Raw genomic sequence first — 43,672 nt, forward strand, 5'->3', positions numbered from 1 at the left:
CAATCATAATCTCCCAGCCTGCACAACAAGTGTCTTCACACTCCATGGCAATGCAATTAAATTGATGATAATAATCCGGTATAGAATATTTCATGTCTATTCCTCCATAACAAACGTATTCGCAAGTATCATACACTCATTTTGTGGAATGTTCAAGTGCCGAAGTTTTAACAATATGTAACGATTTTATTACATACCTTTTTTCTTTAGTCGTTTCCCATATATTTCATTTACATTAAGTTTCAGAACTGAAACTACTTTAAATAATCTCTCGTCATATTTATGCTCAATTCCTGGTTGATAATGATTCATCAATTTTGTAAGAGCTGGCATTTTTTCCTCTTCACCTAGAATTTCTATCGTTCCATTGCCACACACACTTTCAAACTCCATCGTACAATCACATGCCAAATCCCCTGTAATTAAATTGTGTGAACAGCTCATTGAGAATGCTACTTTATTGTTATCTTGTAATAAATCGAGTTTTTTTCCAGCAATAGAACTATGAAAATACATTGTAAACTCTTCGTTTTCATATTCCACTCCAAAATTAAGTGGTATTACATAAGGAAATTCCTTATCAAAAAAAGCCACATTACATACATCACATTTTCTCATAATTGCTAGAATCTCTTCTGGATTTTTTACTTCTCTGTCTCTTCTTCTCATAGTTCATAATTCCTTTCGCCTTCCATATTTATCTTTCATTGTATTAGAACACCATATTATTGTCAATTTATAAACCAAAAAGTTATAGAATTTTTCCTTATATAATGCTAAAATAAATCCAAATTGTTAACGCAAACCACGAAACTACTTGTTTCTAACTCAAAGGAGAATGCCATATGATTTCAAACCTATTACAAGAAATGATTCAATACTACTCTGGGGACCCAAAACGAATTCAGCATTTTATCAAAGTACATAGCTTTGCCAAATTAATTGGTGAAATAGAACAACTTGATTCTACTACGCTTCAAATTCTTGAAATAGCCGCTATTGTACACGATATCGGCATTAAAGTTGCAGAAGAAAAATACGGAAGATGCGATGGCAAATTACAGGAGCAAGAAGGACCCGCACTAGCCAAGGACCTTCTTACCAAACTTTCTATTGATGAATCTATTATCGAAAGAGTTTGTTACTTAGTTGGACATCATCATACCTACTCAAACGTTAGTGGAATGGATTATCAGATCTTATTAGAAGCAGATTTTCTAGTTAATCTATATGAAGATGCATTAGATGCTCACGCTATAGCAAGTGCTTATCATAAGATTTTTAAGACTACCACTGGAAAAGAGCTTTGTAAAACTATGTTTCGAATTTAGTAACTACTATAATATATCTATCAAATATTGGTTATTCTTGTTTACAAGATTTCTCTCCAATAGAAACTAAATAAACCCCACCAGCCATAATTAGCAATGCTATTACGAAGACGATACTTGGAAGCTGATGATATAACAAAAGTGACAAGATTCCTCCAATAAAAGGAGAAACCGCATAATACGCACTCGTTCTTGCGGCTCCAAGATGTCTTTGTGCATGCACATAAAAGAAGATACTAAGTCCATATGCTACAAAGCCTAATACCATTACACATAATATATCAGCAATTCTAGGAATCGTATTTCCAATGGCAAATGCTATCAAAAGTGAACCAAATCCCGAACCAAATCCTTTAATAATTACAATCTGTAATGGATCTTTTTCCGATAGTACTCTCGTACAATTATTCTCAAGTCCCCAACAGATACAAGCGAATAGAACAAATATCGAACCAAAGGTAAAATATAAACTTCCTTCTCCTTGTATTGACAATAACATACATGCTAAGGTAATAAAACCAATGCCACACCACAGATGCTTTGACAACTTTTCTTTAAATATTACAAACGCAATAACCGATGTTGCTACAATTTCAAAGTTATTCATTAAGGAGGCATTCGCAGCTGTTGTTCTCGCTAAGCCAATCATTAAAAAAATGGGTGCCATAATATCTAATACCACCATTCCAACTGTATAAGGAAGTTCTTTTTTCGTTATATGTAACTGCTTAGCCTTATGATTGTTCTTTTCACGAAACAACCATAATATTGACATACCAACTCCCGCCCCCAGATATAACCAAGCTGCCATCATTGTCTCTGTGACCTTTGACAATAACATCTTAGAAAACGGAGCATTCAAAGCATACAATACTGCAGCTACTATGGCGGCTGCTATTGCTTTTTTTTGATAATTATTGCTTATCTTATTACTCCTGGTTTTAATCTTTTTCTTAGTATTCATCTGATAAGAATCTTTCTTCTTAATACCTTTCTTCTTACTTCTTTGCTTATTCATATTACATCTGTCTTCTTTCTTATCAATTTCATATCCCCCATAGGGGGTTATTTGTTATAAGTAGTATATCGAATTCTATAAAAAAAAGCAATGAGATTAGTAAATCCCATCGCTTTTTCTTACTTACTATGCAAACTACTTCATAATTTTCTTTAACCATTTTAAATGATTTTGATAAGGAGGATAACGTAGCGGTATATCAATTAAATTACTCTTCCTTAAAACACTCTTTCTATGCGAGAAAGCTTCAATACTGGCGGCACCATGATACTCTCCCATACCACTTTCGCCAACACCACCAAATCCCATATAGGAAGTGGCAAGATGAATAATGGTATCGTTAATACAACCTCCTCCATAGGATATTTCCTTTATAATTCTTTGCTCCATCTTCTTAGATTTTGTAAACAAATAAAGTGCTAATGGTTTTGGTCTATTATTTATTAACGATATGAATTCTTCTGGATTTTCATATTCAATAATCGGTAAAATTGGGCCAAAGATTTCTTCCTTCATAACCTCATCTTCCCAAGTTACATGATCCATTATGGTAAGAGAAATCTGGTTCGTCTGTTCATTAAAGTCACCACCATAGATAATCTCTCCTGTCTGTATAAGGTTTTTAAGACGCACAAAATGTTTACGCGTTATAATTTTAGGAAAATCATGATTTTCTTCTTGCTTATTACTGTAAAACTTCTCAGTGTTCTTGATAATTTCCTTAATTAATTTTTCTTTAACGCTTTTATGCACCACTAGGTAATCAGGGGCCACACAAGTTTGACCTGCATTTAAACATTTACCCCAAGCTATTCGCATACCTGCAAGCTTTATATCTGCAGTTTCATCAACGATACAAGGGCTCTTACCTCCAAGCTCTAAAATTACCGGAGTCAAATGCTTTGCTGCTTTTTCCATAACAATTTTCCCTACACCTACGCTTCCTGTAAAGAAAATCAAATCAAATTTTTGATCAAGTAGTGATTGATTTACTTCCCTACCACCTTCTACTACTGCTACGAAAGCTTTACTGAACGTCTTACTTATAAGCTTTTTGATCACTGCTGACGTTGCTGGTGAATAATTAGAGGGCTTAATAATTGAACAATTTCCACATGCGATTGCACCAATCAAAGGGGCAATCGCTAATTGGAATGGATAATTCCATGGAGCTATAATTAATACAAGGCCATAAGGCTCCTTATATATCTTGCTAACCGAAGGGAATTGCGTTATTGGTGTTCTCACCGTTTTCACTTTTAATAGGCGTTCCATGTGTTTCATCATAAAATTGATTTCTTCTAGCACAATTCCAATTTCTGTAGCATACGCCTCAAACGAAGATTTATTCAAATCCTTTTTCAAAGCTTCTAAAATTTCCCCTTCTATTTCCTTAATTGCCATTTTCAGCTCACCTAGACGTGCTTTTCTAAAGGCAAGGCTTTTTGTAGCCCCAGTTTTAAAGTACTTCCTCTGTTTTTCTAGCAACGTCACCGCATCCATCATACTTATCTTCCTCCATATTCATATAATATAAATATAAATCTATTTAGCCATTTTTTTAATCTATGTCACTATTCATTCTCTTATTATGTTGAATAAAATATTCAGATCTATTTCCTATTATACAACATTTCGTATAAAAAATGGTAGTGCATAAAAAAACAAGCCTTTGCTCTATATAAAGTGATAACTCCCTTCTAGGTAGACAAGTGAAATAATAAAAACACTTGCTACTTAGAAAGGAGTAATTAAATCTTATAGTTCAAACTCTTTTTGTGTTTCGCTTAAAGCCTCATCCATTCTACTAATTACCTGATCCATATCTTCATACGAGATTACTGCTGCTGGTTCAAAACGAACACATTTTGCATTAACAAGTGTACCAGCCGTCATTACGCCTCTTGCAAACATACCTTTCGCAACACTATATCCAACTTCACAAGCAACAAACTCTACTGCTAACATTAAGCCAATGCCTCTGACATCTTCAATAACAGTTGGGTATTTTTCATGTAATTTAACCAAACCAGCTTTTAAGTACTCTCCTTTTTCCTTACATTGACCTGGAACATCATTCTCAAGCATGTATTTGATCGTTGCTAATGCTGCAGAACAAGCGAGAGGATTACCTCCGAAGGTAGGTGACCCTAATAACCATGGATTCTCGATAAGTTCTTTCGTCCACATATTTGGTCTACAGATGATACCTGTAATCGGCATAATACCACCACCAAATGCTTTGCCAAATGTCAGAATATCTGGAACAACACCTTCAGTTTCACATCTAAACATCGCTCCTGTTCTTCCCATACCTGTTTGGATTTCATCGAAGATTAATGCTACACCGTATTCATTACATATTGCTCTTACTTCCTTAAGATACCCTTCTGGTGGAATGATGATGCCACCTTCCCCTTGGATCGGCTCTAAGATTACACCTGCAACTTCTTCTCCAACCGCTTTTAAGTTCTTAATAGCTTTGCGCATATCTTCACTATTTCCATATTCAACATGTTGTACTTGTTGTACCATTGGTAGATATGGTGTACGATATGTACTCTTTCCACCCATTGAGATAGCACCCATTGATTTACCATGGAAGGCACCAACTGTCGAGATGAACCAACTACCACCTGTGGCAATTCTTGCTAATTTAAGTGCCATCTCGACTGCCTCTGCACCACCATTGGTAAAGAAACATTTCTCTAAATCACCTGGTGTAATTCCTGCAACAGCCTTTGCAAGGTAGCCACGGAGTGGATCTAATAATTCCTGAGAATGCAATGCTTGGTGGTCTAGTTGTGCTTTTATTGTATCTATAATTTCTTCATTTCTGTGTCCACAAGTATAGATACCAAATCCTCCTAAGCAATCAATAAATTCTTCTCCATAGATACCACTACAATAAGCACCATAATCTTTCCATTCAATTACCGCTGCATTCGTCGAAACGGATTTACGGTATTTTAGCCAACCTGGACTGACATATTTGTCAAAGTAAGCTACCGTATTCTTTGTCACTTTCTCTTTTTGCACATCCGTTAAATCATCACTATGAATAAACTCAAGTACCTCTTTCAATTCTTCCAATACTACATCTTTATTAATCATATTAAATCCTCCAATCTTTTGGTCCTAAAGTTACTAGTTAATTATTCTAACCTGTTGTAAGTTAACATTCCATTCACTTGAATAACCATTTCACTACTTCTTTTTAAGTACTATACTTCTTTTTAAGTAGTTTATGAATTATTTCTCCCTAGGATTTTATTACATACCATGCTCTTAGCGTTCCTCTTTCACTTTCTTAAACAACTGCATTCTACTACTAACCTCCATCTTCTGATATAGATTTAGGATATGTTTCTTAAGCGTATTATTGGTAATAAATAATTGTTTGCAGATTACATCATTATCTTCACTTTGTAATAGATGCTCTAATATTGTTTCTTCTCTACGTGTCAAACCATATCGTCTTGTACATTCTGCAACTCCAATCTTCTCTTCCCCATGAGATTCCTCAATCCAATTCTTATGTAGTCGATACTCTAAATGATCTTTCAACATCTCTAAGATAAAAGTATCTTCATATTGAAAATTAGGTTTTCCCTTGTCACGGTAGAAGGCTAATACTCCAAGAAACTTCTGACGATATCCTAGTATAAGGTTTAATCCGTGATGCCACCCAGCAGGCTCAAAATACTTCTTATAAAATTCCGTATTAACACGTTGATCATCAGGAATCATATCCGATTCACGATAAATCATATTCTTTCCACTTAAAAGTAATCCTTTTGCATAGTCGAGCGCATATAAATTGTCCATATAGATATCTTCTATATTCGGACTTTCATTGTGAAACACTGGCTCCACAAGTTTATTCAAGCCATCTGGGCTTGATAACCAAAAGTCGGCACTATCATAATCCATTAGAATGTGTAATTGCTCCATGAGTAACTCACGCATTCTCGTTAAATCCTCCAAACTATGTATCTGATATATTATATGATTTAATACAATCCAATCATTATTGCCCATGATCTAGTCACATCCCTTATTTAATCTTATGGAGTAGCATGTCTTTGCTCATCTTTATGACTAAAGTGCTTTATTTCCTCTTTCACCAGTACGTATACGTACAACATCTTCAATATTACGGACAAAGATTTTACCATCACCGACATGATCCGTACCCACTTTCTCTCTTATATCAATGATAATATCTTCTACTTTTTCATCTTGTACAACCACTTCTACTCGAATCTTAGGTAACAGATTTATGTTTGTTTTGAATCCTTTTATTTGGTTTACTGCATCTTCTGAAATTATACCTTTTTGTGTACCACAACCCATAACACTTGAGATTGTCATACCACCGCAACCTTTGGATTCCATAATCGATTTTACCATTTCTAATTTTTCTGGTTTAATAATGATTGCTAATTCTTTCATTCCTTTCTCCTCCTTGATTCCTGTGAATTTATCCTTAAAACTCATTTATAAGATTCACACATTAATTCTTTATTAGTTGTTGTTACTTCTTAAGTTCCGTCCAGATTTGATCATAAATTGCTAAGGAATCTGTATCAATATTATCAACGAACTCACCCTTAGCGATGGCATCACTTGGTGGATTCTTAGCAGGATTATTAATAAAGTCATCACCAAGTAAAGCAACACCCGCTTTATTAGGATTTAAGTACGGGAATTCTTCACCTACCATCTTTGCAGATTCTGCATCCATCATAAAATTAATAAATTCCATTGCTGCATCGTAATTCTTACAACCTTTTGGTATTACCCAGTTATCTAGGAATAGATAAGGTCCCTCTTTTGGATAGACTACTTGAATTGCCTCATTCTCTTCCATGGCAAGTGCTACTTCCGCACTCCAACAATACGCCAAGGTACAATCTCCAGCAATTAACGCACTCTTTGGTGAATCACTATCGTATAACTTAATGTTATTCTTAAGAGATAAGGTCTTCTCTTTGACTTTTTCAAGAATTGCAGGATCGGTTTCGTTCATTCCATACCCAATACTCTTTGCTGCCATACCAATAACTGCACGAAAATCATCTAATACAACTAATTGATTCGCATATTCTGGTTTGAATAAGTCTGCATACGAAGTAATCGTATCTTTGATTATATCTGTATTAACTGCAATAGCACCTGCACCACCAAGATACGGTATGGAATATTCATTACCTGGATCATATGATGGATTCATGTACGCGTCGTCCATATTCCCTATATTCGTTAGCTTATCTTTATCAAGTTTTTCACACATATCTTGTGCTATCATTAGTGCAACCATATAATCACTTGGTTGAACGATATCATATGCACCTTCAGATTCCGATTTTACCTTCGCTAACATATCTTCATTCGATGAATAGGTTGATAGATTAACCTTAATTCCCGTTTTCTTCTCGAAGTCCTCAACTACGCTCTCTGGAACATATTCTGTCCATACATACACATTTAAAGTAGTGCCGCTTTCAGTTTTTGAACTACCTCCACATCCTGCTAATATCGTACTAAGTGCTAATACAAGAATGAATAAACAACTCGTTATTTTTTTCATAAAACTACCCTCTTTCCTTATTATTCTTTCTAAAGATTCCACTCTGTGTTAAAACAACTAAAAGTGTTGTGCCTATTAAAATCAAGGTTGAGAATGCATTCACATCAGGAGCAACACCGCTCTTAATACTATCCATTACTTTCAATGGAAAAGTCTTTACCTGACCATTGGTAAAGTAACTTATAATTACATCATCTATAGATAGTGTGAAGGCCATCAGAGCTCCTCCTCCGATTCCGGGCGCAAGTACAGGTAACGTAATATGCAAAAATGTATGGATTCGATTGGCACCTAGATCCATAGAAGCTTCTTCAATGGAATTATCATAACCTGACAACCTTGCTCGAACATTGAATACAACAAACGGAATACTAAATGTTGCATGCGCTAAAACCAATGTTAATAAACCTCTTGGTATTCCTGCTTTAGAAAAGATTGTTAGCAAACTAATACCTAGAACAATTTCCGGTATTACCACTGGAATGTATAGTAAACCATCAATGAGTGCTTTCCCTTTGAATTTGTATTTGTACATACCAACTGCTGCGATAGAGCCAATAATAACTGCTAGAATTGTACTTAGAACAGCAATTGATAAGGTCATTCCAAAAGACGATAACAATTCTTCATTCTGAAATAGTTTCATATACCATGATAAGGTAAATCCCTTCCAACTTAGGTATGGCTTCTTCGTTGTTGCATTAAATGAATTCACTACGATTACAATAATCGGTAGGAATAAGAACAAGTAGATGCAACAACAGAATACCATCTTGAGTATTCTTTGTACTTTGTGTTTTCTTCTCATCTCTTACACCCCCAGACTTTCCATATCGCCACCTAGTTTTTGATAGATTCGAACAAGGAGTAAGGTCATGAGAATTAAAATAATTGATAGCGCTGCACCAAGTGGCCAGTTGTTTCCACTTTGGAATTGACGTTCAATTAGATTGCCAATCACGTCACTGTTTCCACCACCTAATATATCAGAAACGAAGAAGAATCCTAAACAAGGTATGAACACCATGATGGATCCAGCAAAAACACCTGAGATAGTAAGTGGCAAGATAACATGAGAGAACGTATAGATTCCTCTTGCACCTAAATCATTAGACGCTTCTATTAGATTCTGGTCTAACTTCTCGATAGCGGTATAAAGCGGTATTACCATGAATGGGAATAAGCAATAAACCATACCCAGTAAAATCGTTCCTCTATTGTACAGAAACTCAACCGGAGTATTAATCAGATTCAACTTCATCAGTATCGTATTCAGCCAGCCATTCGTTCCAAGGAATGATCTCCAACCATAGATACGAATTAATGAATTCGTCCAAAATGGTACGATCACCAACATATAAAGAATTGCTTTTCGTTTACTTACGGCTCTAGCAATAAAGTAAGCAAATGGATAACCCAGTAGGATACAGATTACTGTTGTAAAGAATGCTATAAATAAGGATTGTGCATAAATCTGAAGATAATTCGTATCGAATAACCTTTTATAATTATCAAGAGTAAAATGGTACGATACATTATAGAATTCATCGATAGAGCAAAAACTCATTACTAGTACATATACTAATGGAATTGCTACTAGGAAGAGTAACCATAATGTAATTGGTCCTACCGTAGTTATGGCTGGGATTGTATTCGCCCGAAGCGAATGTTTACTTTTTGTCATGGTCATCTCCTCCTATCCATATTGTATGTCTTCAACAGCTCTATAAAATGTTTGATCAAAGCTATGAATCAATACAGAATCTGCTACTTCCCAATATGGGAACACCCTGCTTCCTATCTCTGGCAACAGTTCACTTGCTAGTCGTTCCAGCTTAATCTCATATCCATTCGGAAGTACAATGATTGCTTTTATTACAGATCCAACATAGATATAACTCTTTACATAACCATTTAATTCAAATCCTTCAACTGGTTCCATAGAGTACTTTAATTTCTCTGGTCGTATCGATACGCTAATCAGTTCATCCTTAACAAAACCTTCGCCTTTACCAATTACAGAACCATTCTCTAAAAGAACTTTAGCAAAATCACCTTCCACCGTTTCAATCCTCCCGTCAAATATATTGGTTTCTCCAATGAAGGTTGCTATAAATCTAGTAGCGGGTTTTTCATAAATTTCTCTTGGTGTCGCTAATTGTTCTAAAATCCCATCATGCATAATTCCTATACGATCGCTCATGGTTAATGCTTCTTCTTGATCGTGGGTAACATAGAGGAAAGTGATTCCAAGGCGACTTTGTAATTCTTTCAATTCCAATTGCATCTGTTTACGTAGTTTTAAATCAAGTGCACCTAATGGCTCATCTAAGAGAAGAACTTTAGGATTATTAATTAACGCTCTTGCTATAGCGACTCTTTGTTTTTGTCCACCAGATAATTGCCTTGGATAACGCTTTTCAAAACCTTCTAATTGTACTAAACTTAACATCTGTGATACTTTCTCTTTTATCTCACTTTTCTTGAATTTCTTCACCTTCAACCCATAAGCTATATTATCGAAGATTGTCATATGTGGGAATAATGCATAACTTTGAAAAACTGTGTTAACGTTTCTCTCAAAGGGTTCCTTATTCTCAACAGGTTCTCCTTCTACAAGAATACTTCCGCTCGTTGCCTCTTCGAAGCCAGCTATCATACGAAGTGTGGTTGTCTTTCCACAACCAGAAGAACCTAGCAATGTAAGAAATTCACCTTGTTTTACTGAAAGATTCAAGTCTTTCACGACATGATTCATACCATATATCTTATTTACTTGATTCACCTTTACAATAATTTCGTCTTTCATAGTAAAATCTCACTTTCATTAATTAATGTTCGTACCACCCAATTGTACCTGGTGCGAGGTTAATATTGATCTGTTTTACCTCTTGATATTCTTCTAGACCATGAACACTTAGTTCACGTCCCCAACCACTCATCTTATATCCACCCCATGGTGCTTCGTTGAAGGTTGGATTATAGCAATTAATCCAAGTAATTCCAGCCCGAATCTCTTTCACAACTCGTAATGCTCTTGCTCCATCTGTTGAAAATACCGCTCCTGCCAAACCATATGGAGTATCGTTAGCAAGTGCAATTGCTTCCTCTTCTGTCTTGAATGTCTGTATCGTTACGACAGGACCAAAAACTTCTTCTCTTACAATCTTCATATCTGATGTACACTGATCAAAAACTGTTGGACGAATATAGAAACCCTTAGCACATTCTCCTTGTGTATAACGCGCTCCACCACATACTAAAGTAGCTCCCTCTTCTTTTGCAGTTTCTATGTAACTAAGAATCTTATTCATCTGCTCCTTTGTAATAATAGCTCCCATATCTGGATTCTCCATACCAGGTCCAATAGTTATGGCATTCGCTCTCTCTATCAATCTCTTAACAAAGACATCTTTGAAGCTCTCTTCTATAATAATTCTTGAACCTGCAGAACAAACTTGACCCGCGTTAAAGAAGATTCCAATCATTGCCCACTCGACCGCACCTTCAAGATCAGCATCTGCAAAGATAATGTTTGGTGATTTCCCACCTAACTCCAATCCAACCTTCTTTAAGTTCCCTACCGCATTCTTAGCAATTGCTTGCCCTGTCTTCGTACTTCCTGTGAAAGTAATCATATCTACATCTAGACTTTCGGAGAATTCGTTTCCTACCTCTGGCCCGTTTCCTAAGACTAAGTTTACGGTGCCTTTTGGTAAGCCAACTTCATCAAAGATTTCAAACAATGCAATGGTAGATAACGGTGCATTCTCACTTGGTTTGAATACGATGCAATTACCAGCTGCTAGTGCAGGCGCTAATTTCCAAACTGACATTAGCATTGGATAATTCCAAGGAGTGATTTGAGCACAAACACCGACCGGTTCGTGCATACAGTAGGAATGCATCGGGCCAAAACCATCATTGACTTCATACACCCCACCTTGTGGTTTCGTAATTAATCCAGCATAATACTTAAAGCAAGCTACCGCATCCTCAATATCACATTGGGCTTCTCTTAATGGTTTTCCATTGTCGAGAGTATCCATCTTAGCTAGTTCATCACGTTTTTGCTCAATCTTACTAGCAATCTTATATAAGTAATCGGCCCTTACTTGACCACATGTTCTGCGCCATTCTCCCGTTTCATAGAAAGCGGACTTAGCTGCTAATATTGCTTGTTTTGCATCCGCCGCACTACTTTCTGTAGTAATTCCAATTCGCTCTTCATTAGAAGGGCATATAATATCTCTCGTTCTACCAGTTACTGACTCTACCCATTCGCCATTGATATAATTTTTCTTAATTTCCATGCTTTCACTCCTCCTTTATAATCTACCAGATTGATATAAATACCACATTTAACCCAACTTATCTTTTCCTACTACTCATATGTAAAAAGAGGCATATTGCATATGCAATACACCTCTTTGTTTGTTATACTATACAACATTTTTCAATTTGCAACAATTCTACCTTAAAACCATTTATCTACTTAAATAGGAGTAGTTATACTTATATTGGGTGATAATTTGATACTTGACATTTATCCTAGACAATTGTAGAATATCATTATAGACAGATGTAGATAATTATAAAACTCTTTATCCTGCTTCATGCATACCTGCATTACAAGGAATTTCGTAATTATCTATTTATCTTGATACGATGGAAGGAGCATGATTACTATATGAACAACAATGAAAAAGATATTAGCAGAGAAATTGAGCTTTCGCGCTTACCTGATACGGAGTTTGAAGTAATGTCCGTTATATGGCGTAACGATCCCCCCGTTACAACTTCTATATTAATGGATCAATTAGGCAATATAAAGGGATGGAAACTCCAGACTCTTACAACCTTATTAAACAGACTGATTGATCGACGGTTTCTTAGAAGCGAGAAATTAGGTAAAGAAAGAAATTACTATCCCACTGTACATGAAGAGGATTATATTCACTTTGAGACAACTCATTTTGTAAAGCGATATCATAATAATTCTATCTGTAACTTAGTAAGTACATTTTGTGACAACACAAAACTTGAAAAACAAGATATCGCAGAATTAAGTGCTTGGCTTAAATCTATGGAAGATAAGATATAGAAAGGAGCAACGTTGTCGTTATGAATAGTCTGTTATTAACTTACATGAATAATGGTATTCTAGTATCAATTCTCGTGCTCCTACTATTTCTTTTTCAGAAGATACTTAAGAGATACCTTTCCAATATCTGTCTATATCTATGCTGTATAGTACTGCTACTAGCATATCTAATTCCATATCGCCCATTTGCGAAAAATTCACTTTTTACAATAATGACACCGCGGGTCAATAAAGTGTCCTTGGAATTAGTTAAACTAACTGATTTATCTGATAGCAACTTATATACAGCTTACTCAAGCGAAATACCTTCTAGTATAGACGTAACAAAAGACGGTTCTAAAACTTTAGTTACTGCAACCTATGAAGCGTTTAAATTGCATATTCTTATATATAAACAAAAACTAAGTCAGCTTTTCTCTTTCCTTAGTACTTCTCTGTATAACAATCATTTTCTATTGTATGTAATTTGGACTTTTGGTGTATTTATTACATTTAGTTATCATGTAATCAAACATTATCGCTTTTGTAAAACAATAAAGCGCTTCACAAAACCATTGGTCGATCAATCAAAACTCGAACTATTACATAAGAATCAACAGCAACTAAATGTATACGCTTCCATTACTTGTAGCGTATGTTCCTCTATTGGAAGTCCTATCACTCTTGGATTATTACACCCAGTCATTATACTTCCTTCCTATTCTTATACAGCGGAAGAACTAGATTATATGCTACGACATGAACTTATACATATCAAAAGAAAAGATATCCTAATGCAATGGCTTTTACTAATATGTCTGTCCTTCCATTGGTGGAACCCTATCATATATCTATTCATTCGTTTATGGAAGGATTTTTGTGAAAGCTCTTGTGATAGTATTGTGTTAAACCAAGCTTCTCCTACTGAGCGTATGGCGTATAGCAAGGTCTTACTAAAAACGGCATTACATCAAAATCAGATACAACAATTATTATTCATTAACTTTTATGGAGGTAAAAAAAGAATGAAAAATCGTTTACAATCTATCCTTGATACAAAGCATAAGAAAACGAGTATCTTAACTATTATGGCATTGGCACTTATATTATGTACTACTTCTATCTTTTCTTTTGCTAAAGAAAATACCCTTAACAAAGAAGATCCTAATAATATTGCAGACCAAGTAGTCACATCTACTGATTTAAGCACGGTAGTATCAAAGAAAGATATTACAATTGAAACTTCCACAGAGGATAAACCTACAGCCTTCTCCATGCAAGACTTTATTGAAGATGTTAAGACCTACGAAGGTGCTTCCTATGAATGGGGAGGTAACACTCCAGAAACTGGATTTGATACAAGTGGCTTCACGCAATACATCTATAGTCTCTATGGATATACGCTCCCTAGGACAAGTAGAGAACAACATAACTCCATACCTTCAATTGATAGGGCGGATCTAAAAACTGGAGATCTTGTCTTCTATGCAAATGAGGAACAGGAAGTTGGCCATGTAGCAATCTATCTTGGTGACAATCAGGTAATTCATGCAGCCAATCCCAAAGTGGGAGTAAAAATATCTTCTATCGATTATAGACCTGTTTATAGTATTGGAAGAGTTATTCCGTAATTTTTTGAATAACTTATCAATTAATATTAATTAACGCAATACAGAATATGTTATTTATGTTCTTCTGTATTGCGTTATATTTATTGATATTTCATTCCTTTAACAGTACTTTTCTTCATCTACCTTGACAAAATCTATATTAAGAATTATACTTGATAAAAATAACAAAAGCGTTGAAGAGAGAAAGTAATTCTATCTTATTTCCCCAGAGAGTTCCGGTAGCTGAGAAGGAATGAATGCAGATTGAATGAAACAAGTCTTGGAGCTTCATACGGATTCGAAATCGATGATGCTATGACGGTAGTTCCCGTTACAGAACTAAAGTATAAGACGAGTGAAAGAATCACTACTATAACGCTCTGTACTTGACGAGATTTCTATGGCGACATAGGAATGAAATAGGGTGGTACCGCGAATCATTCGCCCCTACGCATAACTGTAGGAGGTGATTTTTTTTACCCTTTTTTAATTATAATTTAATTTGGTTTTTCACTTGGTCTTTGACCTTTTGAAACCTAACCAAATTTAGTATTCTAAAAGTAGAAAGGATGATTCGTATATGAGACCCTTATTCCCAAAAAGAGCGGTCGTTACCGCAGGTATGCCTTATGGCAATAAAGAATTACATTTTGGCCATATAGGAGGTGTGTTTGTTCATGCAGACACTTACGCTAGATTTCTTCGAGATCGTATTGGAGAAGACAATGTAATCTTCGTATCAGGTACCGATTGCTATGGTTCACCAATCTTAGAAAGTTATAGAAAACTAGAAAAGAACGATTCTATTATCATACAAGATTACGTTCGAAGTAATCACATAAAACAAAAAGAAGCTTTAGACGACTACGAAATCAGTCTTGATCTTTTTGCAGCATCTGCACTTGATAAAGCAGCTGATGTTCATAACGAAGTATCTGCTACCATCTTCAAGAAACTCTATAAAAAAGGTGCTTTGAAGAAACTAAAGAATTCACAATTCTATGATCCAGAATTCAAGGTGCTATTAAATGGCCGCCAAGTCGTTGGTAAATGTCCGATTCAAGGTTGTTCTTCTGATAAAGCCTATGCTGACGAGTGTTCACTGGGGCACCAATATATGCCTTCTGATTTAATTGATCCAGTTAGCACCTTATCAGGTTTGAAACCAGAGGTAACCGATGTTACAAATTGGTATTTTGATTTGGAAGCTTACCTCGAACTCCTGAAAGAACGGAATGATTACTTACGTTTGAATACCAATCATCGCAAATACCTTATCAATACCATAGAAGAGTTTTTGAAGAAACCTTGTATCTATGTGAAGAAAGACTATGCTGAAATTGTAACTACTTTGCAAGACCAACTTCCAAGTTTTGAGATTGATGAGCAATCAAACAAATCCTCTCTCACTCTTGTGTTTCATACATTAACTCAACGTGAAGCAGCCCAAGAACTTCTATCTTCTCATGGTGTACAATACCGAACAGGTAAAACACTTGTACCATTCCGTCTTACTGGTAATATTGAATGGGGAGTTCCTGTTCCACAAGTAGATTCTGATGATACACCACTTACCTTCTGGGTTTGGCCAGAATCCTTATGGGCACCAATCTCATTCACTAAGACTTATCTTATGGAACACGGAGAGGCTGAAGACGCTTGGAAAGACTGGTGGAATTCCAAAGACTCAATGGTATATCAGTTTATTGGAGAAGATAATATCTACTTCTATGGTATTGCGGAAATGGGAGTATTCATGGCTCTACAAGATTATGATAGTAAGATTACGCCAGATGATGGCCAATTACAACTACCTCATCTAATTGCTAACAATCACATCCTATTCCTAGATAAGAAGGCAAGTAGTAGTTCTGATATTAAGCCACCTATGGCTAAGGAATTGCTATCTTATTATACGCCAGAACAATTAAGAATTCATTTTCTTAGTCTTGGCTTATCTACTAAGAGTGTTAGTTTTATGCCGAAACCTTATATTCCAGGTGCCGACCCGAAAGCAGCTGATACTGTTTTAAAAGAAGGCAACTTATTAACCAATGTATTCAATAGACTTGTGCGTTCTTGTTTCTACACGGTTCAGAAATACTACGATAGCAAGATTCCTGAGGGTGCAATTACCCCTTCCATACTAGAAGAGGGCAAGAATGCAATCCTTGATTTTGAACGTGGTATGTATAATCATGAATTTCATTCTTTAACCTACTTACTAGACACCTATATTAGAAATGCGAATAAATACTGGGTTAATTCTATGAAGCAGGCCGAATCTACAGGTAATGATGAACTTCGTAAACAAGTACTGATAGATTCCTTCCATTCGGTACGTGTTACTATGACCTTATTACACTCCATTGCTCCTACTGGTTGTGAAATGATTCAAGCTTATCTCCACGCCGATAAAGAGATTTGGAACTGGGACTATATCTTCGAACCACTTACTTTTTTCCTAGATTCTAATGTACCAATGGAATACCTCGAACCAAAGGTTGACTTTTTCAAAAAACATGAAAGCCAATTTTTTATTTAACTCTATTAAAAAAGGACAAAAGTGCTGACAATTGCACTTTTGTCCTTAAATCTAATTACTTATTTGTCAATACAAACTGTTCAACTAATGCTTTCATTACTTGTGATTGACTAGCCATCTCTTCTGAACTTGCAGAGCTTTCTTCTGCCATAGCTGTATTTTCTTCTACTACAGCTGATATTTGTTCAACTTCCATCGTTACTGCTTTCAACTTATCAGCTTGAACTGTAGATGTTTGTGTTATTTGCTTAATATTTGTTTCTAAGCGTTTTGTTCTCTCCAAGGACTCGAGTAATGCTTTTGCTGTCTCTGTGGCTATTACCATACCACCATCAACTGCATGAATGGAATCTTGAATTAATGATGTAGATTCTTTTACCGCATGGGCACATTGGTTCGCTAATTCATTCACTTGATTAGCAACAACTGCAAAACCTCTTCCCGCTTCTCCTGCTCTTGCTGCTTCAATTGATGCATTCAGTGCTAATAGATTTGTCTGTGAAGCAATATCATTAATTGTTTTGATAATATTACTAATTTTACTCGAAGATGCATTGATATTACTCATTGCTCCTAACATATCCTGCATCTTATCATTACTACCTTCAACATCTCTCTCTACTTCGTTTGCTACATCAAATGCTATGTTAGAACAATCAGCATTACAGTTAATTGCTCCTTCTAATTCCACAATCATCTGCTGTAATCGTGATATTGCTCCTGTTTGTTCTACCGCACCTTGTGTTAATGCTTCTCCACTATACGCAAGTTGAACAGAACCGTCTGCAACTTGTTCCGCAGACATATTAATTTGTCTTAATACGTCCGATATCTTATTATTAAAATTCAAGATACTGATCTTAATATTCTTAAAGTCCCCAATGAATTCTTGATTGATGTTGATATCAAAATTCCCCTTTGCCATCTGCTGCATTGATTGATCTATAGATTTCACATACGAAGATAGGAGACTCATACTCTTTTGTAGACTCTTAGCTACATGGGATACCTCATCATGTCCTTCTGTGTTAATTGTAGCATTCAGATTTCCCTTTGATAACTCAAGAGAAGCATACTCAATTTCTTCTAGTGGCATAGCAATACTCTTTGTAATACTTATCGTGAGTATAAGAGCAAATACAATAGACACGATCAAAAGAATAGTTAATATTATTATTGCAATAATGATTCCATTTTCATTCTTATTAATCGCTTTTGATTCTGCATTCGCTATCTCCAGATCAAGAGTCGTAGCGTTATCAATCAAATTTTGTAACAATTCACTACCTTGAGATAAAATTAATGCTTTTGCTTCTTCATAGTTTTCATTCTCGAACTTCACAATAATATCATCAACTATAGACAGCCATTCTGATACTGATTTTTCATACTCATTCACTAATTCTTTATCCGCTGGAAATGTTTCTTTGATTATAGATATGCACTTCAATAAAGTATTTTTATTCTCTTTAAATGTCTCTAAATAGGAATCTATTTCATTTTTATTCTCAACAATTGCCATCTCACGAATTAATCTAGCTGCATTATTGGTTTCAATTCTACTATCTTTAATGGAAATCTCCGCCTTATAAGAATACTCAAGAAAGTCATTCAAATTATTCTTACTATTTATCAAGGAAACAATTGCAGTGGTAATTATTAGTATCATACATACCAATATAGTACTAAAACCAAGTATCAACCTCGACTTAATTTTTAACTTTCTTAAACTAACTATGTATTTGTTAATCTTACTTACTTCATTCTCCAACTTCTAATCCTCCCTCTACTAGCACTAACTTTTAATCCCAAAGATAAAAGTCGTGGGATAATGGATTTATTATCCATCATCAAACGACTTTAAAAATATTATCATAGACGATTCATCAAGTCAACTAATCTAATTAATTATAGCTAATTATCTTATCAAATAAGATTAATTTAACTTTTATATACAGTTATTACTCGAAAGTACCAAGAATTACAATACCAATTACACAAATAATAATCATCGCATAGTGTTTCATTGACAACTTTTCCTTAAGAAATATCCTACTCCATAATACTGAAGCCACGCAGTATGAAGAAATAACTGGTGCTGCAGCAATCGCATTCGCACCAACTGCAAAGATATAAGCAAACTGACCTGCCGTTTCAAAGATAGCTGCCACGAATTTAGGACTTTCCCTTTTAACCGTTAATTTCTCTTTCTTAATAACAACGACATAGATAAACGCCATAATTCCTAAGAAAAGAAATGTCAATTCATAAGCCACATTGGCCGTATTCTCATTTAACTTCTCTAATACAAGACTATCTGCTAATGTACCTGCTGCATCAATGATACAGTATAGTATAGGAAGTAAGATCGCAAGAAAGCTCTTCGTATATTTCACGTTTGCTGTACTTTGTCTCTTAACACGAAGTTCTTTATCTTCTTTCATTTCAACAAATCCAAGTCCAACAACTCCTATACAAACAAGAAGTACCGCAAATGTTTGAAGACCACTCATTCTTTGGCCTAAGAATATAAAGCAACCAAGTGCCGCGATTGCACCAGAAGAATTACAAATTGGTGAGGAAATCGATAACTCAATATAGCGAAGACCAATATATCCAATCGTCATCGAAATAATATACAACATTGAAACTGGTAGATACGTTATAAAATCTCCCATAGTAATTGGAGTACCTACTATAACTATTTCATACAATGCATGAAGTCCCATAACAAGACCTACTGCCATAACCATTTTTAAGTGACTGTGCTTATCATCTGGCTTAGAACCAATCTTACTGAATAAATCGGACCCACTCCAACATAATAAAGCCACTATAGCTAACCAAAACCACATAAATACATTTCCTCTTTTCTAACATTTGATTTGTTACAAGCCAATTGTACATGATATGATTTTAAAATAGAAGTCCAAAGTGATAGTATTCTTAATTTCTTTCCTTCAACTTTACAGGTAATCTATCAAAGTAATTACATTTGTCACATCCATGTTACTTCTATAATATATTCTAATCATTTTTTAATTCTTTTCATGACAAATTACACTAGTTCTTTTTACTTAATTTGGTATAATCTCTTATAGCTGAGACAATATTATACTAACAAGTGAAGGAGAGTATGCATGAAAGTCTTTATTAAATACGTACTAAAGAGCATGACAGAAAAAAAAGGACGGTTCTTATTATTACTCATTGCAATCGCAATGAGTACGGGACTTGTAGTAACAAGTACTGGTTTAATTGACATCATTCTTGATAGTTTACTAAAACCCGTGGTTGCTTCTTATGAAAAACAAGACCTAGTAATTGAACCAAACGATAAGGGGTTATCGTTTTTTACTTGTAATGAAGTGAGTACTGCTGGCATTGAACCAGAGAGTATCCTCAAAGAAATCATCTTGAATGGAACCATTACAGACAATATTGACACAGACGATGAAACCTCGCGCACTGTAACCATACGGGCAAGAGACACTTCTAAGATTCCACTGGAGCAATTAACTGATGGAAATCTAGATACCTTCAATGGTAGCTCGTGTATTATATCGGAACGTATTGCAAAAGAACGTAATTTAAGTTTAGGCGGTACCATTACCATAGTTATAGCAGGTGTCTCAAAAGAACTAACCATAACTGCAATCTCAGCACCAGATGGAGCCTTCTATAATGATACGCCGAACTCATTTTCTATGTTTCTTCCATACGAATATCTTGCAAATGAATTAGGAGTGAAAGGACAATATAACTTCATTACTGCTAAAGCTTTAGATGGTGGCATAGATCAAGCAATTGAATCTTTTAATTCAGCTAACAAGGATTTTAATGCTACAGAACTTTTTGATATGGATCAAGTGAAAGAACAATTCTCAAGCTTTAGTAGCATACTTTACGTAATGCTTCTTATCGTAGTCGCTATGAGTTCCATTATTATCTATAGCACCTTCAAGCTTATTATAACAGAGCGACTAACTACCATAGGTACATTCCTAAGCCAAGGTGCAACTACTGGCAAAGTAAAATTCATCTTACGATTAGAAAGTTTCTTCTACGGTGTTATTGGTGCTTTGCTTGGTAATGGTCTAGGAATACTTGCTTTGTATGTTATTACTAGATCCATTTCTCCACTAAAAAAATACGGTATTTATGAGGCAGTTACTATTAAGCCAAATTATATGATTGCGGGAACTATCTTCGCTATATTATTATCCTTACTATCTTCTTATTTACCAGTTCGTAAGATTAGTAAATTACAAGTTAAGGATGTCATTTTGAATGATGTTCGTGTTTCCATGCATATAGGATATAAGAAATTCATTGTTGGTTGTTGCTTACTTGGTGCTTCTTTACTCCTTTATTTCTTTGGTGGAGACTTAACGATCAACTTATCGCCTATATTAATGATTGTTTCACTAATTGGAACAATACTTGCTTATCCGAAGGTGATTGACTTGTTATCGATACTCTTAAGTAAATTATGCCGTGGTAAGAATAAATCCTTATTCTTCGCAACTAATAATCTTCGTACATCGAAGATCTTGTTAAGTAATATCACTCTAATCGTAATCTCAATATTATCTATTCTAGCAATTACTTCTGCTGCTAAGAGCGCTACTGATGTAGTTGTTGATGCATATGAAGAACTAAACAGTGATATTGAAATCTATAATATATCAACAATTCGTGAAAATGACGAACAATCGGTAACCGACAAGCTGACAGAACAACTCATTGATTTGGGTGTTAAAGCAGAAGACATTAATTATGTTGATTACGAATACGCAACTGTCTATCTAAGTGATGATGAAGAAAATCAAATGTCAATTCCTTTACAAGGTATTGATTTAGATACGTATCGTGCATATAACGGTTATTTAGAACTGGATAGCAAAGCGTATAAAGAAGGCTTGGAACAATTCCGTACAGATTCTAAGGGCATCATTATGACAACTGCCTTATTAAAAGGAACGAATAAGAAAATCGGTGATACCGTATTAGTAGAATGCAATGGTGTAAAAGAAAAATTGACAATTGACGCAATAATTAACGCTAAGCTGTTTAATGGTGGAATAGTTAGTTTTGTTAGTCATGAAACAATGAGGAACTTATTCAATGTACCGTCTTCTAATCAGATAACCTTCGTTACAGATTCAGATATAGACACTTTCGTTCCAAAACTAAAACCAATTATTCGTTCCATTGGAGCAACGTTCATAACAAAAGAAGAGATGCGTAAACAAAATATAGAACAGAATCAAATGATGATGAATGCATTAAGTATCTTTTCCTATCTAGCAATTGTAATTGCAGCACTTGGAATTATCAATAATGTATCCATTAGCTTCCTACAACGAAAAACAGAGTTCGCAGTATTATCCTCTGTTGGTATGGAGAATTCCTTACGACGACGTGTATTGCTAATTGAATCTGTTGCTTGTGTAACTTGGGGTATGGTCATTGCTATCCTATATAGTTTGTTTGGTATGTCATTAGTGGGCAAGATTATGTCTCTGGTAGGATTTCCATTAGAAATCTCATTATCGTTTGGTTCCCTACCAACAATCTATCTCGTATCTTTATGTATCGTTTTACTTGCTACTCTACCAGTTATATTCAAGAGTAAGAAATTATCAATAATTCAAGAATTAAAATATGAATAAATATGACTAAAATGTATACAAGAATGAAAGGAGCATCACTATGAAAGTAATTGAAGCTATAAATTTGAATAAAACATTCGTTAACGGTAAAGAAGAATCCCACGTACTCAAGGATATTAATCTAACGATACAAAAAGGGGAATTCGTCTCCATTATGGGACCTTCCGGAAGTGGTAAATCTACTCTTCTGTACCTTCTTGGAGGCCTAGACAAACCAACAGGTGGGTCTGTTATGTTAGAAGATACAAACCTTGGTACCATCAAACACAAAGAAATGAGCAAGCTTAGAAGAAGTAAAATTGGATTCGTATTCCAGTTTTATAATCTAGTACCTAATTTAACAGTAGAAGATAATATCTTACTCCCTGTTATACTAGATGGGGAAAATCCTAAAAAATACGAAAAGAAGCTCGCTGACATCTTAGATACGATTGGCTTGTCTGATAAACGAAAATTAACTCCAAGAGAATTATCAGGTGGTCAACAACAACGTGTTGCTATTGCTAGAGCACTTGTATTCGATCCAGATATCATCTTCCTTGATGAACCTATCGGAAATCTTGATTCCAAAACTGGTAAAGAGATTATGCAGCTTTTTCAAAAGATTAATATCAAATACAACAAAACACTCATACAAGTTACTCACTCTTCAAAATCTGCAAAATACGGAACCAGCATTATTCGCTTGGTAGATGGCCAGATTGTTGAACATGTTGATGTATGCGATGAGGATGTTGTTACCGTAACCGCATAAAGAAAACAGGCAATTTTCAGATGTAGATCCCTACAAAGAGGGCTCCATTGAAAATTGCCTTTTATATTTACCTATGAGTATTTAACTTGAATCGTGCAACCATCTCTCGTAATCCTTCTGCCTGTGCAGTAAGTTCTTCTGAGGCGCCTGCACTTTGTTCTGAAACTTTAGACTGTCCTTCAATTACTTTAGAAATCTGCTCGATTCCTTTAGAAACTTCATCCAAAGCATTTGCCTGACTACTGGAGGCTTGCGATATTAAATCAATATTCTCTCCTAGTTCCTTCGCCTTAGTTACCGTCTTACTTAACAACTTTGCTGTCTTATCAACTTTTGTATTACCTAATTCTACGGCTCTTAATGAAGCTTCAATGAATATATTAGAATTGTTCGCTGCTGTTGCACTCTCAGCTGCGAGCTTACTAACTTGGTCTGCTACTACCGCAAATCCACGGCCTGCTTCCCCTGCTCTCGCTGCTTCGATCGAAGCGTTCAATGCCAATAGATTCGTTTGTTCTGCAATGCCTTCAATCGTTTGGATAATCTGAGAGATTTGCTTTGAAGATTCTGAGATATCATTCATGGCAGAAACAACTGCTTCCATCTGTGCGTTTGAATTATTAAGTTCATCTCTCATAACTCTTGCTAGACGATCCGCATTGCTTGCGTTATTAGCTGTTCTATCTACTTCATCGAATATATTCTCAATGGTTGCCTGTAATTCTTCAATGGAACTAGCTTGATCAGCAGTGCCCTCCGCTATCGCTTGCGCCGTAGATGCAATTTGCTGTGAACCACCTGCTACCAAATCAGCAGAGAGATTGGTTTGTTTCATGAAGGAATTCATATTCGTTAATATATTTAAAATAGATTCTTTTATTGACTTTAGTTGACCAGCATAATCAGCCGTTAGGGATACTGTTAGGTCTTGATTTGCAATTCCATTCAGTGCGAAACTAACTTCACTAATCATTTCATTCAGATTCTGCTTCATCTGTACGATTGATCCAACCATCTCTCCAACCTCCGTCTGATCAACCTCCATATCAAACTCTTGTGCAAAATCCCCCTTCGAGATATGTTCCATCTGTCTCTTCACTCGAATAATAGGATTAAGTAACTCTTCACTAGAGAAACGAAGGAATTTGCCAACAAGAATAAATAACGCGATTAAAACAATGATAACATCTATGTTGGACCAGTAAGCTAAGAATGTAGATCCACTAATTCGAGAATTAAAACGTTTTGCTACTTCATTTGATAATTGATCTATACTCGCTTCTAATGCTTTATTAGCGTTCTCATAATCAGAGCTGAAAATCTTATTCATTGCCCCCTCTAAATCACCACTAGCCATTAAAGCAAATATATCTTTATTCATAGCAAGTAACTGTTGATATGTACTATCTGCTTCTTCTAAAAACTTCTTTTCGTTTCCCTTTAATCCAATAGCTTTCATCTTCTGAACAGCTAAGTCAACCGTACCATCTGCTTTTACTAACGCATTATATTCTTCCATGTATGTTTCATTTTTGTTTGTAATATAACATCTAGCTTTATACATCATCTGTTGTGTAGCCAACTGATATTCTTGAATCGCTGTTAATGAATTGTGTTGATTCCTAAAATTCCTTTGTAGTGCATTACTCTGTAGAACTTGAAGTACCATAATTATAAGCCCTATTGTAATACAAATCCTAAGTGCTTGTCTCCACTTTCTCATCCTAACAGATTGTTTTACTATTTTTCTACTTTTTTGTGTTTTCAATTGTAAACCTCCCCTGTAATTTTTATCTTACTATTAGGTAATTCCTTGCTTCATTTAAAAACCGAGTTTTTTTTACTTAATTTACTATTTTTCATCATATAATGTTACATTATATTACATATTCCACAAATTAACAAGCATAACTTTGGTGTATTTTTGTATTTTTTGTAATATTAAGTATTTTTCGATGCTTTTGTAACCATTTTCATGATAAAACCAATTATAGTATCAATTACATTTATTTGTATATTTAATATATTATTTCCATTATTTTTATTGAATTAATTGACAATTTCTTTTGTTTTTGTTAATATTTATTATTATTTAGTATTTTTTGTAACTTCAGTTACTTTCACGTATTACACTTGCAGTGCACTTGTTTTATCAAGTTATAAGTCTATGAACACAAAATACAATTACACAGAAAGGTATGATTGACATGACAAACTACTTACACAGCCTGTATTTACAAATCATCTCTGAAGGAACTCTCTATAAAAAAGAATTTGATGAGATCGCCAAAAATCCTGGTGATTATAACACGAATTTACTCTTGAATCTTTTACACTCAAATGCTTCCACCGAATTTGGTCAATTACATAACTTTGCATCTATTACTTCTGTAGAACAATACAAAAACTCCATGCCTATCACTGGCTATGATAATTATGAGCCCTATATCAAGAGAATGATTCAAGAACAACAAGATAACTTACTGACTAGTTATCCAATTCGTCATTACATGGAATCCTCCGGTACTCAAGGAACGGCTAAATATCTTCCTCTTTCCAATCCATCGAAAGAAATTATACATACATTGTCTAAACAACTCTTCTCTAGAATCTATGAGTTAATAGGCGATAACTGGACATATCATAAACTATTATTGTTAATTGTTCCTGCCGATAAAACACTTAATGAATATGCGGATCGCAACTCACTATCAACAGAACTTTTCATAGGAATCTTCGAAGAAAATATGTCTGATTTCGTTGTATCACCTATGCTCGCATACGAGAAAGGTAGAATAGTCGATACCCAGTACCTCCATGCTATGTTTGCACTGTTAGATGAAAATATGTGCTCCATCTTCTCCCCTTTTATGTCATTCATTCTTGAATTCATTCACTATGTCAATAATAACAAAGAAATGCTTATACAAAATATTGAGATGGGTATAATTGATGATTCTATAAATATCTCAAAAGAGGATTGCGCTACACTATTATCAACTATAAAACCAAACAAAGAAAGAGCAGCTCAGTTAAGGGAAATCTTTGAGGTTTATCCTACTAGTTGGCCCAAAAAAGTATGGCCAAATCTAGAGCTTATCTTAAGTACTTGCAGCGGTAGCTTTCTTGAATGTACGGATGTTGTCCGTACCTATGTTGGAAATGAAGTTAATATCTTGGGCTTAGGATTTGGCTCTAGTGAATGTGTTTTTTCCATGCCAGTGGAATTAAATCAAAACGATGCTGTCCTTCTACCTCATACAGGTTTCTTTGAGTTCTTACCACTTGGCGAGAATGATTATACTAAGACTTTAACTCTAGACGAAATTGAAATCGGTAAAGATTATGAAATCCTTGTAACGACTATATCTGGATTATATCGTTATCAGATGCGTGATGCAGTAACTGTGACTGGTACATATCTTAATACACCTAAGATTCAATTCTCTCATCGAATTGATCAGACCGTAAATATATTTGGCGAAAAAACTTCTGAACTTTTACTCCGGAAAATTGTTTATGATATGGCATCTGAGAATGGTTTAAGTATTCACAATTTTAGTGTTTACCCAGATACTACCTCAGCTCCTATGCGATACGTTTTCTTTATTGAGTTCTCCGATGATGCACTTCACATATCAACTAAACAGATGCAAGAGTCAATGGAAAAGAAATTAAGAGGTGCAAACTTCCTCTACGACTTATTCGCTAGTTCTGGTAAATTAGCTCCGTTAGAAATACATATATTACAAAAAAATTCTTATATCAATTACAAACAGAATTTACTGAATGAAGGTAAAAATATATCACAAATAAAACCTGTACGTATCATATCAAGTGCTAAAATTAAAGATTTCTTTCTTAAACATGTTGAGCACAAAAATGAAAAGTTGACAGAATTAATTATGAATTAACTAAGCTATTAGAAGACTGTTCGCGACTTAAAGCATGCACGTGTTAAAACAACTAATTCTATGCTATACATATCACGTAAAAAAGACAAACTTACTGGTTTTAAGCAGATTAACGGATATGATAACCCGTTCTACAAACATAAACCATTGAAAGATTGTCTTTTTTATGTTGCTTTTTATTATATTATATACTTTACTAAGCTTTTTCCCTTATATCATAATTCTTTCATATCCTGATTGTATCATCATACTTTCATACCTTGATTGTATCATCATACTTTCGTGTCTAGCTTCTATTACAATGCTTTAATATCTTGAATTAATTTCTCAACGTTTTCTTTCTTCGTAGCCCAACTCGTACAAAAACGTACGACACTTTTGTTCTCGCCAACCTTACACCAGAAAGTAAATGAATAACTCTTTGCTAATACTTCTAATTGCTCATCCGGAATGATTGGAAATTGTTGATTTGTAGTTGAATCATACATAAATTCGTATCCTTTATCCTCGAATGCCTTACGAATCTTAAGTGCTAAATCCACTGCATGCTTGGATATATCAAAGTATAAGTTTTCTTCAAATAAGGTTCCGAACTGAATACCAAGAAGCCTTCCTTTTGCCAATAATCCACCTTTTTGTTTTATGCTATATCGGAAGTCATTTTTTAAGTACTTATTCTTAATAACTACAGCTTCTCCGAATAATGCTCCTACTTTCGTACCTCCTATATAGAACACATCACAATAATCGGTGATATCCTTTAGCGTAACATCGTTTTGTGGTGAAGTTAATCCATAACCAAGCCTTGCACCATCTAAGAATAGAGACAAACCATGTTCTTCACATGCCTCTCTAATTGCGTTAAGTTCTTCCTTCGAGTAGATTGTACCCGTCTCTGTTGGGAAAGAGATGTAAACCATTGCCGGCTGAACGAAATGTTCTCTCGAAACGTCTTCTCTATGATCAATACACACCTTAGTTATCTGTTTCGCACTGATCTTACCATCTGTACTTGGTATCGTTAATACTTTATGTCCTGTTGCTTCTATTGCACCCGTCTCATGGCCACTTATATGCCCACTATCTGCTGCGATTACTCCCTGATATGGACGTAGCATACTAGATATAACTGTTAGGTTTGTTTGGGTTCCCCCTACTAAAAAATGTACATCAATGTCATCATGTTCGCATCTTTCTTTGATATATTCTCTTGCCTTCTCACAATAAGAATCCACTCCATATCCTGGAGTTTGATCCTCATTGGTATCTATTAGTCGTTGCATAATCAAAGGATGTGCACCCTCTGCATAATCGCATTCAAATCGTATCATTCGTCTGTCTCCTTCTATATGTTCTACAAATATCATACTCCTTTTTGCTACATCAAACAATAGAAAATCTTATCCTCTTATCGTATTCTTTCTACATAAATAATTCATGTTTTTGTTTACCTTCCTAGTATAAATCATATTTATAAACATTACACTAATCTTAGAAAGCATAAAAATCAGTACCACCTTACGTTAATAAGGAGTACTGATTTTTAATGCACTATGATTCCAGCGTCAAACGTTTGATTATTCTATTTCATATAAATGACAATGAATTATTATTCATATACTTATTGACTATTTTACAACTGCAATTGTTTTCATAATCATATCGAATGTAGCTTGCATGTCTAATGAAGTAACCGTATCATCGTACATGTATGTAACTTCAATGGAATGCTCATTAACGTACATATCATAAGCAATATAGGTGAGTCCTTCACTCTTGAAGGTAATATATATTCCATCACCAAGAGTAGTCTTTACATCTTCCTTTTTGTAATCTGTTATTCCAGGAGTATTTGCAACAACCTCTAATTGACTATTCACCATTTCAGCCCATAGTTCATCTGTTATTTGCTGACCTTCCAGATTATTGTTTGTCACAAGAACAGCTTCATGCTCGTTGTCCTTTAAACTAAGTCCCATCATACTTACTGTGTCTTGTGTTTGGCTTTCATATACTACGTTGCTTGGAACTGTGAAAGTTATATTATCTAATGTACAAGTTTGATTATCAGCTTTCTTAGCAGTTACTGTTACTTTGCAAGTATATTTTTTACCATTTGACTTTGCTGTTATGGTAACTGTACCTGCAGCTTTGGCAGTAACTTTACCACTCTTACTTACTGTTGCAACGGACTTCTTACTTGATGACCAAGTAACGGACTTCTTAGTTCCAGTTAATTTTAATTGCTTCGTCTGTCCAACCTTTAATGATACTTTGGTTTGAGATAATTTCACAGTAGCTGCACTTGCAACTGTTGTTGTATTCATTGAAGGTAATGCAGCTGGTGCAGATACTCCCATTGCAAAAGCTAACGCTAATGCCATAACCTTTGTTCTTAATTTTTTCATGTAATCTCCTCACCTTTCTTTACTAAATAACTTAAACTGATTGAATACGTTATTTTGTTATTTTATTCACGTACTCTTTCATTATAATACTAGTTGTTACATTTTACCATGCGAATTTTATTAATATTGGATTAAAATTAGATTGCCTTTATTTTTCATGTTGTTCAAAAATCTCTTTCACCTTATGATACGCTAACTTTTCTCTACGATAACAATCTACAACGCCCTTATTATTCTGTGTTTTAGGCCTCACGTTTGCCCATTCCGTATCTACTCTACAATCGCAAAACTGCCAGATAATTACACCACTGAACCTCGAACTATGAAAAATACCTTCTAGTTGCTGCGTTAACAATTCCTCCTGCCTTTCTTCAGACCACTTTGCATGTGTTCTATCTCGGAAACCATAAATAGCACCTGCACCGACCTCACTGACTAACATAGGCTTACCAGCTCCCCCTTGCGATTCAGCCCATCTAACCGCATCTACCAAGAATTCTTCCGTTGTTTTATCTGTATACCAGCCTGGATACATATTTAATGAAACAATGTCCACCAGATTAAAACATACTTCCTGATCATAATTACACGCTGCGTAAGTCACTGGTCTGACATTATCTAGAGATTTCATGTATTCAATTAATTCTTTATAGCATTGTCGTCCAAATTCAGTATAATCACAAGATTCATTCAAAAGTCCCCATACAAATATAGAAGGATGATTATAGTGGTTCTCTATCATCTCATATATAGATAGTTTTTCTTGTTCCATAAAAAGCGGGTGCCGCATCGCTTCCTCCGGAAGACTTCTCGCGTGAGCTTCCTCCCATACTAGTATCCCATTCTCATCACATAAATCCAGAAAACGTTCATCGTTAGGATAATGACTAGTTCGTATACAATTCGCTCCCATATTCTTAATTAATTCTATATCAAGATACATAGCTTGTAATGGAACCGCACACCCATAGTCCGCATAATCTTCATGACGGTTAAATCCCTTTATGATAATTTTCTCCCCATTTAATAATATATCTTGTCCTTCTATGCTAACTTCTTTAAATCCAATCCGATCTATGTAATCATCTATTACCTTTCCAGCCATAATAATGGTTGCATTCAGCATATATAGTTTGGGATTTTTCGGTCCGTATGCTTCAGCGGTTGGAAACTCTTGTTCAAAAACAATCTCCTTCTCTTCTTCTGATTGTAATAAGACCTCTTTCTGCAGTATTTGTCCCGCCAATTCCACCTCAACTGTAGTAACTTGGGATTGTTTCGTTAGATTAACTACGGCTGCCTTAATATTGCCACACCATTTTTGCTCCTTCTTATATGGCAAAAAATGAATTTGTCTAATATACACTGCATCCAACTTTTCCACAACCACTGGTCTGGTAATACCACCATATGAATAGTAGTCATTCGGTCTGTTTAAGGAAGCTTCCTCATGAAAGGAATTATCGATTTGTACCTGTAATTCATGACTTCCACTTTCTTGTTCCTTTAATATATAATCAAATGAACCATACGCTCCATAATGTTTCCCTATTAGTTTACCATCCAGACTAACTAGGGCAGTATGGCTCACTCCAGAGAATTCAATCCGAATATTCCCTTTTGCCTCAAATTCTGTTTTCAACATGGCTTTTCCCTTATAGGATATTAACTTAGGATTCGTTTCGATACAACAGGGAACTGGGATTCTATCCACATCTACTCCCTCTATATTAAGATCCCACATTTCTGCTAACGGTATACTTTTTCTCACTCTGTGTTGTGTAAATATTCTTGCCATTGTGTTACCTCCCGATTACTATTCTTTCATGTTTTTACTGTAGTATTATTTTACTTATTAAGCATGATTAATGAAATGCTCAAAAGTATAATATGATGTCATAAAGTACTGTATTTCTTACATAGAACTGATATAATTGAAATAATAGGCAACCTTAAAACACAGTATGTTGTCAACATGGAAAAAAGTAGTTCGCAATTACCTAAATTGAAATAAACAAAAAGGGAGAATGTTTCTTATATGTATAACTACGAATTGATTGATAATTTAACATCCAATCTTTCTATAACATTAAAACTCAGTTACAAAGTAACTCACGATGTAAATTGGTTGGAACATAGAACCAAAACCGAATATACAATCTGGACCATTATTACAGGGAATGTATGGATAATAATAAATAACAAGGAGTTTCTTGCTAAATCAGGTGATATACTATTGTTTTATCCAGGGGATACATACACTGCTCATACTGATGAAAATGGCTGTAGTTTCATCTATAATCGTTTTCGATTAGAAATGGGCTCTACTATAGACATTATGTCTACCATAAATATGTCAGGTATTATTCCTGGGTTCTACATTAAGGCATACGCGGATAAATTCTGTGAACGTTTTTTATCTTTGTATACTTCTCCCCAGCATATTTCACTAGAGCTCTATTCAGAGTTTCTATATTACCTCTCTAGAGTGCTTACAGTAGGAAAAAGATACGGTATCTTCTTTTACACAGATTCAAACTACAACAGGAAAATACCAATGATTGATACCATACTTCATTATATCAACGGACATTTTACAGAACATATATCTGTAAAACAACTGTCCGAAATGAGTAACTTAAGTGAGAAATATTTTATTGCTTCCTTCACTTCCTTATTAGGAATTTCACCAAAACAATATATTATTGAATGTCGTATGAAGCTAGCTTCTGAGCTCTTATGTGATCCTAACACAAAAATCGGTGCTGTAGCTGCTATTGTAGGGTATTCAGATCAATATTCTTTTTCTAAAGCTTTCAAAAAATATTTTGATGAAAGTCCCACAGAATTTCAAAAACAATTTATCTATTAATTAAAACAAAGATTGCTAATCTTTATTGATTTTAATATTACTATATAGTAATATACCATTTAGTAGTTTATTGTTATGATTAATTATTCATACTTTTATTTATAATTAAAATTATCTCTATTTAGGAGGTGAAATCATGCCCGATATGCCTGTTGGAATACTATTAGCTCAAATCAAGCAACTGCAAGGTAGAATTATCGAAAAGAAATTGAAGGCTTATAGCAGTCAAGACTTGAATGGTTCCCAGATTAATATTCTTTATCAGCTTTGGCTAGAAGATAACATTACTATTAGTCAGTTAAGTACACGTACGAATTTGGCAAACACAACATTGACCACTATGTTGGATAGATTAGAAAAACAAGGGCAAATTATTAGACATAGAAATGAGAATAACCGACGTGAAATTAGGATTCAATTAACAGATTCTGCAAAGAATCTTAGGAAAGATAGTAATCTAGTATTGCAGGAAATGCATGAGATTAATTTCAACGGCTTTACTAATGAGGAAGAGGACTTAGTGTACTCTTTACTTTTACGAATGAAACAAAATCTTGAAAATGAGGATGGAATTTATGGACACAAAAAGTGATAACAAATTAGGTACTGAAAAGATTGGTAAACTGGTTTTCAGTCTTGCATTGCCTGCTGTCATCGCGCAGATGGTTAATGTACTTTATAACATAGTCGATCGTATGTATATCGGTCATATTCCTAAAATAGGATCAACTGCACTAACTGGGCTTGGTGTATGTTTCCCAATTCTTATGCTTATATCAGCATTCAGCGCTTTCGTTGGTTCTGGTGGAGCTCCGCTCGCTTCTATTCAATTAGGAAAAGGGAATAAAAAAGAAGCCGAAAAGATTCTTGGTAATGGTGTAACTATGTTACTTGCTTTCTCCCTTATATTAACCTTTGGATTTATGATATTTAAAGAGCCTTTATTGTATGCCTTTGGAGCAAGTGATAAAACATTTACGTATGCCAATCAATATCTGACAATTTATTTACTTGGTACTATCTTCGTACAAGCTGCCATTGGTTTGAATACATTTATCACCTGCCAAGGGCAAGCAAAGGTAGCCATGTTTTCTGTCTTAATTGGCGCAATAATTAATATCGTACTCGATCCAATCTTTATTTTTGTTTTTGATCTTGGTGTACGAGGTGCTGCACTTGCTACTATAATTTCTCAAGGTTGTAGTGCGATATGGGTTGTCGCATTCCTAGTATCAAAACGTTCTAGTTTAAGAATTAAACTATCTAATCTAAAACCAAATTGGAAGATAATTGGTGCTATCGCTGCACTTGGTGTCTCACCTTTCATTATGCAAGCGACTGAAAGTTTAATTAATATTGTATTTAATAGTGGCTTAAAACATTATGGCGGAGATGTATACGTTGGTTCCATGACAATCTTACAAAGTGTCATGCAATTATTCGTTCTACCAACACAAGGTATTACCATGGGAACACAACCAATTATCAGTTATAACTATGGTGCGAAAAACCATCAACGTGTTAAAGATGCTTTCAAGTACACACTGATCGTCACCGTTATCATAACTATTATGGCAACAATATCAGTTGCTCTTTTCCCACAAGTATTTGCTAGGATGTTTACTAGTGATCAGGAATTAATTGCATTAGTTGTAAAAGTTCTTCCTATTTTTATGGCTGGAATCTGGATTTTTGGTGTTCAGATGGCTTGTCAATCAGCTTTCATGGGAATGGGACAAGCAAAGATATCACTTTTCTTAGCATTACTGCGTAAAGTAATCTTGTTGATTCCTCTTGCTATAATTCTACCTAGATTTACTGGAGTTATGGGAATCTACTATGCAGAACCAATAGCTGATATCTTAGCTGCTATCACAACTGGTACATTGTTTGCTCTTAGCTTTAAGAAAATATTAGCTAAGGCATAATATGCTATACGACTCGTACTCAGATTACATGATTTGATGTTTAGATTCTGCTAAGGAATCATACAATTTATTTCTTTTGCCAAACGAACTTGATACTATGTAATTACAGATATTATAAGCGTAATCTTCGTTAATTTTGCTTATATTAAGTTTAGTTGTAATTACATAAATCAGGAGGGATCAATATGAATATTGTTTTAATCCTAATAGCAGTTATTGGTGGAGCAGTTGGTATCTTATCAACCTTATATTGTACCATTAGTATGATAGCAGTAATTATATGGAAGATATATCGTAAAGCAAAATATCATATTTCTATGTTCGATTAGGCAGTGACATCATCATGTAATAGATTTGTGTAAAAGAACGAAAATAAGAGCCAGCCCTTTTATTTTCGTTCTTTTCACGCGTTTAATAATATTTTGAATTTTATATTTTAATATAACAAAGGATAATTATATATTATGAAAAAAACAAATGATTTAGGGCAAGATTCTATCTTTCCACTTGTATGTAAGCTTGCAATACCAACTATGATTGCACAACTAGTTAACGTTCTCTATAGTATCATCGACCGTATGTTTATAGGCAATATACCCGTTATAGGTGACCTTGCCTTGGCTGGTGCTGGGGTTTGTGGTCCAATAGTAACACTACTCTCTTCTTTTGGTACATTAGTTGGATTAGGTGGCTCCATCCTAATGGCAATGAAACTAGGTGAGAAAAAAGAAAAAGAAGCACAGAACATACTTAATAATAGTTTTTTAATGTTAATAGTTTTATCGCTTACTCTTACTATTGGCTTCTTACTATCTAAAGATGCCTTGTTAATACGCTTTGGAGCAAGTCAGCTAACATTCTCGTATGCAGATACCTATCTCACGATTTATACATTTGGGACCTTTTTTGCCCTTCTTGGTATTGGAATGAATTACTTTATTACCTGTCAAGGTTTCCCATTGATTAGTATGGCAACCGTTATTACTGGTGCAATCAGTAATATAATACTAGATGCCGTCTTTATCTTTGTATTTGACTTAGGTATTGCTGGTGCTGCTTTAGCCACTGTACTATCACAGATGTTATCTTGTTGCTTAACATTACTATTTCTCTTTAAGCCTGGGAGATTTCGACCGTTTAAATCAAAACCACAGATTTCAATTGCCTTTGGTAATTACTCTCTTAAATTAGCTAAGAAAATCTTAGCACTTGGCTTCTCTCCATTTGTCATTCTATCAACAGATAGCTTAATTATTATTGTTATGAACGCTGCCCTACAACATTATGGAGGATCTACAAATGGAGATCAACTAGTCTCTGCTGCTACAATTATTCAAAGCTATATGTTATTAATTACAGGTCCTATGGTGGGGATTACCGGTGGTACCCAAGCTATTATTAGCTATAACTACGGTGCGGTTAATACCAAACGTGTAAAACAAGCAGAGAAAATCATCTTAGCTCTTACGGTATGTTTCTCCACAATTATGTTCCTTGTATCAAGATTCTTACCTCAAGCTTTCGTTCACATCTTTACAAGTGATGTTGAATTAATTAAGTTATCCACTTGGGGAATTCGTGTCTTCACACTTGGAATTATACCTTTAAGTTTTCAATATGTTTTTGTAGATGGATTGACTGCACTTGGTCGCACAAAGACAGCGCTTACCTTGTCGGTATTACGTAAAAGCCTCTATATAGTATTTACATTAGTAATACCTATCTTCTTTCAAACCAAAAGTGCTTTCTATGCAGAACCATTATCCGATGTTTTGTGTTCTTTCATAACAACCATCATTTTCTTACTGGTATTCTCAAAGCATCTTTATAGGAGAGAAAAATCATTCTCTTGTAACGATTCTCTTCTTACACCATAAACTAATATAGGAAATACTATGATGTAAGGAGATAATTAATGGACAGACGTAACGACAATTGTAATTTTGATTACATGACGGATAGTTTCGGTAGGCCAATTCCTAATGAAAACAATTCTCTTACTGTAGGAAGCAATGGACCAGGACTTATCGAAGATGTTGTTCTTATCGATAAAATGGCCCACTTTGACAGAGAAAGAATACCGGAACGTGTTGTTCATGCAAAAGGTGCTGGTGCTTTTGGCTTTTTTCAATCCTATCGTTGTATGAGCGATTATACAATGGCGGATTTTCTACAAACACCAAACGCAAAAACAAAAGTATTCGTACGTTTCTCAACTGTTATCGGCTCAAAAGGTTCTGCTGATACAGTAAGAGATCCAAGAGGATTTGCAGTAAAATTCTATACCAATCAAGGCATCTATGATATTGTAGGTAACGACTTACCAGTATTCTTTATCCGTGATGCAATACGTTTTCCTGATGTTATTCATTCGCTTAAACCTTCACCAGACACCAATTTGCGTGACCCACAGCGTTTCTGGGACTTTGTTTCGCTCATGCCTGAAGCAACACATATGATCACTTGGTTATATTCCGATCGAGGTACCATCAAGGATTATAGGCATGTTGATGGATTTGGTGTAAATACGTACATCTGGGTTAACCGTCGCGGAAAACGTTGCTTAATTAAATATCACTGGAAGACACAGCAAGGAATTGAAACAATTGATCGTTTTGAAGCGGAAGAATTATCTGGTACAAATCCTGATGTTGCAGTTCAAAATCTCCACAATGCAATCGCAAGTGGAAAATTCCCACGTTGGGAACTGTGTGTACAAATTATGGACCCTGACAAAGTAGAATGTCTTGATTTTGATCCGTTAGATGATACGAAAACTTGGCCAGAAGATCAATTTCCATTAATTCCAGTTGGAATGATGACCTTAAACGAAAATCCAAGCAACTTCTTCGCGCAGGTTGAACAGTCGGCTTTCTGCCCAGCTAATATTGTTCCAGGTGTTGAATTCTCAGCTGACAAAATGTTACAAGGAAGATCCTTTTCTTATCATGATACCCAAAGACACCGACTTGGAACTAACTTCATGCAATTACCAATCAATCGTTCCATCAGTCCAATTGACAATAATCAACGGGATGGTGAGGCTACTTACTACTTCAATCCAGAACCAATCAATTATTCACCAAACAGCCTTAACAACAACAAACCGCTTCCTTATCCAATTCCAGTGCCACCACCAACTGAAGCTTGTGGCTTTGTTGTAAGAATTCCAATTGAGAATCCTAGTGACTTCAAGCAAGCTGGTGAACGTTATGAATCTTTAAGTGATGTAGAGAAAGCACATCTTATTGATAATATTGCTGTTGAACTATACAAGTGTAAAGATGATATTGTAAATCGTACATTAAATAGTTTTGTTAAAGCTTCTAAAGAATTCGGATATCGGGTTTTAGAAGCAGTAAAAGAATACCGAAACCAAACGTAGTTCACTCGCAACGCGCTTTCGCTTGGATAAAGTTCGTAGTGGTACATAAGGTCTAAAATACAGAGCCAAAGTACCAACGACTTCATACACCTGCTCATCGAACTACGTTTGCCATAACATTAATCAAGTTTTATATGAATTGACGATGCAAGTTTTCTAGAGGCCTTTACACCCGAATCAAATAGAAAAAAGAGCTACGAAAATCTTATCGATTTATCATAGCTCTTTCTTTTATAACTTACCTTCATAAATCTCTTTCTTATCACGTGTAATACAAAGATATTCATTGGCTTCAAGATTGTCTAATAACCCATGATGGTCTATTTTAATGTTTAACCATTCCTTTAAATCCCGTCTTTCCTTAGTGCTTGATATCTGATGAATAAAAACCGCATATACCTCAGATCTAATGTTCTTTGGAAGTTTGGATATTCCTTCCTCTATTAACACAATTGACTCACCATATTTCATAGAAGCCAATATGTATTCCGTTATTGTCACTACTGCATTCTCTTCCCAAGATGCTATCACCCCAGTCCCTTTGCTTAAAATACGTCCCATATTCTCTATTACAATCACATGATTACTACTATAATCCGTTCTTCCCTGTGATTTTCTCATTGCCATGCATCTCAATAAATATAGTAATGTGAAGAATTTACGGTCAGCTTCATTAACCAATTCTTCCAGTTCAATACTCATATTTCGTTCCATTAACGAAGTAAGATTCATACTATGCTCAGAACCTAAGAGAATGCCTTTCTTCCCTATTGTCCAGCCATTAAGTGCCTCTCTTGCTCTTGATAAACATCTAAATTGTATCTCTTTATCCGTTATCTGTTTTTTAATTATTTCTTCTGTTTTAAGTAGAATGTCGAGGAAAGTCGGGAATGCTTTTACCTCCTTGGTATAAGCTTGTTTTCCGAATTTATCATTGCTATTCGTAGATAGATTCCATCCGAGTGCAATATACGATTCATAGATAGCACTCTTTATCATATCTATTAATATTGGATCAAACCCATAACAATGAATCATATTTGCTAATAAAAGTTCTACATGATTATCAATTAATTCATCTGGAAAAAGTTCAAATGGGTTCAGTTTCAATGTCTTACCAGCACTGGTTAACACTGGATACCTTTCTATTTTTGGCGTTCCTTTAAACATTCTACTATATCTTCCCGAATCAAACTCTATCAATGTGAATGGTCGATCAATTTCTAATAGTATATTCTTAAGCGACTCTTCTTTACCACTATGTCGTTCCCCTATTATTAATAGACCCTGATGCAGCTTTTTACGATCCAAATCAGGGAAAGCTGAATGATTCAACGATGTAATAGAGAGTTCCGACTTTTTCTCCTTCTCCCTTCTACTTACAAACGTTGAACTTGATGTTTTAAGTGGCAGTGTCACCATATGCCTCAATTCCTTGCTAGATATCCAATTACCTCCGTATATATAATTACCCGATATAAATTGTGAGTATGCACTTCTTGCAAGAACTTCTTGATCCGAAAATGGGGTGGTTATATCATTATTCGAATAGAAATACTTTGGTATTTGAAAGTTCACAATGTTGTTATATTGGTTCGTGTTTTTGTATAGTATCGTTTCTGTTATAGGAACTTTACTAACGATATCATATTCATTCATTCCTCTCCATGCGGCTACTGCTTTCGTAAGTTTCGACTCATTTCCAGCGAATACAATTGTACTACACACATAGATTCCCCTGATTTCCCCATATAATAATCTTGAATTCACAATATCGATTAGATATCTATTCCATGAGCTAACTGCTTGGTTGGTATACCTCTCTGTTACACTACAGATATTGGTACAAGAATCTCTATTATTAACTGCCAATCTATTGTTCGTAGAGCAGGAATTAACTCTTACATTTGCCCTAGTATCTTGCCTATTAATACTGGCTAATGTGAATTCCTTTTGTCCTTTACGTAACCCAGTTTCTATCTCCTCCACATCACCAAAGATTAAACCTTCGTCTTCTTCTAATGTTTGTTGTATTCTTAACTCATTCCCATCTTTCTTCCTTACACCAAGTGAGCGACCCGGATTATCAAGATACCTCATAATCTTATCTCCCACATCTATCACATTCTCCTCTGTAATCTTATACTCAGCTTTTGGATAAGGAATAGTATAACCTGATCTACAATACGATTGTTTCTTGTTTTGATGATTTTTTCCCAACAATGAAAAACCAAAAGGATTTCTTCTTCTACCAGAACTCATACTATTTTGAGACTCTTGACTATCTATCTCTGCTATAGTTACAACAGATTTGTTTTCCACTTGTGGTGTAAGTTTTGTATCCTTTGATACTTCTCTAGATTTTTCTTGCACTTTTTGCTTTAAACACAAGTTATCCATTAATTCCATTAACTCATTATTCGTAACACCCTTATTAAAGAATGAGTTTTCTAATTGTTGCAAAGAACCTCTCTCAAATCTTAGAGAACCACCTTCTGATGTGGTAAACAACTGAAATAATAATTGCTCCGATGCCGTATTCGTTCTGGTAGTACTATTAGCACGGTTTTTATCAAGGAAAGCGGCTACTTCATTCACATTACTTTTTTGTCTAATCTGCGAAAAATCAAGTAATGGTGCAAGCATATCTAACACAGATTGTTGCTCACATACAATTTCATTAACTTTATCCTCTGACAATGGTTGTGCTAGAACCATTACAAGAAACGATTCTTGTGCCATTGCATTCGCAAAGCGGTCCATACCAAGTGTTGTTGAGCTAGAGCTAATCACACCTGGAACTCCTTCTAATACCGCACAGGATTGTTCTCTAAGTAACTCCCTATGTAGTGTTTGCTTTTCCTCTTTGGTTAGCTCGGCAATACTTGAGCCTGGATAATTAACTTCAAAATTAGCCACTAAAATGTCTTCACCCTGCTTGATATCACATAGAATATCACTCTTGTGCTTATCTGTATTAAGTACTGGTGCTACCCCATAATAATAATGGATCTCTGTACCTGTTCCTTGCATAAGATAGACGCATGTAACCGTTTGAGAATGCATTGCATCTAAAACATTCTCAATTGCATGCAAATTCTTTGATATTGAATCATAAGTCTGATTTGTAACTTCAAAGAGTCGTATATCCCTTATATCTATACCACAATTGGTATTACATTGTAATTTTTTATTCGAAGCAAGATACATAGAAGACATATTCTGCATCTGTTCAAACACATCACAACTATTCATTTTCAATCTACCCACCTTACAAAACATTCCTTTATACTATATGATAGAACTATCAAAAATACGTTTTTTCTTTATAGTCATAGTACAACATTACAGCTACATATATTATTACAAAATAACGATAGGGAGAATAATATGGAGTTTCAACCTAGTCAACAAGATGTTAATGAATTGATAAACGTAATGTTTCATGACGAGTTACAATACTTCAATGCCTCCTTTGACATTGTAAAAAACGAAGTGATTCCCAGCATTGCCCAATCACTTGAAAGTTTACAACGTGCGGAGCAAGAATACAGAAATGGCCAAGGTATACGCGAAACGCGAATTGAGACAATTAATGAAAATGCAGATAATGTAACAAGTAATTATTTCATTCCAGCTTGTAGAGCCATACAAAAGAAAATTAGTAAATACTATGAATTTGTCAATGAAGAATACGAACAACTTCTGTTATCGCTTAATGCAGCCTTTGCTAGTGCACAGAATATGATTACCTTTCAAACGGTATGGCAAAATTATGAAAACCAACTACAAGATTGTATTTCTAAGACTACTGATAACATACAACAAGAGGAATCGCAAACACCATAGTATTCCTAATGTATCTGTTGGAGCAACCAACTGCTTATATGTAATCATACAGGAGGTGGACTATTGAACGTAAACAACAAACGTTATCAGGCAAATAATCAGGCACATGCGAATACGATTCAAACAACTAGTAACAACTCACTCTGCCAAGCAGATTACTCGAGTCGTGATTCACGTAACAATCAAGGCGTCGTTTCCTGTTCAAAAGCTATAGTAAGTGTACCACAAGCTTTTGCACAAACCAAAAGTGGGAGGCTTTTTCAATCTACATCTGACGCACTTCCTGTTATTGGTAACAACAATATCGTTTTACAACTATGTAATCCTTGTTCATGTAATACAACTGCATACGTATCCTCTGTAATATGTGCTAACCATTCACCATCACCTATTAGCTTGAAAACCTTCTTCTATGGAACAGTTAACCCAGATCTACTAAAAACCAGACCTGCAGGCAACACGAATATGTATGTCGACTGTTCTTGTAGACCCAAAGCATGTTTCCAATGTGGTACACGCATTGAGATATGCAATGGTATATTAGTTTCAAACGTAGTGGTAAATGGATATGATACATTCACAGAAACAATTGATGGTACTGTGATACTCTCACCCGACAGTTCTGTAATCTACGAAATCTGTTCTGTGAACTGTTCGCAAACTGCACTAGCAAGTGTATCCCTAAGTTGGTGGGAAGTTCCTACCTGTGAAGAGTTGATTCGGTGTTGTCTATAATACCTATCCCTATTGACTTCCAATTGTTACACAAAAAAAGATATGAAGCTAGGATTCATTCACTAGTTTCATATCTTTTTCTCATGTAATAGTACTCTTCCTATAGAACATTTTGTCAAAAAAAATATATAATATAATGAACAGCTTTTTCCTCAGGAAGTCGTGCCTGCTATAAGAAAGGAAATAGAATAGGAGGCTGGTATTTTGAAACAGGATTATGATTTTATCGGAAAAGAAGTCTATATGACTAAAAGATTCTCCTTTAGTGCAGCTCATCAGTTAAGCGGTTCTACCAGACACAACGATCAATTGCATGGACATAACTATACAGTTAGTGTTACCGTTAAAGGTTTTTTGAATAAAGATGGTTTTCTTATTGACTTTGATAAATTCGAGTCATTACTCTACACCCATGTATTCTTTAAGCTTGATCATAGTGTACTGAATGATCACCTTGAACCATTAAATCCAACTGTTGAAGTACTAACGCTTTACCTCTATAACGAGATAGAAACTTGTCTACGTATATGTGAATGTACAGAAAATTTAAAGATAGCTGAAATTACCGTTTATGAAACTGATTCCTTTAGTGCAACAATAAAGTAAGCTTGTGTGAAATTTAGGGGCTGTAAAAAAACTCCCCTAAAGAAAAAACGCTGCCGTTCATAGAACGTACAGCGTTTTTCTGATATAATTAGTTATGCGATTAACTAAAAAATCTAATATTAATTCTACACCAAGACAGTTGAAATTACCACTGGATTTAGAAAAAATAATTGATTTTTCTGATCCTGTGTACACTTTTGGTGATGTAATGGATCACATTGACCTAACAATATATTTTGCAGAGGAAGGCTGCAAAACAGGTCGCCCAAGATGTGATGCACAGAAATTACTTAAAGTGATACTGTTTGCATTTATGGAACATGGAATAAGTTCCTTGAGAGATATTGAAAAACTATGCAGAAATGA

Annotated in this window: 35 protein-coding genes, 1 pseudogene and 1 other annotated feature (1 of these 37 running past the window's edge); of the genes and pseudogenes, 17 read left to right on the forward strand and 19 right to left on the reverse strand. The window is 34.9% G+C overall.

All coding sequences use genetic code 11. The features are described from left to right. Both fliB and BUB90_RS17905 read right to left on the reverse strand, forming a co-directional pair. Nucleotides 1-94, reverse strand: the 5' end (the start) of a protein-coding gene (fliB, locus tag BUB90_RS17900) for a flagellin lysine-N-methylase (protein ID WP_073289886.1). It extends 1,073 nt beyond the left edge of the window; 94 of the gene's 1,167 nt are visible here — the first part of the coding sequence; it begins with the start codon at nt 92-94; its stop codon lies beyond the left edge, outside the window. 95 nt (nt 95-189) lie between these two features. Continuing rightward, the gene (locus tag BUB90_RS17905) at nt 190-669 is read right to left on the reverse strand and encodes a pyridoxamine 5'-phosphate oxidase family protein (protein ID WP_073289887.1); all 480 of its coding nucleotides are present in this window, start codon (nt 667-669) and stop codon (nt 190-192) included. A 176-nt stretch (nt 670-845) separates the two neighbouring features. On the opposite strand from BUB90_RS17905, the gene BUB90_RS17910 reads away from it, so the two are divergent. Continuing rightward, the gene (locus tag BUB90_RS17910; RefSeq protein ID WP_073289888.1) at nt 846-1,331 is read left to right on the forward strand and encodes an HD domain-containing protein; all 486 of its coding nucleotides are present in this window, start codon (nt 846-848) and stop codon (nt 1,329-1,331) included. A 31-nt stretch (nt 1,332-1,362) separates the two neighbouring features. Here BUB90_RS17910 and BUB90_RS17915 read toward each other — a convergent pair whose 3' ends face one another. The 10 genes from BUB90_RS17915 to BUB90_RS17960 form a co-directional block, all read right to left on the reverse strand. Then, a complete protein-coding gene (locus BUB90_RS17915) occupies nt 1,363-2,349 on the reverse strand; it encodes a DMT family transporter (protein ID WP_242952570.1) in 987 nt (328 codons plus the stop codon). 135 nt (nt 2,350-2,484) lie between these two features. Next, complete coding sequence (locus tag BUB90_RS17920; RefSeq protein WP_334292902.1) at nt 2,485-3,852, reverse strand: aldehyde dehydrogenase; 1,368 nt, start codon at nt 3,850-3,852, stop codon at nt 2,485-2,487. Between the two features lie 255 nt (nt 3,853-4,107). Further along, on the reverse strand, nt 4,108-5,463 hold the full coding sequence (locus tag BUB90_RS17925) for a putrescine aminotransferase (protein ID WP_073289891.1): 1,356 nt from the start codon (nt 5,461-5,463) through the stop codon (nt 4,108-4,110). Between the two features lie 174 nt (nt 5,464-5,637). Next, nucleotides 5,638-6,390, reverse strand: a complete 753-nt coding sequence (locus tag BUB90_RS17930) for a helix-turn-helix domain-containing protein (RefSeq protein WP_073289893.1) — start codon at nt 6,388-6,390, stop codon at nt 5,638-5,640. Between the two features lie 60 nt (nt 6,391-6,450). Next, entirely contained in the window at nt 6,451-6,804 is a 354-nt protein-coding gene (locus BUB90_RS17935) for a P-II family nitrogen regulator (RefSeq protein ID WP_073289895.1), read from the reverse strand. 82 nt (nt 6,805-6,886) lie between these two features. Further along, nucleotides 6,887-7,942: an ABC transporter substrate-binding protein gene (locus BUB90_RS17940; protein WP_073289898.1), complete on the reverse strand. Its 1,056-nt coding sequence runs from the start codon at nt 7,940-7,942 to the stop codon at nt 6,887-6,889. Nucleotides 7,943-7,946: 4 nt separating this feature from the next. Further along, on the reverse strand, nt 7,947-8,750 hold the full coding sequence (locus BUB90_RS17945) for an ABC transporter permease (RefSeq protein WP_073289900.1): 804 nt from the start codon (nt 8,748-8,750) through the stop codon (nt 7,947-7,949). 3 nt (nt 8,751-8,753) lie between these two features. After that, complete coding sequence (locus tag BUB90_RS17950) at nt 8,754-9,626, reverse strand: ABC transporter permease (protein WP_073289903.1); 873 nt, start codon at nt 9,624-9,626, stop codon at nt 8,754-8,756. Nucleotides 9,627-9,638: 12 nt separating this feature from the next. Further along, the gene (locus tag BUB90_RS17955) at nt 9,639-10,751 is read right to left on the reverse strand and encodes an ABC transporter ATP-binding protein (protein WP_073289905.1); all 1,113 of its coding nucleotides are present in this window, start codon (nt 10,749-10,751) and stop codon (nt 9,639-9,641) included. Nucleotides 10,752-10,773: 22 nt separating this feature from the next. Continuing rightward, nucleotides 10,774-12,255, reverse strand: a complete 1,482-nt coding sequence (locus BUB90_RS17960; protein WP_073289908.1) for an aldehyde dehydrogenase family protein — start codon at nt 12,253-12,255, stop codon at nt 10,774-10,776. A gap of 377 nt (nt 12,256-12,632) precedes the next feature. On the opposite strand from BUB90_RS17960, the gene BUB90_RS17965 reads away from it, so the two are divergent. The 3 genes from BUB90_RS17965 (at nt 12,633) to BUB90_RS17975 (ending at nt 17,180) form a co-directional block, all read left to right on the forward strand. Continuing rightward, on the forward strand, nt 12,633-13,046 hold the full coding sequence (locus tag BUB90_RS17965) for a BlaI/MecI/CopY family transcriptional regulator (RefSeq protein WP_073289910.1): 414 nt from the start codon (nt 12,633-12,635) through the stop codon (nt 13,044-13,046). A gap of 20 nt (nt 13,047-13,066) precedes the next feature. Next, nucleotides 13,067-14,656 (forward strand): M56 family metallopeptidase, encoded by a 1,590-nt coding sequence (locus BUB90_RS17970; protein WP_073289912.1) that lies wholly within the window; start codon nt 13,067-13,069, stop codon nt 14,654-14,656. Nucleotides 14,657-14,820: 164 nt separating this feature from the next. Then, nucleotides 14,821-15,087: a binding site (T-box leader), on the forward strand. A 128-nt stretch (nt 15,088-15,215) separates the two neighbouring features. Then, on the forward strand, nt 15,216-17,180 hold the full coding sequence (locus BUB90_RS17975) for a class I tRNA ligase family protein (RefSeq protein ID WP_073289914.1): 1,965 nt from the start codon (nt 15,216-15,218) through the stop codon (nt 17,178-17,180). A 55-nt stretch (nt 17,181-17,235) separates the two neighbouring features. On the opposite strand, the gene BUB90_RS17980 is transcribed toward BUB90_RS17975, so the two are convergent. Together BUB90_RS17980 and BUB90_RS17985 are read right to left on the reverse strand one after the other, a co-directional pair. Then, nucleotides 17,236-18,951, reverse strand: a complete 1,716-nt coding sequence (locus BUB90_RS17980) for a methyl-accepting chemotaxis protein (RefSeq protein ID WP_073289916.1) — start codon at nt 18,949-18,951, stop codon at nt 17,236-17,238. 190 nt (nt 18,952-19,141) lie between these two features. Further along, the gene (locus tag BUB90_RS17985; RefSeq protein WP_073289918.1) at nt 19,142-20,035 is read right to left on the reverse strand and encodes an EamA family transporter; all 894 of its coding nucleotides are present in this window, start codon (nt 20,033-20,035) and stop codon (nt 19,142-19,144) included. A gap of 285 nt (nt 20,036-20,320) precedes the next feature. On the opposite strand from BUB90_RS17985, the gene BUB90_RS17990 reads away from it, so the two are divergent. Further along, on the forward strand, nt 20,321-22,855 hold the full coding sequence (locus BUB90_RS17990; protein ID WP_073289920.1) for an ABC transporter permease: 2,535 nt from the start codon (nt 20,321-20,323) through the stop codon (nt 22,853-22,855). A gap of 40 nt (nt 22,856-22,895) precedes the next feature. After that, nucleotides 22,896-23,609 carry an ABC transporter ATP-binding protein gene (locus BUB90_RS17995; protein ID WP_073289922.1) on the forward strand — a complete coding sequence of 238 codons (714 nt, stop codon included), beginning with the start codon at nt 22,896-22,898 and terminating at the stop codon, nt 23,607-23,609. Nucleotides 23,610-23,676: 67 nt separating this feature from the next. Here the strand turns inward: BUB90_RS17995 and BUB90_RS18000 are convergent, their stop codons facing one another. Then, nucleotides 23,677-25,377 (reverse strand): methyl-accepting chemotaxis protein, encoded by a 1,701-nt coding sequence (locus BUB90_RS18000; protein WP_073289924.1) that lies wholly within the window; start codon nt 25,375-25,377, stop codon nt 23,677-23,679. A 439-nt stretch (nt 25,378-25,816) separates the two neighbouring features. Here BUB90_RS18000 and BUB90_RS18005 point away from each other — a divergent pair, with 439 nt between their 5' ends. Further along, nucleotides 25,817-27,523, forward strand: a complete 1,707-nt coding sequence (locus BUB90_RS18005) for a GH3 auxin-responsive promoter family protein (protein ID WP_073289926.1) — start codon at nt 25,817-25,819, stop codon at nt 27,521-27,523. A gap of 296 nt (nt 27,524-27,819) precedes the next feature. On the opposite strand, the gene BUB90_RS18010 is transcribed toward BUB90_RS18005, so the two are convergent. From BUB90_RS18010 to BUB90_RS18020, 3 genes are all read right to left on the reverse strand, one after another. Continuing rightward, nucleotides 27,820-28,854, reverse strand: a complete 1,035-nt coding sequence (locus BUB90_RS18010) for a threonine aldolase family protein (protein ID WP_073289928.1) — start codon at nt 28,852-28,854, stop codon at nt 27,820-27,822. 297 nt (nt 28,855-29,151) lie between these two features. After that, nucleotides 29,152-29,931 (reverse strand): Ig-like domain-containing protein, encoded by a 780-nt coding sequence (locus BUB90_RS18015; protein ID WP_073289930.1) that lies wholly within the window; start codon nt 29,929-29,931, stop codon nt 29,152-29,154. Between the two features lie 148 nt (nt 29,932-30,079). After that, nucleotides 30,080-31,729, reverse strand: coding sequence for a glycoside hydrolase family 2 protein (locus tag BUB90_RS18020; RefSeq protein WP_073289932.1), 1,650 nt, complete (start codon nt 31,727-31,729; stop codon nt 30,080-30,082). 240 nt (nt 31,730-31,969) lie between these two features. On the opposite strand from BUB90_RS18020, the gene BUB90_RS18025 reads away from it, so the two are divergent. From BUB90_RS18025 to BUB90_RS18045, 6 genes are all read left to right on the forward strand, one after another. Then, complete coding sequence (locus tag BUB90_RS18025; protein WP_073289935.1) at nt 31,970-32,803, forward strand: AraC family transcriptional regulator; 834 nt, start codon at nt 31,970-31,972, stop codon at nt 32,801-32,803. 136 nt (nt 32,804-32,939) lie between these two features. Further along, on the forward strand, nt 32,940-33,395 hold the full coding sequence (locus BUB90_RS18030; protein WP_073289938.1) for a MarR family winged helix-turn-helix transcriptional regulator: 456 nt from the start codon (nt 32,940-32,942) through the stop codon (nt 33,393-33,395). Further along, nucleotides 33,379-34,731, forward strand: a complete 1,353-nt coding sequence (locus tag BUB90_RS18035; RefSeq protein ID WP_073289940.1) for an MATE family efflux transporter — start codon at nt 33,379-33,381, stop codon at nt 34,729-34,731. Before BUB90_RS18030 ends, BUB90_RS18035 begins: the two co-directional genes overlap by 17 nt. A 185-nt stretch (nt 34,732-34,916) precedes the next feature. Beyond that, on the forward strand, nt 34,917-35,060 hold the full coding sequence (locus BUB90_RS23610) for a hypothetical protein (RefSeq protein WP_170865529.1): 144 nt from the start codon (nt 34,917-34,919) through the stop codon (nt 35,058-35,060). A 135-nt stretch (nt 35,061-35,195) separates the two neighbouring features. Continuing rightward, the gene (locus BUB90_RS18040) at nt 35,196-36,608 is read left to right on the forward strand and encodes an MATE family efflux transporter (protein WP_073289942.1); all 1,413 of its coding nucleotides are present in this window, start codon (nt 35,196-35,198) and stop codon (nt 36,606-36,608) included. 38 nt (nt 36,609-36,646) lie between these two features. Continuing rightward, nucleotides 36,647-38,116, forward strand: a complete 1,470-nt coding sequence (locus BUB90_RS18045; RefSeq protein WP_073289945.1) for a catalase — start codon at nt 36,647-36,649, stop codon at nt 38,114-38,116. Nucleotides 38,117-38,347: 231 nt separating this feature from the next. On the opposite strand, the gene BUB90_RS18050 is transcribed toward BUB90_RS18045, so the two are convergent. Further along, a complete protein-coding gene (locus tag BUB90_RS18050) occupies nt 38,348-41,371 on the reverse strand; it encodes a hypothetical protein (RefSeq protein ID WP_073289948.1) in 3,024 nt (1,007 codons plus the stop codon). Nucleotides 41,372-41,506: 135 nt separating this feature from the next. On the opposite strand from BUB90_RS18050, the gene BUB90_RS18055 reads away from it, so the two are divergent. The 4 genes and pseudogenes from BUB90_RS18055 to BUB90_RS18070 form a co-directional block, all read left to right on the forward strand. Then, complete coding sequence (locus BUB90_RS18055; RefSeq protein ID WP_073289950.1) at nt 41,507-41,965, forward strand: hypothetical protein; 459 nt, start codon at nt 41,507-41,509, stop codon at nt 41,963-41,965. A gap of 63 nt (nt 41,966-42,028) precedes the next feature. After that, entirely contained in the window at nt 42,029-42,700 is a 672-nt protein-coding gene (locus BUB90_RS18060) for a DUF6143 family protein (protein ID WP_073289953.1), read from the forward strand. A gap of 204 nt (nt 42,701-42,904) precedes the next feature. After that, a complete protein-coding gene (locus BUB90_RS18065; protein WP_073289956.1) occupies nt 42,905-43,306 on the forward strand; it encodes a 6-pyruvoyl trahydropterin synthase family protein in 402 nt (133 codons plus the stop codon). A 94-nt stretch (nt 43,307-43,400) separates the two neighbouring features. Beyond that, nucleotides 43,401-43,672, forward strand: a pseudogene (locus tag BUB90_RS18070) (IS1182 family transposase); the annotation flags it as partial.

Origin of the sequence: Anaerosporobacter mobilis DSM 15930 (assembly GCF_900142955.1) — a bacterium.
GTDB lineage: Bacteria > Bacillota > Clostridia > Lachnospirales > Lachnospiraceae > Anaerosporobacter > Anaerosporobacter mobilis.

Coding starts and splice junctions, on each gene's coding strand:
- BUB90_RS17920 (WP_334292902.1), bottom strand. CDS start 3,852: ATGGATGCGGTGACGTTGCTAGAAAAACAGAGGAAGTACTTTAAAACT.
- BUB90_RS17935 (WP_073289895.1), bottom strand. CDS start 6,804: ATGAAAGAATTAGCAATCATTATTAAACCAGAAAAATTAGAAATGGTA.
- BUB90_RS17970 (WP_073289912.1), top strand. CDS start 13,067: ATGAATAGTCTGTTATTAACTTACATGAATAATGGTATTCTAGTATCA.
- BUB90_RS17990 (WP_073289920.1), top strand. CDS start 20,321: ATGAAAGTCTTTATTAAATACGTACTAAAGAGCATGACAGAAAAAAAA.
- BUB90_RS23610 (WP_170865529.1), top strand. CDS start 34,917: ATGAATATTGTTTTAATCCTAATAGCAGTTATTGGTGGAGCAGTTGGT.
- BUB90_RS18035 (WP_073289940.1), top strand. CDS start 33,379: ATGGACACAAAAAGTGATAACAAATTAGGTACTGAAAAGATTGGTAAA.
- BUB90_RS17925 (WP_073289891.1), bottom strand. CDS start 5,463: ATGATTAATAAAGATGTAGTATTGGAAGAATTGAAAGAGGTACTTGAG.
- BUB90_RS18005 (WP_073289926.1), top strand. CDS start 25,817: ATGACAAACTACTTACACAGCCTGTATTTACAAATCATCTCTGAAGGA.
- BUB90_RS18030 (WP_073289938.1), top strand. CDS start 32,940: ATGCCCGATATGCCTGTTGGAATACTATTAGCTCAAATCAAGCAACTG.
- BUB90_RS17955 (WP_073289905.1), bottom strand. CDS start 10,751: ATGAAAGACGAAATTATTGTAAAGGTGAATCAAGTAAATAAGATATAT.
- BUB90_RS17985 (WP_073289918.1), bottom strand. CDS start 20,035: ATGTGGTTTTGGTTAGCTATAGTGGCTTTATTATGTTGGAGTGGGTCC.
- BUB90_RS18025 (WP_073289935.1), top strand. CDS start 31,970: ATGTATAACTACGAATTGATTGATAATTTAACATCCAATCTTTCTATA.
- BUB90_RS18010 (WP_073289928.1), bottom strand. CDS start 28,854: ATGATACGATTTGAATGCGATTATGCAGAGGGTGCACATCCTTTGATT.
- BUB90_RS17965 (WP_073289910.1), top strand. CDS start 12,633: ATGAACAACAATGAAAAAGATATTAGCAGAGAAATTGAGCTTTCGCGC.
- BUB90_RS18055 (WP_073289950.1), top strand. CDS start 41,507: ATGGAGTTTCAACCTAGTCAACAAGATGTTAATGAATTGATAAACGTA.
- BUB90_RS18015 (WP_073289930.1), bottom strand. CDS start 29,931: ATGAAAAAATTAAGAACAAAGGTTATGGCATTAGCGTTAGCTTTTGCA.
- BUB90_RS17915 (WP_242952570.1), bottom strand. CDS start 2,349: ATGAATAAGCAAAGAAGTAAGAAGAAAGGTATTAAGAAGAAAGATTCT.
- BUB90_RS17940 (WP_073289898.1), bottom strand. CDS start 7,942: ATGAAAAAAATAACGAGTTGTTTATTCATTCTTGTATTAGCACTTAGT.
- BUB90_RS17930 (WP_073289893.1), bottom strand. CDS start 6,390: ATGGGCAATAATGATTGGATTGTATTAAATCATATAATATATCAGATA.
- BUB90_RS17950 (WP_073289903.1), bottom strand. CDS start 9,626: ATGACAAAAAGTAAACATTCGCTTCGGGCGAATACAATCCCAGCCATA.
- BUB90_RS18045 (WP_073289945.1), top strand. CDS start 36,647: ATGGACAGACGTAACGACAATTGTAATTTTGATTACATGACGGATAGT.
- BUB90_RS17960 (WP_073289908.1), bottom strand. CDS start 12,255: ATGGAAATTAAGAAAAATTATATCAATGGCGAATGGGTAGAGTCAGTA.
- BUB90_RS17910 (WP_073289888.1), top strand. CDS start 846: ATGATTTCAAACCTATTACAAGAAATGATTCAATACTACTCTGGGGAC.
- BUB90_RS17905 (WP_073289887.1), bottom strand. CDS start 669: ATGAGAAGAAGAGACAGAGAAGTAAAAAATCCAGAAGAGATTCTAGCA.
- BUB90_RS18020 (WP_073289932.1), bottom strand. CDS start 31,729: ATGGCAAGAATATTTACACAACACAGAGTGAGAAAAAGTATACCGTTA.
- BUB90_RS18050 (WP_073289948.1), bottom strand. CDS start 41,371: ATGAATAGTTGTGATGTGTTTGAACAGATGCAGAATATGTCTTCTATG.
- BUB90_RS18040 (WP_073289942.1), top strand. CDS start 35,196: ATGAAAAAAACAAATGATTTAGGGCAAGATTCTATCTTTCCACTTGTA.
- BUB90_RS17995 (WP_073289922.1), top strand. CDS start 22,896: ATGAAAGTAATTGAAGCTATAAATTTGAATAAAACATTCGTTAACGGT.
- BUB90_RS17945 (WP_073289900.1), bottom strand. CDS start 8,750: ATGAGAAGAAAACACAAAGTACAAAGAATACTCAAGATGGTATTCTGT.
- BUB90_RS17975 (WP_073289914.1), top strand. CDS start 15,216: ATGAGACCCTTATTCCCAAAAAGAGCGGTCGTTACCGCAGGTATGCCT.